This is a genomic window from Alteromonas sp. 1_MG-2023 (assembly GCF_030547075.1).
GTDB lineage: Bacteria > Pseudomonadota > Gammaproteobacteria > Enterobacterales > Alteromonadaceae > Alteromonas.
Map to the genome: position 1 here is coordinate 115,344 of NZ_JAUOQH010000004.1, position 57,671 is coordinate 173,014.

42 protein-coding genes and 1 riboswitch (2 of these 43 cut by a window edge) are annotated in these 57,671 nt (G+C 45.2%); of the genes, 21 read left to right on the forward strand and 21 right to left on the reverse strand.

Translation table 11 applies throughout. The features are described 5' to 3' along the window. From aldA to Q4561_RS05700, 8 genes are all read left to right on the forward strand, one after another. Positions 1–587 carry the 3' portion of an aldehyde dehydrogenase gene (gene aldA, locus Q4561_RS05665; RefSeq protein ID WP_303458243.1) on the forward strand. 838 nt of this gene lie to the left of the window's left edge, so only the last 587 of its 1,425 coding nucleotides appear in the window; the start codon falls outside the window, past its left edge; its stop codon occupies positions 585–587. Positions 588–735: 148 nt separating this feature from the next. Then, the gene (locus Q4561_RS05670; RefSeq protein ID WP_303458244.1) at positions 736–1,959 is read left to right on the forward strand and encodes a mandelate racemase/muconate lactonizing enzyme family protein; all 1,224 of its coding nucleotides are present in this window, start codon (positions 736–738) and stop codon (positions 1,957–1,959) included. A gap of 7 nt (positions 1,960–1,966) precedes the next feature. Next, positions 1,967–3,595, forward strand: a complete 1,629-nt coding sequence (locus tag Q4561_RS05675; RefSeq protein WP_303458245.1) for a GMC family oxidoreductase — start codon at positions 1,967–1,969, stop codon at positions 3,593–3,595. Between the two features lie 341 nt (positions 3,596–3,936). Next, positions 3,937–5,466 carry an aldehyde dehydrogenase gene (locus tag Q4561_RS05680; protein ID WP_303458247.1) on the forward strand — a complete coding sequence of 510 codons (1,530 nt, stop codon included), beginning with the start codon at positions 3,937–3,939 and terminating at the stop codon, positions 5,464–5,466. Between the two features lie 145 nt (positions 5,467–5,611). Then, positions 5,612–8,140, forward strand: a complete 2,529-nt coding sequence (locus Q4561_RS05685) for a TonB-dependent receptor (RefSeq protein WP_303458249.1) — start codon at positions 5,612–5,614, stop codon at positions 8,138–8,140. Between the two features lie 211 nt (positions 8,141–8,351). Next, positions 8,352–10,418 (forward strand): tetratricopeptide repeat-containing sulfotransferase family protein, encoded by a 2,067-nt coding sequence (locus Q4561_RS05690; RefSeq protein WP_303458251.1) that lies wholly within the window; start codon positions 8,352–8,354, stop codon positions 10,416–10,418. Positions 10,419–10,619: 201 nt separating this feature from the next. After that, on the forward strand, positions 10,620–13,199 hold the full coding sequence (locus Q4561_RS05695; protein WP_303458252.1) for a hybrid sensor histidine kinase/response regulator: 2,580 nt from the start codon (positions 10,620–10,622) through the stop codon (positions 13,197–13,199). Between the two features lie 291 nt (positions 13,200–13,490). After that, positions 13,491–15,596 (forward strand): TonB-dependent siderophore receptor, encoded by a 2,106-nt coding sequence (locus Q4561_RS05700; RefSeq protein ID WP_303458254.1) that lies wholly within the window; start codon positions 13,491–13,493, stop codon positions 15,594–15,596. 141 nt (positions 15,597–15,737) lie between these two features. Here the strand turns inward: Q4561_RS05700 and Q4561_RS05705 are convergent, their stop codons facing one another. Beyond that, a complete protein-coding gene (locus Q4561_RS05705; RefSeq protein WP_303458255.1) occupies positions 15,738–16,619 on the reverse strand; it encodes a LysR family transcriptional regulator in 882 nt (293 codons plus the stop codon). A gap of 151 nt (positions 16,620–16,770) precedes the next feature. On the opposite strand from Q4561_RS05705, the gene Q4561_RS05710 reads away from it, so the two are divergent. The 5 genes from Q4561_RS05710 to Q4561_RS05730 all read left to right on the forward strand — a co-directional run bounded on the left by Q4561_RS05710 (position 16,771) and on the right by Q4561_RS05730 (position 24,512). Then, positions 16,771–18,270, forward strand: coding sequence for a CoA-acylating methylmalonate-semialdehyde dehydrogenase (locus Q4561_RS05710; protein WP_303458257.1), 1,500 nt, complete (start codon positions 16,771–16,773; stop codon positions 18,268–18,270). A 36-nt stretch (positions 18,271–18,306) separates the two neighbouring features. After that, positions 18,307–19,185 carry a 3-hydroxyisobutyrate dehydrogenase gene (gene mmsB / locus Q4561_RS05715; protein WP_368411522.1) on the forward strand — a complete coding sequence of 293 codons (879 nt, stop codon included), beginning with the start codon at positions 18,307–18,309 and terminating at the stop codon, positions 19,183–19,185. A gap of 339 nt (positions 19,186–19,524) precedes the next feature. Beyond that, entirely contained in the window at positions 19,525–20,589 is a 1,065-nt protein-coding gene (locus tag Q4561_RS05720) for an HlyD family secretion protein (protein WP_303458259.1), read from the forward strand. Beyond that, positions 20,586–23,387 carry a ribosome-associated ATPase/putative transporter RbbA gene (gene rbbA / locus Q4561_RS05725; protein WP_303458260.1) on the forward strand — a complete coding sequence of 934 codons (2,802 nt, stop codon included), beginning with the start codon at positions 20,586–20,588 and terminating at the stop codon, positions 23,385–23,387. The genes Q4561_RS05720 and rbbA overlap by 4 nt, the downstream gene beginning before the upstream one ends. 3 nt (positions 23,388–23,390) lie before the next feature. Further along, a complete protein-coding gene (locus Q4561_RS05730) occupies positions 23,391–24,512 on the forward strand; it encodes an ABC transporter permease (RefSeq protein ID WP_303458261.1) in 1,122 nt (373 codons plus the stop codon). 53 nt (positions 24,513–24,565) lie between these two features. Here the strand turns inward: Q4561_RS05730 and Q4561_RS05735 are convergent, their stop codons facing one another. Further along, the gene (locus Q4561_RS05735) at positions 24,566–25,786 is read right to left on the reverse strand and encodes an acyl-CoA dehydrogenase family protein (RefSeq protein ID WP_303458262.1); all 1,221 of its coding nucleotides are present in this window, start codon (positions 25,784–25,786) and stop codon (positions 24,566–24,568) included. 212 nt (positions 25,787–25,998) lie between these two features. On the opposite strand from Q4561_RS05735, the gene Q4561_RS05740 reads away from it, so the two are divergent. Then, positions 25,999–26,904, forward strand: coding sequence for a LysR family transcriptional regulator (locus tag Q4561_RS05740; RefSeq protein WP_303458263.1), 906 nt, complete (start codon positions 25,999–26,001; stop codon positions 26,902–26,904). Between the two features lie 105 nt (positions 26,905–27,009). Beyond that, positions 27,010–27,771 (forward strand): MBL fold metallo-hydrolase, encoded by a 762-nt coding sequence (locus Q4561_RS05745; protein ID WP_303458265.1) that lies wholly within the window; start codon positions 27,010–27,012, stop codon positions 27,769–27,771. Between the two features lie 110 nt (positions 27,772–27,881). Here Q4561_RS05745 and Q4561_RS05750 read toward each other — a convergent pair whose 3' ends face one another. Further along, the gene (locus Q4561_RS05750) at positions 27,882–28,226 is read right to left on the reverse strand and encodes a carboxymuconolactone decarboxylase family protein (protein WP_013786104.1); all 345 of its coding nucleotides are present in this window, start codon (positions 28,224–28,226) and stop codon (positions 27,882–27,884) included. Positions 28,227–28,452: 226 nt separating this feature from the next. Between Q4561_RS05750 and Q4561_RS05755 the strand changes: the two genes are divergently transcribed. Both Q4561_RS05755 and Q4561_RS05760 read left to right on the forward strand, forming a co-directional pair. Further along, positions 28,453–29,847: a YcjX family protein gene (locus Q4561_RS05755; protein ID WP_303458268.1), complete on the forward strand. Its 1,395-nt coding sequence runs from the start codon at positions 28,453–28,455 to the stop codon at positions 29,845–29,847. Continuing rightward, positions 29,840–30,814: a YcjF family protein gene (locus Q4561_RS05760; RefSeq protein ID WP_303458269.1), complete on the forward strand. Its 975-nt coding sequence runs from the start codon at positions 29,840–29,842 to the stop codon at positions 30,812–30,814. The genes Q4561_RS05755 and Q4561_RS05760 overlap by 8 nt, the downstream gene beginning before the upstream one ends. A 207-nt stretch (positions 30,815–31,021) precedes the next feature. On the opposite strand, the gene Q4561_RS05765 is transcribed toward Q4561_RS05760, so the two are convergent. The 18 genes from Q4561_RS05765 to Q4561_RS05850 form a co-directional block, all read right to left on the reverse strand. Next, on the reverse strand, positions 31,022–32,248 hold the full coding sequence (locus tag Q4561_RS05765) for a threonine/serine exporter ThrE family protein (RefSeq protein WP_303458270.1): 1,227 nt from the start codon (positions 32,246–32,248) through the stop codon (positions 31,022–31,024). 238 nt (positions 32,249–32,486) lie between these two features. Further along, entirely contained in the window at positions 32,487–33,593 is a 1,107-nt protein-coding gene (locus Q4561_RS05770; RefSeq protein WP_303458272.1) for a YHYH protein, read from the reverse strand. A 205-nt stretch (positions 33,594–33,798) separates the two neighbouring features. Further along, positions 33,799–34,923, reverse strand: coding sequence for a 2-iminoacetate synthase ThiH (gene thiH, locus Q4561_RS05775; protein ID WP_303458273.1), 1,125 nt, complete (start codon positions 34,921–34,923; stop codon positions 33,799–33,801). 7 nt (positions 34,924–34,930) lie between these two features. Further along, positions 34,931–35,698, reverse strand: coding sequence for a thiazole synthase (locus Q4561_RS05780; RefSeq protein WP_303458275.1), 768 nt, complete (start codon positions 35,696–35,698; stop codon positions 34,931–34,933). Continuing rightward, entirely contained in the window at positions 35,699–35,932 is a 234-nt protein-coding gene (gene thiS, locus Q4561_RS05785) for a sulfur carrier protein ThiS (protein ID WP_303458276.1), read from the reverse strand. It lies immediately after the preceding gene. Further along, the gene (locus Q4561_RS05790) at positions 35,920–36,744 is read right to left on the reverse strand and encodes a HesA/MoeB/ThiF family protein (RefSeq protein ID WP_303458277.1); all 825 of its coding nucleotides are present in this window, start codon (positions 36,742–36,744) and stop codon (positions 35,920–35,922) included. The genes thiS and Q4561_RS05790 overlap by 13 nt, the downstream gene beginning before the upstream one ends. Continuing rightward, a complete protein-coding gene (thiE, locus tag Q4561_RS05795; RefSeq protein ID WP_303458278.1) occupies positions 36,737–38,377 on the reverse strand; it encodes a thiamine phosphate synthase in 1,641 nt (546 codons plus the stop codon). Before thiE ends, Q4561_RS05790 begins: the two co-directional genes overlap by 8 nt. Continuing rightward, positions 38,374–40,290 carry a phosphomethylpyrimidine synthase ThiC gene (gene thiC / locus Q4561_RS05800; RefSeq protein ID WP_303458280.1) on the reverse strand — a complete coding sequence of 639 codons (1,917 nt, stop codon included), beginning with the start codon at positions 40,288–40,290 and terminating at the stop codon, positions 38,374–38,376. Before thiC ends, thiE begins: the two co-directional genes overlap by 4 nt. Positions 40,291–40,447: 157 nt before the next feature. After that, positions 40,448–40,561, reverse strand: a riboswitch (TPP riboswitch). Positions 40,562–40,993: 432 nt separating this feature from the next. Then, positions 40,994–43,309, reverse strand: coding sequence for a TonB-dependent receptor (locus tag Q4561_RS05805; RefSeq protein WP_303458282.1), 2,316 nt, complete (start codon positions 43,307–43,309; stop codon positions 40,994–40,996). Between the two features lie 400 nt (positions 43,310–43,709). Then, positions 43,710–44,711, reverse strand: coding sequence for a TIGR03842 family LLM class F420-dependent oxidoreductase (locus tag Q4561_RS05810; RefSeq protein ID WP_057794832.1), 1,002 nt, complete (start codon positions 44,709–44,711; stop codon positions 43,710–43,712). A 130-nt stretch (positions 44,712–44,841) separates the two neighbouring features. Next, positions 44,842–45,522 (reverse strand): NADPH-dependent F420 reductase, encoded by a 681-nt coding sequence (npdG, locus tag Q4561_RS05815; protein WP_303458284.1) that lies wholly within the window; start codon positions 45,520–45,522, stop codon positions 44,842–44,844. After that, positions 45,519–46,301 carry a coenzyme F420-0:L-glutamate ligase gene (cofE, locus tag Q4561_RS05820; protein WP_303458285.1) on the reverse strand — a complete coding sequence of 261 codons (783 nt, stop codon included), beginning with the start codon at positions 46,299–46,301 and terminating at the stop codon, positions 45,519–45,521. The genes npdG and cofE overlap by 4 nt, the downstream gene beginning before the upstream one ends. 10 nt (positions 46,302–46,311) lie before the next feature. Next, positions 46,312–46,923, reverse strand: a complete 612-nt coding sequence (gene cofC, locus Q4561_RS05825; protein ID WP_303458286.1) for a 2-phospho-L-lactate guanylyltransferase — start codon at positions 46,921–46,923, stop codon at positions 46,312–46,314. Then, positions 46,916–47,872, reverse strand: a complete 957-nt coding sequence (gene cofD / locus Q4561_RS05830) for a 2-phospho-L-lactate transferase (protein WP_303458287.1) — start codon at positions 47,870–47,872, stop codon at positions 46,916–46,918. Before cofD ends, cofC begins: the two co-directional genes overlap by 8 nt. After that, complete coding sequence (gene cofH, locus Q4561_RS05835; protein ID WP_303458288.1) at positions 47,869–49,221, reverse strand: 5-amino-6-(D-ribitylamino)uracil--L-tyrosine 4-hydroxyphenyl transferase CofH; 1,353 nt, start codon at positions 49,219–49,221, stop codon at positions 47,869–47,871. The genes cofD and cofH overlap by 4 nt, the downstream gene beginning before the upstream one ends. Next, positions 49,214–50,371 carry a 7,8-didemethyl-8-hydroxy-5-deazariboflavin synthase CofG gene (gene cofG / locus Q4561_RS05840; RefSeq protein WP_303458290.1) on the reverse strand — a complete coding sequence of 386 codons (1,158 nt, stop codon included), beginning with the start codon at positions 50,369–50,371 and terminating at the stop codon, positions 49,214–49,216. Before cofG ends, cofH begins: the two co-directional genes overlap by 8 nt. 329 nt (positions 50,372–50,700) lie before the next feature. Further along, positions 50,701–51,330 carry a TetR family transcriptional regulator C-terminal domain-containing protein gene (locus Q4561_RS05845; RefSeq protein ID WP_126872678.1) on the reverse strand — a complete coding sequence of 210 codons (630 nt, stop codon included), beginning with the start codon at positions 51,328–51,330 and terminating at the stop codon, positions 50,701–50,703. A 117-nt stretch (positions 51,331–51,447) separates the two neighbouring features. Then, positions 51,448–52,377 carry a LysR family transcriptional regulator gene (locus Q4561_RS05850; RefSeq protein ID WP_303458293.1) on the reverse strand — a complete coding sequence of 310 codons (930 nt, stop codon included), beginning with the start codon at positions 52,375–52,377 and terminating at the stop codon, positions 51,448–51,450. A gap of 102 nt (positions 52,378–52,479) precedes the next feature. On the opposite strand from Q4561_RS05850, the gene Q4561_RS05855 reads away from it, so the two are divergent. The 4 genes from Q4561_RS05855 to Q4561_RS05870 all read left to right on the forward strand — a co-directional run. Next, on the forward strand, positions 52,480–53,808 hold the full coding sequence (locus Q4561_RS05855; RefSeq protein ID WP_303458295.1) for an aspartate aminotransferase family protein: 1,329 nt from the start codon (positions 52,480–52,482) through the stop codon (positions 53,806–53,808). Between the two features lie 44 nt (positions 53,809–53,852). Then, the gene (locus Q4561_RS05860) at positions 53,853–55,352 is read left to right on the forward strand and encodes a CoA-acylating methylmalonate-semialdehyde dehydrogenase (RefSeq protein WP_303458297.1); all 1,500 of its coding nucleotides are present in this window, start codon (positions 53,853–53,855) and stop codon (positions 55,350–55,352) included. Positions 55,353–55,759: 407 nt separating this feature from the next. Further along, positions 55,760–57,034, forward strand: coding sequence for a Zn-dependent hydrolase (locus Q4561_RS05865; protein WP_303458298.1), 1,275 nt, complete (start codon positions 55,760–55,762; stop codon positions 57,032–57,034). Further along, positions 57,031–57,671 carry the beginning of an NCS1 family nucleobase:cation symporter-1 gene (locus tag Q4561_RS05870; RefSeq protein WP_303458301.1) on the forward strand. Its footprint extends 835 nt past the window's final position, so 641 of the gene's 1,476 nt are visible here — the first part of the coding sequence; the start codon lies at positions 57,031–57,033; its stop codon lies off the right edge, out of view. Before Q4561_RS05865 ends, Q4561_RS05870 begins: the two co-directional genes overlap by 4 nt.

Here is a 57,671-nt window from a genome sequence, read left to right on the forward strand (position 1 = left end):
TATGTACGGCGGTAGAGCGTGCTTATGTTCACGAAGATATTTACGATGAATTTGTTGCGCTGCTACATAAAAACATGAAAGCTCAACAGTTTGGTAATCGTGCCAACAACCCAGGTTTTATGGGTCCGCTCGTTAATGGCAATGCCCGATTGAATATTCATCAGATGGTGGAACGAGCCATAGATGATGGCGCTAAGCTAGCGCTAGGCGGCTTTATTCCCGAAGGTGAAGGTTACTTTTATCCACCTACTTTGCTCACGAACTGCCGCCAAGACATGGAAATTGTTCAAGAAGAAATCTTTGGACCTGTGTTACCGGTTTTAAAATATTCGAATGTTGATGAAGCACTGGCGTTAGCCAACGATCACCAGTTTGGATTGGCGTCTGTGATTTATACCGAAAACTATCGTACCGCGATGAAAGTGGCGAACGAAATGGAAGCGGGTGAAGTGTATATCAACCGCACCCCTTCCGACCCCTATCAAGGCTTTCACGCAGGATGGAAACGCTCAGGTTTAGGGGGCGACGATGGTAAGCACGGCATGCTTGAGTACACGCAAACTCGCTTGGTCGTTCTTAAATACTAGCGTTGAATCAATAATTTATTCAACGCAAATAAGTTAGTACTCGTTCGTTAAAAATTAGCGCTTTTACATCAGTTTTGCTGGCAACAGTGCCAAACCGCTACACAATTTATAAACTCGCACTTTGGTGCAGGTAAAAAAAGGTAAAACCATGAAAGTTGTTTCTTGTGAATCTTATGTCGTTGCTACACCACCGCCTCATGTTGGGGGGATGTACTGGATTTTTGTTTCACTAAGAACCGACTGCGGTATTGAAGGTATTGGCGAGGTTTACGCCGCTACCTTTCACCCAAGTGTAATGACTCATGCTATTGAAGATGTGTTCGATCGTTACTTAAAAGGTTTCGACCCCCATCATGTAGAGCGCTTCTTTCGCGCAGCCTATTCTAGCGGCTTCACACAGCGCCCCGACTTAAGCATGATGGGTGTAGTCAGCGGGTTAGAAATGGCGTGCTGGGATATTATCGGCAAGGCAGCAGGCAAGCCTGTTTACGAACTTATTGGCGGGAAAATTCACGATAAACTTCGTACTTACACTTACTTATATCCTGAAAATGAAGACGGCGATTACGATTACGACAATCTAGAACTGGCAGTTGAATGTGCCGAAAAAAATATGGAGCAAGGTTTCACTGCATTGAAGTTTGATCCCGTAGGACCTTATGGCAATTACTGTGGTCATCAACTGTCTTTAGAAGCTATTGATAAAGCCGCCACCTTCTGCGAGCGAATTCGCAAAACTGTCGGTAATAAGTGCGACTTACTCATGGGCACCCATGGTCAAATGACCCCTGCAGGTGCTATTCGTTTGGCCAAGCGCCTAGAACCCTTCGACCCGTTATGGTTTGAAGAGCCTGTTCCTCCTGGCCAAGCATCCGCCATGGCCGAAGTGGCAAAAAATACCAGTATTCCCGTAGCCACAGGCGAGCGCTTAACCACGAAATACGAGTTTTTCGACTTACTTAAGCATGGTGCAGCATCCATTTTGCAAATGAATTTGGGCCGAGTAGGCGGCATTCTAGAGGCGAAGAAAATAGCCAGTATTGCAGAAGTGCATTACGCCCAGATAGCGCCTCATTTATACAATGGCCCAGTTGGCGCGGCGGCCAGTGTGCAGCTAGCCACATCTACACCTAACTTTTTAATTCAAGAAAGTATTATGACGTGGGACGGTTTCCACGCCGATGTACTGCAAGAAAAAATTGAATGGAAAGATGGTTATATTATTCCGTCAACCAAGCCTGGCTTAGGTGTAGAGTTAAATATGGATGTGGTGAAAGCCCATTCGCCTTACACCGGAAAAGCGCTGCATTTATCGATGGATGCCAAGCCTTACGATGTAAAAGAACAGTCTAGCCAAGACTGGAGGCGGTAGAAAGCACATGGCCGGCACAGAGTACGATTTTATAGTAATAGGCGCAGGCTCAGCAGGATGTATTCTTGCTGATAGACTCAGTGAGTCTGGCGCTTATTCCGTACTCTTAATTGAAGCTGGGGGTAAAAACCGATTACCTTGGATTAAGCTACCGATTGGCTTTGCAAAAACCTACTACCACCCCACCTACAACTACATGTACTACAGCGAAGAAGAGCCAAACATGGCGGGGCGTAAAATGTATGCCCCTCGTGGTAAAGGGCAAGGCGGCTCGGGCTCCATCAATGCAATGATTTATGTGCGTGGTCAAGCGTCAGACTTCGATGCGTGGGCACAAGCTGGCAATGAAGGCTGGTCGTATGCCGATGTATTACCTTATTTTAAAAAGCTAGAGCGACACCCATTAGGCGACACCGAACACCATTCTGGAAGTGGAAAGATTGGTATTACCCAGATGAAAAAAGGGGCTCATCCTTTTTGTAGTCATTACTTGAAAGGCGCTGAACAGCTTGGCTTCACATTAAATGATGACTTCAATGGTGCACAGTTTGAAGGAATAGGTATTTACGATGCCAATATCTACAAAGGCTTTCGCCATTGCAGTAATTCAGCCCATTTAAAACCAGCCCTGAAGCGCGGTAACTTGCATGTATTGCGAGATACAGTGGTCGAAAAAGTGTTGTTTAATGAAGACAAACACGCCTATGCCGTAGAAGTTCGAACGGGGAGTGTTCAGCAAACCCTTAAAGCCAAAAGAGAAATTGTGTTATCAGCTGGCGCGGTAGATTCTCCCAAATTACTTCAGTTATCAGGGGTAGGCGACAGGCGTTTATTGGATAAACACCGTATTCCATTGGTAAGCCACTCTCCTGCGGTAGGGCAAAATCTTCAAGATCATCTATGTGTAAGCTATTACTACAAAGCGAAGGTGAAAACGCTAAACGACGATTTAGGGTCGTTATTCGGGCAGGCTAAAGCGGCACTGCAATATGCATTTACCCGAAGCGGACCATTATCGATAAGCGTTAATCAGGGGGGAGGCTTTGTAAAAGGCGCAGACACCGAAGCGCTGCCTAATCTTCAGTTGTACTTCAACCCCATGTCATATCAAATTCCAGCTGACCCTAATGCGAAGTTAGCGCCGGATCCTTATTCAGGCTTTTTAGTCGCGTTTAACTCGTGTCGGCCTAGCAGTAAAGGCACGGTAGAGCTGTCTTCAAGCAACCCTAGCGACAAGCCATTCATTCGCCCCAATTATTTATCTACCGAAAAAGACCTAGAAGAAGTTCGTCAGGGAAGCCAACTGATTAGGCGCTTAATGCAAGCGCCTGCACTACAAGCGGTAACCGAAGAAGAAATTAAGCCCGGCCCCTCAGTTAACGACGACGCGAGCATGTTGCAGTACTTCAAAGAGCAAGGTGGTTCTATTTATCATTTGTGCGGAACCTGTGCCATGGGCCCAGAACAGAGTAATGCAGTTGTCGATGCAAGGCTGAAAGTACACGGTGTAACAGGCCTTCGTGTAGTAGATGCTTCCATTTTCCCAAATATAACCTCGGGCAATATTAATGCGCCTGTGATGATGGTGGCAGAAAAAGGGGCTGACATAATTTTGGAAGACCACAAAAATAATTAAACAGGCTTCTAATGTTTTGTCACACGTTATTTGTAAGTACATCTAATGTTTATTGAAAATAACGTATAAATTATCGACGAATAGAAAATTTAGTTGGTTTTTAAAAAATTAATCTTCTGCATTTAGAAGATATTTAGAAATTAAAGAATAATTTAAATTGTCAGTGATGTTTGTGGTTGGTGCGTTTTATAGCGCTATGCATATGTAAGAATTTTTAACCTAGTTACCTATAGGTTAGAAATTTTAATCAATAGTCAAATAATGCTCAATTGTGCGTCTGTCATATTTCGATTTATGATTGATGAGTAAATGAGCAAAATAGTTTAAAGAGGTTTTTATACATGCCATCCGCGTTGTTGAATAATTCAGATCCTGCCACCTTTTCATACGATGACTGGGTGAGTTTTGCAGAAAATTTTGAAATACAATCAGGATTATTCATAAATGGTAGTTATGTTGATTCGCAAAGTGGTGAGACCTTTGATGCTATTAACCCAGCAAGTGGTGATGTAATTGCTTCGGTTGCTTGTGCTGATACAGCAGATATTGATGCCGCAGTAAGTTCGAGCAAAGTGGCGTGGGATGATGGTCGTTGGAGATACATGCCACCACGCGAGCGAATGAATATACTTCTACGGTTGGCAGATTTAGTTGACGAACATGCTGCTGAGTTAGCATTGCTCGACAGTCTAGATATGGGTAAGCCTATTACCGACTGCTTAACCATAGATATTCCTGAAGTGTCAGTGTCGCTTCGCTTCTTTGCTGAGTGTATCGATAAAGTTAGCGGCGACATAACCAATACTGACGCCTCTGCCTTGCACATGATTCAGCATGAACCCTTAGGTATTGTTGGGGCCATTTCTGCATGGAATTACCCATTGCTGATGGCAATTTGGAAGGTCGCCCCCGCGCTAGCGGCAGGCAATTGTGTTGTCCTTAAACCGTCAGAAAGAGCACCACTAAGTTGTACCCGATTTGCCCAGTTATTTATTGAGGCTGGCGGCCCTGCAGGGGTTTTCAACGTGGTCAATGGTTTTGGTCATGTAGCAGGCAAAGCGCTCGCCATGCATATGGATGTCGCCAAAATTAGTTTTACCGGCTCTACCGCTGTAGGTAAGAAGTTAATGACTTACTCGGGTGAGTCTAATTTAAAGCGTGTAGCGTTAGAAACTGGCGGAAAAAGCCCGCAAATATTCATGTCAGATTTGGCCGATTTAGACCAAGCCGTCGATATAGCCATAGCTGGAATTTACGACAACGTAGGTCAAGTTTGTAATGCAGGTTCTCGTTTACTGGTTCACAAAGATATCCACGATGCCTTTGTAGAAAAGTTTATCGAAAAGAGCAAGCAGGTATACCAACCCGGTCATCCGTTAGATCCAGCTACGAGCTTAGGTCCAATGGTGTCACTCGAGCAGCGCGACGGGGTAATTGAAAAAGTTGAAGCAGGCATTAAAGAAGGGGCCAAATTAGAATTTGGTGGAGAGATACCGTCAGATCTCACTCATGGCGCCTATATCCAGCCTGCATTATTCACTCAAGTTACGTCTGATATGTCGATTGCCCAAGAAGAGATATTTGGGCCTGTGGTGGCGTTGATTAAATTCGACGACGAAGCGCACGCATTGTCTATCGCTAATGACTCTAAGTATGGGCTTGCTGCTAGCGTGTGGACATCAAATTTAAATACCGCGCACAGAATGACAAAAGCGATTGAAGCCGGTGTTATTTGGGTGAATTGCTTTGGTGACGGGGACATGACCCAACCGTTTGGTGGTTACAAGCAGTCGGGTAATTCGAGAGATAAATCTCTTGAGTGTTTTACCGCTTATACCCAAAGCAAATCAACGTGGATAAACCTAGCGTAAAAGCAGCACAAAACGAATTCAAATAATAAAGATGTAAGGCAATAAAAGCCAAAGTAGCAGAAGAATAAGCAGTAAAAATTAGCAGTACCCTAAGTAACAACATAACGAGTGTGTAAGAGAATTATAATAAAAATTGGAGATATTCATGAGAATGTTAAGAAAGACGAAAGTCAATTATGCAGTATGTATAGCGATGGCGGCTGCTGTAGATGTTCCTCTAGCGTTTGCGGATATTCAAGAAACACAGCAGGCAACTGAACAAGTTGCTGAGGAAACACAACCCACTAAAAATCCCAAACGGGCGGCTATTGAGCTTATTGAAGTAACGGCAACCCGCCGAGCTCAAAGCATTCAAAGTGTACCTATTTCAGTGACCGCACTGAGCGAACGGGCCCTTAAAGAAAACAACATTTCTAAGTTCGATGATTATATAGAAATGATCCCTAGCGCAAGTATGGGTGGTCGTGGTCCGGGTCAGTCTGACGTTTATATTCGCGGGCTAGCATTAGGTCATAACGGTATTACCGGTACTGAATTTACCCCAGCACCGACAGTAGGCTTATACCTAGATGACATGCCTATTAGTGCAACAGGACGTAACCTAGATGTTTACGTCACTGACGTTGAACGTTTGGAAGTGCTAGCAGGTCCACAAGGCACCTTATTTGGCGCAAGTGCACAAGCAGGTGCATTGCGAATTATCACAAACAAGCCGGATTCAGGCGGTTTTGATGCTGGATTCGAACTAGACTATTCACAAACTAAAGGTGGCGATGACAGCACTTCGATTGAAGGCTTTGTCAATATTCCTATCATTGAAGATGAGTTGGCGGTACGTATTACTGCATACAATGATAAGCAAGGTGGCTATATTGACAACGTCTACAGCACGTTCACGCTAGACCCAACGATTAACCCCAACGCTAACCCAGATTTTTTCAATAATGGTGATGTTGAGCAAGGTTTAAAAGACCAATGGGTTGATGCAACATATACCGAAATAGATAACGAAGAGTTTGTTGAAGATGATTTCAACGACAGTGAATATATTGGGGTACGTTTCGGCATAAGCTGGGAACCAACCGCTGATTTCAGTATCTTGTTGCAACACACCCATCAAGACTTAGATGTAGATGGCGTATTCGATTACGATCCAACACTAGGCGAAATGAACGTTGCGCGGTTCGATGAAGATAGGCTTGAAGATAGCTTCGACTTAACTTCTTGGACCATTGAGAAACAGTTAGAGTACGTAGACATTGTTTACACCGGTGGTTATTTAGATCGTGATATCTATCAAACCGTTGATTACATTGGTTACAACAACAGTGGTGCATTTGCTGCCGATTATTACACCTGTACTTATACCGAAGTAAGACAGTGTTTAGATCCAAGCAAACGCTTTGTAGGTCAAGTAACTAACGAACGTTTAACGCATGAAATTCGTTTCAGCTCACCGTACGATAAACCGGTACGTGGTGTGCTTGGCTTGTTCTATGACGATCAAACTATTACTCATGATGGTGAGTATGATTACGCCGCTGCACCAGAGCTTGGCTTTTTCCAAAATAGACCAAACGTAGGCTCTACGGCGAACAACCCTGACTTTAGAGAGCCAGGAGTTACCTTCATTAACGATTTAACTCGTGATGAAGAGCAAACCGCAATTTTCGGTGAGTTGGCGTGGGATATTACCGACAAACTTACCGCCACAGCTGGGTTACGTTATTACGAACTAGAAGCGACATTCTTAGGTTCATCTGCCTTTGCCAACACTAGTGTGTTTGGCGCGACAGAAGACTTCCCTGACTACGGCCGTAACTATGATGTCAGCCTGGCTGATATCTCGCCGCTAAAACAAGATGGCACCATCACTAAATTCACGTTGGACTATCAGTTCAGTAAAGATATTTTGGTGTATGCCACGTATTCAGAAGGTTATCGCGCAGGTGGCTTCAACCGACTGTCTGGCCCGGCAATTAACACCAATAACCTGCCTGAGTTCGAAGATTTCGTGGTACCAGATACCTACGAAAGTGATGAAGTGGTTAACATGGAGCTGGGTTGGAAAACCACGTTTAACAACGGTAACCTGAAGATTAATGGTGCAATTTATAAAATTGATTGGGACAACATTCAAGTTGCCATTCTAGATAGCGCTAACATCTTACAGTTAACCTTTACTGACAACGTGGCTGACGCAGAAATTCTAGGTATAGAACTTGATGCCGCATGGACTGCAACCGACAACTTAACCTTATTCGCCGCTGTGTCTAACAACCATTCAGAAATTACTGATTTGGTAAGCGGTATATCGTTTACGTTGGCACCAGAGGGTAGTGAATTAGCATTGTCGCCCGAGCTTAACTACAGCTTACGCGGTCGTTACGATTGGACGGTGAAAAACGTAGATGCTTACGGTCAAGTCACCCTTCAATATACTGATGAAAGCTATAGTTCTATGTATATTGATACCCGAGAAAAGCAAGACAGCTACACGCTAGTTAATGCGTCACTTGGTGCAAACTTTGATGAGTGGGGGGTAGAGCTTTACGTTGATAACCTTACTGATGAAGTGGCAGAAAAATACATTAACACCATTGATGATATACGACGGGTAACCACCAATCGCCCTCGTACTATTGGTATGCGTGTGTCTTACGCGTTTAACTAACGTAGGCAACTAAGACTACACGTATCAAAAAGCGGCTTACTTATAGCCGCTTTTTGTTTATGAACGTAAGTCATGTATGCTAACTCTGTGTTTAATTTAATCGCTATTGGCATGTGTTTCGAGGCACTTGTGCAGCTTTGAGAAGTCACCGCTTTTAAAAAGTCAGACGAGCGCATTAACACGGTATAGCGATTGAGTTGGAGTAATGTATATGGGTGTTTCTGTACCCACGAATTCTGAATCTAATAATAATTCAAATAAGAATGAGCAGGTTACCAATATTAATAACAACATTAGCAAAGACATCACTGAAGCCAAGCTGTTGTTGCAGAAAAAGCAATTTTCAAGTGCACTAGATATCACCTCAAGCCTACTCGCCCGTTACCCAGACAACATTGATGCGCTGTATTTAACCGCGGTGTGTCATCGCTACTTGCAACAACCGCAGCTTGCGTTGTCTACCCTGAACACACTGACAAGCTACCACCCCAATTATGCAAGGGCCTACCAAGAAGAAGGCCACAACTACCGACTGAGTAATAGCCAAGCCGCCATTAGTGCCTATGAAAAAGCAGTACAGCTTAATGCTGCGCTAGTAGCCAGCTGGAAAAACTTAAGCGAACTTTATCGTGCAGAGGGCCAAGTATGGTCAGCAGAACATACCCAGAAGCAAGTGGCTTATTGGGCTAGCATGCCACAAGAGTTAGTAAGCGTAAGCAGCTTAATAAACGAAGATAACCTGCTTAAGGCAGAAGAAATATGTCGGTTTTTTCTAAAGAAACAGCCTAAACATACCGAAGCGATGCGCTTACTTGCTGCTATTGGTGTAAAACATAAAGTGTTAGACGACGCTGAGTTTCTATTAGAAAGCTGTTTGCACTTCGACCCTGAATTTCACCAAGCGCGATTAGATTACGTAAACGTCCTGCATAAAAGGCAGCGATACGAACAGGCTCTTGAACAAGCACTGCTGTTACGCAGTAAATCACCGGATGATGTGCGCTATCAAATGGCCGTGGCGAACGAAAGCCAAGCCGTAGGTGAATTCAATCAATCCATAGCTATTTATAATTCCATTCTTGAACAGTTACCGGATAATTCTGGTGTACTTATTATGCTTGGGCATGCGTATAAAACGGTGGGGGATACCCAAAACGCTGTTGCCGCTTATCAAAAAGCAGGGGCTTGCCAAGACAACTTTGGTGACGCGTATTGGAGCTTGGCCAACCTTAAAACCTATAGCTTCAGCGACGAAGAAATAGCAATAATGCAACGTCATGAACAAGCGCAGACTACAGCGTTTGAAGATAGGTTTCATTTAAGCTTTGCTTTAGGGAAGGCGTTTGAAGATGCTAGTGATTACTCACAAGCATTTACCTATTACTCAAAGGGAAATGCGCTTAAAAAGCAGCAGTTGGGTTATCAAGCTGCGCGGATAGAAGCAGAATGTAAGGCACAAATAGAAGTATGTACCCCAGCATTATTTTCTAACCAGGCTAGCACACATAACCTAGCCAATACGCTGAGCAAGCAAGAGCGTCACCCAAGGCCAATCTTTATCGTAGGCCTGCCGCGAGCCGGCTCTACCTTGCTAGAACAAATTCTGTCTTCCCATTCTATGGTGGATGGCACCATGGAGTTACCCAATATTATGTCGTTAGCTCATCGTTTAAATGGGCGTGGCGGTAGTGATAAACCTAAGCGTTACCCGCAAGTGCTAGAGGAACTGTCGGCAGATCAATTAGCTAAGTTTGGCGATGATTTTATTAAAGACACAGAAGTCTATCGCCAAGGCGCGCCTTACTTTATAGACAAAATGCCAAACAACTTTAGGCATATAGGACTTATCCAATTGATTTTACCCGATGCCATTATTATTGATGCGCGGCGTGACCCTATGTCTTGTGGATTTAGTATTTTTAAGCAATTGTTTGCCGAAGGACAAGAGTTTAGCTACAACTTGGAAGATATTGGAAAGTATTACAAAAATTATGTTGAGTTAATGGATCATTGGAACACAGTGCTCCCGGGTAAAATCTTAAAGATGCAATATGAAGATGTGGTGACTGATTTTGATCACCAGGTGCATAAGCTACTAGATTTTTGCGGACTACCCTTTGAAGAGGGTTGTTTAGATTTCTATAAAACCAAGCGCTCGGTAAGAACCGCGAGTGCTGAGCAGGTGCGCCAGCCTATTTATCAAAGTGGCATGCAGCAATGGAAGCACTTTGAGGCTGACCTTGAGCCTTTAAGTCACTTGGTTTCAACACTGAAATAGCCTAGCAACCGCACGTTATCGAATAGCGCTTATCTTTAAAGGCGCTAATGATTTGCTTGCGGCTCTGCAAATACATTAGCCAATAAGCCCGCAAATAAATCTAAAACATCACAGATACGGGTAGTTAGCCACTTAGGTGTTATACTTTAGTTTAATAAAATTAAATCGTATAGCCGTTGCAGCAACCCGAAAGGATGCATTGTGGTCAATAAAGTATCGAAGTCAGAATTGTTCATTTCTATATTCTGTGTGTTTTTCATTTGTATTGTGGCGGTGCTGGCTAACATTTTATGGATAGAAACTAAACGGTTCAGTAACGACGCTATTAGCCAACAATTCGACGTACTGCATCAAAATTTTCAAAGCCAAATAAACCACGTTATATTGGATGCGCGCTCTATTGCCATTCAAGAAAGTAAAAGTACTATTATTAATGATGCGCTAGTTGATGATAATGCGAAGCGGTACCTTACTGAACATTGGTCAGCACTTTTCGAAGCCTACCCCAGCTTGCAGCAAATTCGTTATATTGCACTTGATGGGAATGAGCGTTTACGTGCTGAAAAAGCATCAAACAGCCTAATCTGGCGAGATACTCAAGACCTGCAAAACAAAGCTGATCGGTACTACTTTATTGAAGCTATTGAATCATCAAAAGACTATTACATCTCGCCTTTAGATTTAAATAAAGAGCAGGGGGTAATAGAACTCCCTTACCGGCCTACTATCAGAAGTGTTGCTAAATACCGAATTGATGGCGAAATTTCAGGCCTAATTGTGTTGAACTTCGATTTGCGTGAAGTGTTTTCACGCTTGAAAGAGTTGCAAGCCAATAGTGCGCACTGGTTAATTAACCCAGACGGTTTTTTCCTCGCATCGCCTAACGACACGGCGTGGGGCTGGTTACTCGATAAACCTAAAAACCAAGTAAGCATGCAATTTCCAGGTTTTGAGAAACGCTTTAATGGCAGCGAAGATGAGATACTGGATAAAAATTTTACCAGCCAATTTAAGCACGGCATTATTCCTATTGGCAAAAGGAATACAGAAGACACAGACATTGAAGATGCGTATTACTGGCTAGTAATGAAAAAGCCTGCCGATACTGTGGCTTATATTCAGCGCACTAAGCACTTCATTGTGCTTGGTTTTATTATTGCCACGTTATTTTTAATCGGCCTTGCCTTTCTGCTAATACGGCTACTTAGGCAGTTAAATTTAGAAAAAGAACTCGCAATTAAGGCGAAGAACAAAGCCACAGATGCAGAAAAAGCCAAGGCTGACTTTCTAGCCAGAATGTCTCACGAAATTCGAACCCCAATGAATGGAGTATACGGCTTGCTGCAAATTACCCAGGGCGAGCGTAATTACAAAAAAATTAATGACAACATAGAGCAAGCTATCACCAGTTTTTCTCTACTAAGCCGCATTATCGACGACGTTCTCGATTTTTCTAAGATAGAAGCCGGTAAGCTTGATATGGTCGAAGCTCCGTTCCGCTTAGATAGCCTGCTTAACCAAATTGGTAAAATGATGGGCCGAGCAGCCTATGGTAAACATATCGAACTATGGATTGATGTCGACCCAGAGTGCCCTAAGCATGTAGTGGGGGACTCGGTCAGGCTAAATCAAATTATCAGCAATTTAATTAGTAATGCCATCAAATTTACCACTCGCGGTGAAGTGAATTTACGCGTGGAACTTTTAACGGAAGATGATGATTCGGTGCAGCTAGGATTTGAAGTGCAAGATACCGGTATTGGCATGACTGAAGAGCAGGCCAACCAGGTATTTGGGGCATTCACCCAAGCAACTCGAGATACCAATACTAAATTCGGTGGAACGGGGCTAGGGCTTAGTATTGCAAAGCAGCTTGTTGAAATGATGAATGGAAAGATAGGTGTTGTTAGCCAGAAAGGTAAAGGCAGCAAATTCCATTTTAATGTTACCTTGAAAAAAGCCACTGAGGGGCAAGCAGACAGTTTGGGTGAACAGGATATTGTGTCGTATCAAGCCATCATCCTCACGCAAAATGTGAATGTGGAATTAGGTATTCAGCGCCAGTGTTCTGTGCTGGGATGGCCTTCTTATGTGGCAAAAAGTATTGAAGAACTATCGTCTCATAAATCAGCGAGTAGCCTACCAAGAATTATCCTTATTGATGAAGCTACCTTAGAGACTATTCATGCTGATGCACTTGCAAACTGGCAACGTGAGCAGAACGAAATAACGCATTTAGTTATTGTTTCACATAATACGGAAGGGGTTGATAACAAGATTCCAGTATTGTTCGATGATATTTTGTCTAAGCCATTCACGCCGTCAACCTTGTACGATACGGTTATTTCATGCAAACAATCAGCGAATGATCTTGCCGAAAAACCTGTGATTGAAGACGAAGACAAGCTTTTGGCTAAAACGCTTATTTTAGTAGTAGAAGATAACCCCATTAACCAACAAGTTGCAGGTGCTATGCTTAAAAGTGCTGGCGCTGTGGTTAAGTTTGCTGAAAACGGGCAAGAGTGTTTAGACCTATTACAAAGCGGCTTTAAGCCACACTTAATATTGATGGACATGCAAATGCCTATTATGGGCGGAGTGGAAGCTGCAGAGCATATTCGTGAAAATGAGGCATGGGACAACATACCTATTTTAGCCATGACGGCTAACGCCATGGAAGCTGACAAAAAGCGTTGCATAGATGCAGGAATGCAAGGGCATATTGTAAAACCTGTGGTGAAACAAGACCTAATTACTACCGTCAAATCACGCCTTAATTAAGCAATACCATGTAAAACATGTAGGGGTAAATTTACCCCTACGCCTTTCAAATAAAGCTTCACTTTTTCATCCTCTTATCTATTTATTTCGAAACGAGCCAGTCAGCCAACCCGCAGATAGCGCTTAGCACTTAATCCATAGCGCGTTATACAAACGCCTGATACATGCGATAGCAGCCGCTGATTTGTTACAATGGTGTGAATGATAACAATTATCATTTACCATCCATGTTGATGTACGTATAATCGCTCTACAAATAAAAAATAAATCAAAACCACTGTAGAGAACACAATGAAGCTGACCACACTTTTTGCGCTAACACCTATCGCGCTCGCCTTTTCAATTAACGCTCAAGAAGCTCAACCTGAAACACTTAACAATGATGCAAACATTGACGAAGCAAAGGTTGAGAAAATCCATATTGTGGGTGTACGTCAAAACCGCGTAAGTCGAGGAGCTACGGGCTTATCAATGGAGTTAAGCGAGACACCTCAGTCTATTAGCCTTATCTCAGAAGAGCTCATGCAAGCGTTTGGTGCCTACAATGTTAACGATGCACTGAAACTCGCTCCGGGTATTAACGTAGAAGAGTGGGAAACTAACCGTACCAACTACACAGCCCGTGGTTTTGAAATTAAAAATACCCAAATTGATGGTGTAGGCTTGCCCAATGATTGGGGTATTGTAACCGGTGCACTTGAAGCGTACGGTTACGAAAAAATTGAAGTTATTCGTGGCGCCAACGGTTTGCTAACAGGCGTAGGTAATGCATCAGGTACACTAAACTATGTGCGTAAGCGCCCCACTAACGAAGAGGGGGGTGAAATTACGGTTAGTGCTGGCTCCTTCGACTTTAAACGTTTGCAGGCGGATTACTCGACTTTGATAACCGAAGATGGCCGCTGGGCAGCCCGTGTTGTAGCAGCCATAGAAGATAAAGAATCTTACCTAGATGGCTTAGAGAACGATCGCACCTTTTTGTATGGTGTGGTAGATGGGCAACTTTCCGACAATGCAACGGTAACCTTTGGTTACTCTTATCAAGACGCCAATACCGACGGTAACACGTGGGGCGGGTTAGTATTTAACTACAGCGATGGAACCCAAGCCGAGTGGGATGTTAGCGATACCACTACCCAAGAATGGACCATGTGGGACACAATAAACACCAATGCCTTCGTTGAATTCGATTATATTTTCGATAACGACTGGCAAGTGAAAGTGAGCTACAACTACCGCGGCTATGAAGAACAAGATAAATTGTTTTATGCCTACGGCACTATTGATAAAGACACTGGCTTAGGTTTGGTTGGTTGGCCCGGTCGTTACGATTCAGACATAGACTCAAATCTGCTTGAAGCCCGTACTTTTGGTACTTTCGAGCTATTTGGTCGTGAACATGAAGTTAACTTTGGTATTAGCCATGCGTCAAGTTCAGACACCATGTATCAATATGGGTTTGACTACGCAAATACCCCCGCCTACGGTGCTACACCAGCGTTTCCATATGCCCTCGATGCTATTGCAGAGCCAGACTGGTTTGACGCGGTACTTTATTCTGATATCGAACAAGATCTTACCCGTTACTTTGGCTCTGCTAAAGTAAACGTAACGGATGAGTTGTTTGTTATAGCAGGCTTTAACGCGATTGATTTTGAGCGCAGTGGCAACAACGCAGGCACTGCTATCGATAACGAAGAAAGTGAAGCTAGCCCTTATATCGGAGCGACCTATGCGGTAACTGAAAACATCAATACTTATGTAAGCTATTCAGATGTGTACCAGCCGCAAGAACAATATGACTTATCTGGCCAATACTTAGCACCCACTAAAGGTAAAAACTTTGAAGCTGGCGTTAAAGCTCAGTGGCTAGATGATGCCTTAATGACCACATTTGCTTATTTCACTGCTGAGCAAGACAATTTAGCCTCTTTTGCCGGCATTAACCCCGAAAATGGTCAGTACTACTACGAAGGTGTATCGGTAGAGTCTGAAGGATTTGAAATTGAAGTGGTAGGTCAAATTACCGATGCCCTTACTGTGCAAGGGTCTTATACCGCTATCGATGTTGAAGATGAAGCCGGTGCAGATGTTAACTTGTGGGCACCTCGTGATGTGGTTACCTTCCAGTTAGGCTATGAAATGCCAGCGTTGCCAGCTTTAACGGTTGGATTAGGCGGCAGGTGGCAATCTGAAATCAGCAATACAGATTATAACGTAGAGCAGGGCAGTTACTTCTTAGCTAACGCCTATGCTACCTATGCGGTAACGAGTGACCTTACCCTTCGTGCAAACATAAACAATATCTTTGATGAAAAGTACATTAACAGCCTGCATACCATTGGTTTTTATGGCGCGCCAGTGAACGGCACGGTAAGCCTTACTTATGCGTTCTAAAGTTTGCATGAGGCTCTAACTTAGCAAGACATTTTAACTTAGTAAGGCAACAACACTTTAAGATTCTTAGTTAGACAAAAAATTGAAAGCGCCTTCGGGCGCTTTTTTGTGGGTATTTCAACGCAGCCTTACTATAGCAAGCTAGAATAAGTCTGCGTGTTCTTGAACTGTGCTGTTTAACCATTCTAAAAATACATTTACCCTGGCTAAATGCCTAACGTCGCGGTGAGTGGCTAGCCAGAAAGTGCGGGTGATATCAATTTTATCTTGCAAGATAGGGCGCAATTCACTGGCATTTTTGGCAATGAATTGAGGCAATATACCCACCCCAGCTTTACTTTTAAGCATCTGGAACTGAGCATTTATACTGGTGCTCTTGAGTGTGTGAAGAGGGGAGAGCAGTGATTCTTCAATAAAGTTTAGTTGCGGCGCGTAAATCAAGTCAGGCACATAGCTTACTAAGTTATAAGGGCTTAACTGTTCAATAGAGGTAGGAGCGCCATGTTTACTAATGAGTGCTTCATGCATATATAAATTAAGTCGATAGTCGGTTAATCGCTTGGTATACAGTAAGCCCTTGGTGGGTTTTTCAAGCAAAATGGCAATATCAGCTTCCCGTTTATTAATATTCAAAAAACCACTGTTTGCCACTAACTCAATACTTATTGCGGGGTACATTTGCTTAAAGGCGGCTAAGGCTGGTGCAAGTATCCACGAACCGAACCCTTCGGAAGCACTTACCCGTATGGTGCCAGACAGCTCTTGACGCACATCGGTTAAATCGTGCTTAGCTTCTAAAATATGCCGTTCTGCGTGTTCAATGTAGTTGACTAACCGCTTACCGTGCTCGGTAAGCAAATAGCCTTTATTACTCAGTTCAAATAAATTGCAATTTAATGCAGACTCCAGCCTTTTTACTCGACGTATAAGTGTAGTGGCATCTACGCCTAAGCTTTTGGCAGCAATGCTAATTCTTCCGTTTCTAGCTAACCCTAAGAACAGTCTTAAATCATCCCAGTTCACAACGCCACCTTTTAATATGGCTGCAAAAATGCAGCATCTTGCTGTAACTATATTGTCTTGCAGTTTTTAACGCAAGGTTTCAAAATTGTTAATAATCTGGTTATTAGCAATGTCAGCAATTTAGCCACAACAAATAAGTAAGAGGTAAGTAATGAGAACCGTAGCGCATTTTATTAATGGAAAAGATTTTACAGTCGAAGGCGAACGCCAAGCCGATATCTTCGCGCCAAATACTGGTGAAGTGCAAGCGCATGTGGCGCTAGCCTCAGTAGACACCATACACTACGCCATCGATGTGGCTTTAAAGGCTCAGCGCGAGTGGGCCGCCACTAACCCACAACGCCGTGCCCGTGTAATGTTCGAATTCAAGCGCTTAGTAGAGCAAAACAAAGATAGGCTTGCTAAGTTGTTATCAAGCGAACACGGTAAAGTGTTTTCTGATGCGCAAGGGGATATTCAGCGTGGATTAGAAGTTATAGAGTTTGCTTGCGGTATTCCTCACGTACAAAAGGGAGAGTATACAGACAGTGCAGGGCCTGGTATTGATGTGTACTCCATGCGTCAGCCATTAGGTGTAGTAACAGGTATTACCCCGTTTAACTTTCCCGCAATGATACCTATGTGGATGTTTGGTGTTGCCATTGCGTGTGGAAATGCCTTTATTTTAAAGCCTTCTGAACGCGATCCTTCTGTACCCGTTGAACTGGCTAAATTAATGTTAGAAGCTGGGCTTCCTGCTGGTGTGCTTAACGTTGTGCATGGCGACAAAGTGGCGGTAGATGCACTGCTTGATAATCAAGATGTAAAAGCTGCGAGCTTTGTGGGTTCTTCCGATATTGCCAATTACGTTTACGAACGTGGTGCTCGGGCTGGAAAACGTATTCAAGCCATGGGCGGTGCTAAAAACCACGGTATTGTGATGCCGGATGCAGACTTAGATCAGGTAGTATCAGATTTAGTGGGGGCCGCTTATGGTTCAGCCGGTGAACGTTGCATGGCATTACCTGTGGTGGTTCCGGTTGGCGAAGGCACGGCAGAAAAGCTAATTGAAAAACTGCTTCCTGCTATTAAAGCCATTAAAGTGAGCGCATCTGATGATCCTAGTGCTCACTATGGGCCAGTAGTGACTGCTGCACATAAAAGCCGAGTGGAAGAGTATATCGAACTGGCTATTACTGAAGGTGCAGACTTGGTTTACGACGGTCGCACCACACAAATTCCTAAAGATACCAATGGCTATTTCATTGGTCCTACGTTGTTCGACAATGTCACTGCCGATATGCGTTCGTACCAAGAAGAAATTTTTGGCCCTGTACTTCAAATTGTTCGCGCCGCCGACTTTAACCAAGCGGTGTCACTAGCAAGTGATCACCAATTCGGAAATGGGGTGGCTATTTACACCCGAAACGGCCATGCCGCTAGAGAGTTTGCACAACGCGTAAACGTGGGCATGGTAGGCATTAACGTGCCAATCCCAGTGCCGGTGGCCTACCATACATTCGGCGGTTGGAAGCGTTCTGCATTTGGCGATACCAATCAGCACGGCATGGAAGGCGTTAAGTTTTGGACCAAAGTGAAAACCGTTACTCAGCGCTGGCCTGATGGGTCTGATACGAATGACAATGCCTTTGTTATTCCTACTATGGCGTAAGCCGTTGCTTACCTTGCAAATGTGGAGTCAATGATGATTAAAAATATAGCGTTTATTGGACTAGGTAATATGGGTTCTGGCATGGCCAAGAACTTAGTGAAAAACGGCTTTAGTGTATTGGCATTTGATTTAAGTAACGAAGCCATGGCTGTCGCTAAAACCAATGGCTGTGAGTTAGCAGAATCAGCCGAGCAAGCGGTAAAAAACTGCGATGCAGTGGTCACTATGTTACCTGCAGGAAAGCATGTTAAAAGTATTTACGAAGACACTATTTTACCCAACGTGAACGAGAGCACTTTGCTATTAGATTGTTCAACGATTGATGTCGCTACCGCTAAACTCGTGGGTGAAATGGCCCAAGCGAAATGCCTGCTAATGGTTGATGCGCCCGTATCTGGTGGCACAAAAGCGGCGGGTGACGGCACACTTACCTTTATGGTTGGGGGTGAAAAAGCAGCCTTTGAACAAGCTGAAAAAGTACTGTCGGCTATGGGTAAGAAAATTATTCATGCGGGTGACTGTGGCGCTGGGCAATCGGCTAAAATTTGCAACAATATGCTGCTTGGCGCCAGTATGATTGCTACGTGTGAAGCCTTTCAACTAGCTGAAAAATTAGCCTTAGATCCGCAAGTGTTTTTCGATATTGCGTCGAATGCGTCGGGGCAAACATGGTCGATGACCAGCTACTGCCCAGTAAAAGGCGTAGGGCCAGCCAGCCCTGCTGATAATGATTTTGCGGGTGGTTTTGCTGCAGCGTTAATGTTGAAAGATTTAACCTTGGCCATGCAGGGCGCTGAATCGGTTGGGGCGAATGTTCCTATGGGTGAAAGAGCCGCTGAGCTGTATCGTGAGTATTGTGAAAAAGCACAAGAAAATGGTGGGCTGGATTTTTCTTCTATCATTAAAACACTGTGACAGCTTAGTTTTGTAAGTTAGCGCTATATTGAGTGTTTAAACCTAGCTTTTAAAATCAGCATGTTAAGCTAGCTTTCAGGCTAGTACTTCAAGCTGGTATGTTAATTCTGCACGTAAAATGAGTGCCGCTTCTTGCTATAGGGCGGCACCTTTTTGTTTAGTATGCATCTTCATTCACTCCTCCCTGAAAACCTTCGTAATTATTGATTTAGAACAATAGGTTTTTACGCGCCTTTTTATAAACTAAAAATGGTAGCACTAGCTGTCGCTGTGGCAGTTTCAGCAACTTTGTCACCACTCCCTCCAGTAAATATTGGTTATTTTTAAGGAAGCATTGCCGTGAAGACAGTGAAGAAGACCCCTTTTGTTTTGGTTTTTTTATTAATTCTATTACTGGTACTTGGCTATCGAGCCTTCTTCAGTGGCACTGAACTTGACGATGTTGTGTCGAGCAATGGCCGAATTGAAGCGATTGAAATTGGGATCGCCGCCAAGGTCGCCGGCCGAGTAGAAACTATTCTTGTGGATGAAGGCGAACAGGTGGATGAAGGCATGTTAGTTGCCAAGCTAGATACCACAACAATCAAAGGTCAGCTTCGCCAAGCTAATGCTCAGCGCGTGCAAGCGCAAAGTGCAGTAGCGGCAGCGAATATGGCGATTGCGCAGAGAGAAAGTGAAAAAGTAGCGCTAGAGGCAGCGTTGTTGCAAACCGAAGCAGAGTTAAAAGCAGCGGAAGCTCACGCTAGACGTACCAATGAGCTCTCTAAAACCGGCGCCGTGTCGAAGCAATTGGCGGAAGACAATTTAACCACGGTAGAAAGTGCGAAAGCGGCCGTGAATGCCGCGTCGGCCAGACTTGCTGCGGCAGACGCGACCATAGAAGCATCAAAGTCGCAGTATTCCTCAGCCAAAGCAGCGGTAACAGCTAGTGACGCCACTATTGCGCAAATAGAATCTGAAATAGACGATATGTTATTAAAAGCCCCGCGCAACGGGCGTATTCAATACCGTGTTGTGCAACCTGGTGAAGTGGTTGCTGCAGGTGGCCGAGTGCTAAGTCTTGTAGATTTAACCAATGTTTATATGACGTTTTATTTGCCAGCGACTCAAGTAGGGCGACTTTCTATTGGCTCTGAAGCGCGCATTGTTTTAGATGCTGCATCGGATATTTCTATTCCTGCCAGTATTTCTTACGTGGCAGATGTCGCGCAATTTACCCCTCGCTCAGTTGAAACGCAAAGCGAGCGAGAAAAGCTGATGTTCAGAGTAAAAGCGCAAATACCAAAAGACTTGCTTCAAAAACATATCGAGAAAGTAAAAACAGGCCTGCCTGGCGTAGTATGGGTGAAGCTTGATGATAGCGCAGCGTGGCCAAGTGAAGTGCCTGAATTGGTCGCGCTATGAAAGACGTCATTACCTGCGAAGGTCTGACGGTTCACTACAAATCAACTACCGCCATCGCTAATATTTCACTTCGAATTCCACGCGGTGCAACGGTAGGTTTTATTGGGCCTGATGGCGTAGGAAAATCTACCTTACTATCGCTAATTGCTGGTGAGCGGGCTTTGCAGCAAGGCTCACTTAATGTACTTGACGGAGACATGCGAGAGCGGGCCCACCGAAAAGCCATTTGCGCTGATATAGCTTACATGCCACAAGGCTTGGGTAAAAATTTATATCCCACCTTGTCGGTGGAAGAAAACTTACAGTTTTTCGCCAAGCTATTTGGGCATGGGCGCGCCGAACGCCGCAAACGTATCGATAATTTAACCAAGCGTACTGGGTTGTTTCCTTTTTTATCTCGCCCTGCGGGCAAGTTATCTGGCGGCATGAAGCAAAAATTAGGCTTATGCTGCGCCCTTATTCACGACCCTAAGTTACTGATTTTAGATGAGCCTACAACAGGCGTAGATCCGTTAGCGCGCAGTCAGTTTTGGCGCCTAATCGCCGATATTCGAAAAGGTGGCGCTGGTAAAGCGCAATCGGACTTAACCGTGCTGGTTGCTACTGCGTATATGGATGAAGCGCAGCAATTTGAACACCTTATTGCCATGAATGATGGCAAGGTACTCGCTACGGGTACGCCGCAAGAGCTGCTAGCGAAAACCCAAACCGATAATCTAGAATCGGCATTTATTGCATTATTGCCCGAATCGATAAGACGCAAACACCTGCCCGTTGTTATTACTCCCATAGATGACAGTGCTCACGCGCCTATTGCCATAGAGGCGAAAAACCTCACCATGAAGTTTGGTGATTTTACTGCGGTAGATAACGTGAGTTTTTCTATTCAAAAAGGCGAGATATTTGGTTTTCTGGGGTCGAACGGCTGCGGTAAATCTACCACCATGAAAATGCTAACCGGGTTATTGCCACAAACGTCTGGCGAAGCATGGATGTTAGGCAGTGTGTTAGATCCGAACGACATTGCCACGCGATACCGCGTGGGCTATATGTCACAAAGCTTTTCCTTGTATACCGAGCTTACCGTTGAGCAAAATTTGGTATTACACGCGCGGCTATTTACCCAGGGCAATACGCAAGATAGCAAGCAGCGAGAGGCGCGCGTGCAAGAGATGCTTGAGCGTTTTTCATTAAGTCATCACAAAGATGCGTTGCCCGCATCGCTACCGTTAGGGTTGCGTCAACGGTTGTCGTTGGCAGTGGCCATGGTACACAAACCTGAAGTACTGATTCTAGATGAACCCACATCCGGGGTTGATCCTATCGCAAGGGATAACTTCTGGCGCTTGCTGATTAGCTTAGCCAGGGAAGATGGAGTGACTATCTTTATTTCCACGCACTTTATGAACGAAGCGGCAAGGTGCGATCGCATTTCGCTTATGCACGCAGGCAAGGTGCTAGTAACCGATTCGCCGGCGGCCATTGTGGCCCACAAACAAGCTTCTACATTAGAAGAAGCGTTTATCGCCTACTTAGAAGCCGCGCAGCCAAGTAAAGACATTACTCAAAGTGAAAAGGCTCAAAGTGGGGAGGCCGAGGGCAAGAAAGAAAGCTTGCCGAGCCCAAGAGTATATTCGAACTCGAGTCGCTCAGAAGCAAAAACTGACCGCTACAAGCAGTCGCTACAACGTTTAATGAGTTATGCGACCCGTGAAACGCTGGAGTTAATGCGCGATCCTATTCGCTTAACCATGGCATTCTTGGGTTCTATCGTGCTAATGGTGGTGATTGGTTATGGTATCACCATGGATGTTGAAGACTTACAGTACGCGGTCTTCGACCGTGATAAGTCGGCCATTAGTGAGCAATACACCAATAGCCTTGCGGGTTCGCGGTATTTCATTACTCAGCCTGATATCACGAGCTATGAAGATATGGACAGGCGCATGAAAAGTGGTGAGTTGTCACTTGCCATCGAAATACCACCTGATTTTGGTCAAAAGCTACATAAAGGTGAAGAAGTAGAAATTGGCGCATGGATAGATGGCTCGATGCCCTCTAGAGCCGAAACCATTGAAGGTTATGTTGAAGGCATTCACTTAACCTGGTTGTTAGAACAAGCTTCTCTGATGAGCACGACCACTTCTACCTCGCTTGTCGATGTGCAGTCTCGCTATTTGTATAACCCCGATATTAAAAGCCTAGTGGCCATTGTACCTGCGGTTATTCCAATGTTATTGCTGATGATACCGGCGTTGCTTACTTCATTAGCCGTGGTGCGAGAAAAAGAGCTCGGCTCAATCATTAATTTGTATGTAACCCCGGTATCAAAATTGGAGTTCTTGGTAGGTAAACAACTGCCTTACATTATGACTTCTTTTGTCAGCTTTATCTTACTGGTACTCGTGGCGGTATATTTTTTCAATATACCCCTTAAAGGTGATGTGTTCGCGTTTTCCATTATCGCATTATTGTTTGTGAGCTTTTCCACCAGTTTTGGTTTGCTGGCATCTGTTTTTACTAATAGCCAAATTGCCGCCATTCTACTTACCACCATTGGCACCATGGTGCCCTCGGTTCAATTTGCAGGCATGATCACGCCGGTTTCAGCACTAGAGGGCGCAGGTAAAATCATTGGCGAAGTGCACCCCATAAGTTACTTCTTATTGGCCAGTCGGGGCATTTTTAGTAAAGGGCTGAGCTTTGGTTCATTAGATTTCGCGGTTTTCGTCATAGTGATTAGCATTCCCATTACCCTTTGGTTGTCAGTGGTGCTACTTAAGAAGCAGGAGCGCTAAGTCATGAAACTTAATAATGTATTGCACCTTAGTGTAAAAGAGTTGTGGAGCTTACTACGCGACCCTGTGATGTTGGTGCTTATTTTTTATGTATTCACCTTAAACATTTATACCGCGGCCACAGCGGTACCTGAGTCTTTGCATAATGCGCCAATTGCATTTGTAGATCACGACCGTTCACAGCTTTCTTATCGGGTAATAGACGGCTTTGTGCCTCCCTATTTCTTAACTCCCGACATTATTACAGAACAAGAGGTGAACCCCAGCTTAGATACAGGCAAGTACACCTTTGTCGTGACCATACCCCCTGAATTTGAAAAGGATGTAATGAAAGGGTCGGTACCTGATGTGCAAGTTAACGTGGATGCTACCCGAATTAGCCAGGCGTTTACTGGCAATGGTTATATTACTGAAATTATCGGCGAGGAAGTGGCTGCCTATGTGGCTGGGTATAAGTCAGAAACCAGCTACACAGTAGACTTAATTATGCGAGCGCGGTTTAACCCAGGCTTAGAAAGTTTCTGGTTTGGCTCTGTGATGGAGCTTATTAATGCGGTGACTATGATTGCCATTATTTTATCTGGGGCGGCGCTTATTCGAGAAAAAGAGCGGGGCACGGTAGAGCACTTATTGGCAATGCCCGTATCAAGCAGTGAAATTATGCTATCGAAAATAGCGGCCACGTTGCTGGTGGTTTGGTTGGCTACACTCATGTCGGTGTATGTTGTCATTCAATATGTTTTAGGCGTTCCGATTAATGGCGATGTGTGGTTATTTATGGTGGCGGTAGCTATTCACCTGTTTGCGGTGAGTAGTTTAGGTATATTCATGGCCACCATTGCGCGGTCTATGCCCCAGTTCGGATTATTGCTTATTTTAGTGTTACTGCCTCTTCAGCTGCTTTCTGGTGGTGTAACAGCAAGAGAAAGTATGCCTGACTTAATCCAAAATATTATGCTTATTGCGCCTAATACTCACTTTGTTATGGCATCACAAGGTGTGCTGTACAGAGGAGCTGGGCTAAGTGTGGTGTACCCTCAACTTATTGCGTTAACTGTTATTGGGGGGGTATTTTATTATATTGCTCTGCGCCGCTTCAAAAGCACCGTGGGTAGCATGGCGTAATCAGTTTAAGTTAGGTCACGCTAAAGTGATTACTATAGCGTGACCAACAGCGCTTACTGATATTTTCTAAGCTCTATGCGAGACACCATGCCTTTGTGTACTTCATCAGGGCCATCGGCCAATCGAAGTGCCCGAGCGCCTGCAGCAAATCGCGCTAATGGGAAGTCACTGCACATGCCGGCACCACCGTGGATTTGAAGTGCCATATCTACTACCGATTGCAGCATATTAGGTACCACCACTTTTATAGCAGATATTTCTGTCATGGCGTGTTTTACCCCAAGGTTGTCTATCTTCCATGCGGCATGAAGGGTTAGCAATCTTGCTTGTTCTATGGCCATACGGGCTTCAGCAACACGCTCTAAATTTCCGCCTAAACGAATAATAGGCTTACCAAAAGCGACCCGTTCGTGACCACGTTTAAGGGCAAGTTCAAGTGACTTTTCAGCCATGCCGATAGCTCGCATGCAGTGGTGGATACGACCTGGACCTAAGCGACCTTGAGCAATAGCAAAGCCTTTACCTAGCCCCATCACCAGATTTTCTTTGCTTACGCGCACATTATCAAAATGCATTTCACCATGGCCATAAGGTGCATCGTAATCGCCATAAGCATCAAGCATGCGGGTAACCGTAATTCCCGGTGTATCTAGCGGAACAATTACCATGCTATGGCGGCTGTGTTTATCGTTTTCAGGATTAGATAAGCCCATAAATATAGTAAACGCAGCATTAGGATGACCTAAGCCAGTAGACCACCATTTTTTACCGTTGATCACCACATCATCGCCATCTTCAATAATGGTCGCCGCCATGTTAGTAGCATCTGAAGAGGCTACATCGGGCTCAGTCATGCCAAACACAGAGCGTATTTCGCCTGCTAGCAGGGGGGTTAGCCATTTGGCTTTTTGGGCTTCGTTCCCGAAGTGATAAAGCACTTCCATATTGCCCGTATCTGGCGCATTACAATTGAAAATTTCAGGAGCAAACTGATACCTACCCATGCGTTCAGCCATAGGGGCATACTCTAGTGTGGTGAGCCCTTTACCCAGCTCAGCATCAGGTAAAAACAAATTGGCTAACCCTGCCTCGCGGGCTTTTTGTTTTAGTGCCTCGGTACCTGGGTGTAACTTCCACTTTTTCCAATCACCATGATGGTTCTCTTTGTGATGAAAATCATAAACTTCGTTTTCAATCGGCTCGATATGCTCAGCAATAAATGCATCAAGTTTTTCGAGTAGGGCGTTTGTTTTATCGTTGTGCGAAAAATCCATGACTATCCTCGGGTGTTTAACCAGCGGTTATTAGCGTAAATGCGATGGGTAATAAATTTGATAGCTATAGAGTAGTTTAGTTATTAGAATGAATGAAATGAAACTTGGTCTCGTAGTATTGTGAATTTTATTCATTATGGCGGGTGTGCCATTGAGCCTTTCTTTGTGTTGTTTTTAATTTGAAGATTGTGGGTATGAAAGGATGATTCTTTATGCATGATAATCGGCAGTTTGAAAAGTTAGACTTAAACTTGCTCAAAGTGTTTGAAGCTTTGTGGCAACAGCGCAACATGACCCATGCCGCTGAGTCACTGCATATTACCCCATCAGCCGTTAGCCATGCCATGCGACGGTTTCGCGAAATTCTTGGTGACCCACTATTTGCGCGTGAAAAAAATCACATGTTGCCTACCGCCGCCTGCGAACGTTTAGCACCTCAAATACTTGAAGCGTTGGCCAATATTCGCCGTGCATTAAGTGAATTTACTGTTTTTAATCCAGCTCACAGCCATCAGCGCTTTGTTATTGCTATGCAGGAATCTCTGGAGCTCAGTGTATTACCTGCGCTATTGGCAAAACTAGAAGTGCATGCGCCTAATGTTGAAATCGTCAGTGCGCGATTAAATCGTGACACCATGGTGGCCGATTTAAGCAATCGTAATTTACATTTGGTTGTAGATATAGGTAGGCCTATTTCAGCGCCGGTTGAACATTGCCTACTTACCCGTGATAACTACGCGGTGCTAATGAATACTAAACATCCATTGCGAGACAGCTTGAGTGCAGAAGCGTATTTAGAGGCGCGTCATATTACGGTGTCGAACCGAATAAAAGGAGCATCAGTAGAGGAAATCGCCCTACAACAATTGGGCATAAGCCGGCCTTCGCTGTGGCGGTGCCAAAACTATCGAGCCGCGGCTGAGGTAACCGCGAACACGGCTGCATTGTTAACTTTACCCGGTTCGATTGCCAATGCACTTGCAGATGACAGTTTAAGTATTGCCGCATTGCCTTTCGAGTTACCTGCATTGGAAACCCACCTGTACTGGCATCAACATCAAGAAGGTGAGCCTGGGTTAATGTGGCTTAAATCTCTCGTATTACAATTGTTCGCCTGATATTGTCGTTTTATGTAATGTTTGCTAGTATTTCTGATTCGTTGCTTATAACTGACATGCTGTATGCCAATCACAAGCAACAATTTCAATATCGCGAGTACCTTAATGAAGCTTCACACCATTTCTGGTTATATTCAGCATATCTACCTTGCAGAGCATGAGCACGGCTTACTGCTACTAGATGGGTGTAGCCGTGCAGATGTGGAAACGGTGAGCCAATTTATAACTGATACCTTGTGCCGCCCATTAAGTGATTTAAAACTGATCGTAGTGACACATATGCACCCCGATCATGCGGGTGGTGCAGTTCGACTAAAAGCGTTAACAGGTGCTCCCATTGCAGCGCACCCAAAAGCAAAGAATTGGTATACAGGATTCATGGGAAGAGCATCCCACGTTATTGATTTAGGGCTAACGTGGTGGGTGGCTAATCGCATTGGAAAGCAACGTGAAAGTATTTGGTATAACCCTGTGTTACGGGCTGATATTTTGCTTGAAGACGAGCAAAGCCTACCCCTATTCAATGAATGGAAAGTGCTTTATTCGCCTGGGCACACCGATCACGACATTAGCATTATGCACAAGCCTACCCGGCAAGCGTATGTTGCGGATTTGCTGGTGAAGGTAAAAGGTGAGTTAGTACCACCTTATCCTCTATGTCATCCAAATCAGTACCGGAAGTCGTTACAACGCATTGCTCAGTCGTCGATAGAAACGATTTTCTGCGCTCATGTGGCACCGGTACAGTTGGTTGATATTCCCTTTGACCACGTTATCGAGAATGCGCCAACCCTGCCAAAGAATCACTGGCATTCAGCCAAAAACCGAATCAATCGGAAGCTGTTTGGCAAAACCGCTCAGCATTAGTGGGTTCAGTAAAAGTGCATATTGCAAAAGTGCTAAAGCGGCCGTATGTAAAGCGCTATAGCCGCAGCCGCTTAGAGGCAAGACAGCACACTATGTTCGTATAACGTATATTACCCTTGGGTAAATTGCTCGTAGGCTAACATAGCATCGGCAGCGTACATCAGTGAGGGGCCGCCACCCATATAAATGGCCATTCCTAAAGTCTCTTCTAACTCTTCTTTCGTTACGTCTAAATCAACCAGTGCTTTTACGTGAAAGCCAATACAGCCGTCGCACCGCGTTGAAATGCCAATGGCTAATGCAATGAGCTCTTTGGTTTTTTTATCTAGCGCGCCGTCTTGAGTTGCCGCTTTCGCCATGGCCGAAAACCCTTGCATGGTGTCGGGTATGCCAGCACGAAGAGACTTCATGTTATCTGAAATGCGTTTAGTAATATCTGGGTATGACTTGCTCATTTTTTTTACCTTTTGATTATTGAATACAAAGACTAAGCACAAGTACAAAGATTTTAATATGCATATAATCATATATGCCACCGCGCCATATATGGGTCAATATAGATTATGGCGAAATGGTGTAAGTTGTAACAAAACGTGCAATATACTTGTCTTACATCAAATAATGACCACATTATGTAAAGCAGCACATGCCTACGTGTGAATAAAAGGAAACGGGTTACCCATGCAAAACAGTTTGTCTTCTTTATTTGAAAAGGTGCGGTCAGCGGCGTCTGCGTCGGGGGAAACCTTATCTGATATTTTCAGTAAAGAAACCCATAGATTTACTATTACGGGCTTAAGTCGAAGCGGTAAATCTATGTTGTTTACCAGCTTAATGACCATGCTGAAAAGTCGTAGTGAAGATGGCTACGCCTGTCTACCGCTATTAAGGTACTTGCCACCGTCGCAAGTGGAGTTCATGCGAATTGAACCCATAGAGGGGTACAAACCTTTTCCTCTTGAAGAAAACATGGATGCACTGGCATCAGGTAACTGGCCTGCCGCTACAGAAGAAGCGTATGGATTTAAACTTATCGTGCGGTTAACACAAACCACCAGTATTAAGCGCCACGTGCTGCCCCATACGGATATTGTTTTTGAGTTTATCGACTACCCAGGGGAGTGGATAACCGATATCCCCATGTTGGGTAAAACCTATGCCCAGTGGTCTGATTCTGCATGGGCACAATTAAGCAGTGGGCCGCAGCAGCATTTTGCGAATGAGTGGAAGGCGGTAGTGAATGCCTTTGATTTCGAACAACCGCCCACGCCGGCCAGCATTAACGAACTTGTAAGTGCCTACCGACGTTATTTAGTGACTGCTAAACAAAACGGAATCTCCCTGCTACAACCTGGCAGTTTCTTACTAGATTCAAGTGATTTTGACTGGCAGCAACTCGGTTTTGCACCGTTACCATCAAGCATCACCAGCGATGTATCTCACCCTTGGTACAAAGCATTTGAAAGCCACTTTTCAGCGTTTCAAAAAGACTGGTTAACGCCGTTAAAGCAGTCTGTATTTCGGGAAACGGATAAACAAATTATCTTGGTGGACTTGTTTGAAGGCTTAAATCACAGCCGCCAGCATTTGTATCAATTAAAAGAAACACTCAGTCATCTAGCTGACACTTTTGTGTATGGCCAAGCGGGTTGGTTTACACGCAATGTAATGCGCAAAGAGGCAATTGGTAAAGTCGCTTTTGTAGCCACTAAAGCCGACTTAATTCCGGTATCTGAACGTGAAAACTTGTTATCGTTATTAAGACATGTCACCGAAGGCGCCCGAGCTCGGTTTGTTGATAAACCCATTCAGTTTGAGCATTTTTTAGTATCAGCAATCCAAGTGACTGATGAAGGCAGTACGCCAAACGCATTACGCTATCAAGATACTGAAAATGGCTATGTTGAAGCTATGTTTGAGCCCGTTCCCGCTTCACTTAAAGCCATGGAAGCAGATGCACACTTTCCTGTATTGAACACCCAAGTGCCGCAAGACTATATGGCACGAATATTATCCGGCAGAGGATTGGACAGATTACTCCAATTCTTACTGGCCGAAGGAGTTTCCAATGAATAAGCAAGGCTCGATGAGCGAACAAAGCTCGGTCGATGAACAAAGCTCGATGTATAAAGATATCGAGAAACCAACAAGTACAGCTGCGCCAGCCTATCGGGCCAAAGTGGTACAGCAGCGTCTTGATATTACGCCGCCAGATACTAAAATGCCGGCAAAAACGGATACTGCTGAATGGCAAATGGACAGTGCCAAAGCGCGTATTTCTACCGGAGGGCTTACCCTAGGGTTCGGTGTGTTGTCCATTATTGGCTTCTTTGTATTTGATGCCTACACCACCCTGACGGCCAGTGCAGCCGAGCATCCTATAGCCAGCACAGTATTGGCAGTGTTCTTAAGCGGTTTTGTTGCGTGTTTTAGTTATTTAAGCTTTCGAGAATGGCGTGGCTATAAGCAAATCAATAAGGCCATTGATGATGGGCAAAGTATCGCCTCGCTAACTGGCGAAGATAGTGTTGATACCGTAGATAAAGTACTTAACCGTCATGGTAGTCGTTTTACGTCATCGTCATACGCTGCACATTGTTTTAGCACCTACCAAAAGCAGCTGAATGATGACATGACAGCTAAAGAGCGCTTGGGGCTTTATCAAGATACCGTGCTTAATGCAGTGCAGCAAAAAGCCCAAAAAGTATTAAACAAAGAATCAGTTACGGCTGGAAGTTTGGCATTTATTAGCCCAAATAATCTAATTCAAACCTTTGCTGTGATGTGGATAAGTTTTCGTACCATAAGGCGTATGGCGAAAATTTATGGCCTTCGACCTGGCACGATAGGTAATTGGAAACTTTTGGGCGTACTTGCCCAAAATATTGCCGCGCAGGGGGTATTTGATTTGGCCACCGATGAAGTTGCCAATCAAATTGGTGGTTCATTAAGTGCTAAATTTATGGAAAATTCTGCTGAAGCCGTTGCCGCAGGGGCGCTTAATGTGCGTTTAGGAAAGGCATTAATGAAGCTATTAAAATGAAGCTATTGAAAAAAGATAAATAACAGCGTTATTAATAACGCTGTTATTCTTATCCGAGTTTTCTAAGTGTATGAATACGAATTGAAATTTGGTCAACTGTGCCCAGCTCTATTTCTCAGCTCTAATTTTTAGTACTAATTTTCTGTGCTAATACCCCGTACCGATACCCAATACCGATACTCAGCTTCAATGCTCTGTTGCAATATACTACAGCGCTTTTTTAGTTGGCATGACCACGTTGGCGAAAATAAGCCCTGCTACTAGCGACATAAAAATCAAGAATACTTCTTGGCCTAAATGATCGGCTTGTACAAAGTCTTGGCCTGAAATAAATGAGTTCAACCCAATATAGGTTTTAGACCCCGGCACTAATACGATTAGCCCGTGCATAGCCACAATGGTAGCAGGCTGATTTGCAATACGGGTGAACGCATTGGCAAAAAGCCCTAGCGCGAAGGCACCTACGAAAGCCCCCAAACCTTGGCTCATGTAATCAGAGCTCCACGCTGTTGCACTGTAGGCGATAAAGGCCGCCGCCATTGCCCACGGAATATGCTTAACCCGGGTGCGAAATATAGCCACTAGCGCTAAACATAATAAAAATACCGATAACCACGTTGCCCAATAAGGTAAAGACTCAGCCGGTTGATACACGTTTTCACCAAACAAGCTAAAGCCTGCCGACACCCCTAAAAAAGCACCGAAATAAAGCTTAAATAACTGCATTACCGCGTCCATGGTGCGGGCCGTGCCCGATACCATATTGCGTGACGAAAGTTCGGCAAGCCCCATGGTAAGCGCAAGCCCAGGAACAAATACAATCACCGAGGAAAGTACAATAAGTGGAATGTTAATACCCGGGTCGATATAAGTACCGATTGCACAAGTTAACAAAGCGGCAATAAAGGCGGTGGCGGGTTCAAGCATTAAGTTAACCCGCTTAGAACGCTGGGACCACAACGTCCATACATAGGCAAGTAGCCCTAACAACCCTGACCAACCAATTTCAGCCCAGCTTGCTCCCATTAGCATGGCAAAGGCACTGGTAGCCATACCGTAAGCGCCACCAGTGAGCCACTTTCCATAAGGGCTACCCATAGCGTCTATTTCGTCTAAGCGCTTATCTGCCTCGGCAAGCGTTAAATCACCACAAAGTAATGAACCTGCTAGTTCATCAGTAAGCGATAATGCGTTCATATCTAAATCGCCTGGCAGTAGGCGAGATGCATGGTTGTATTCGTCTTCGTGTCTGTCACTCCAAATAACAAAAGTTAATGAAGTTGGAGTAGAAATAAATGAAGCGTGTACGCCCAAGTAGCTGGCAACTTCTAACAAGTAAGCTTCTAGTCGAAAAGCAGGCGTGCCGTATTTATGTAGCATTTTGCCAAGCTTAACAATAAATCTCCGAATTTGAATAAATTCTACTGTGTCCAACGACTTGTCCTACTTTGGAAATATACTTTAAAAATCTAAGGAAGCATTAACCGCAAAGTGCGGCTGCGCGATACGCCAAGTCTGTAATTTAATGTATAGACCAGCTTGGCTAAAATTTGCGCGGATTGTAGAGGCAAAATTGGTATAACGCAAAAAACATTTATTAAATTTTCACGTTAGAAAAACTAATGCATTTTTCCTGTTAAGAAGTGTCCTCTGGTGGGCGCTTTCTCTGACGCTACTCACTTGGAGGCTGCTCTCGTAAAGGATCGCCCCCGGGAGGGCCTTTTTGGGCATCGCACTGCATACTATCACCTTGAATAGTGCAACCTTGAGGTGCGCTGAAGCAGGCCAAAATTTGGTTACTTCCAGCGTCTCCTGCGTGGTAGTGGTAACCAATTCCTTCTTGTCCATCACCTCCGCTACCATCGATAGCATGCCCGCCACAGTCGTCAAGATCATCAGGCACTTGTCCATCAGGGTGTTTGCGTTCAAAAATAGCAAAACCGTCTAGCGCCACACCCAACATTCTTCCGTGAGTAGAGATTGCAGTATCAATTGACGAGCACTCGGTCATTGCATGGTAGTGATAGCCCACATGCGGGTTCACGTGACCGCCACAGTCATCAAAGGGGGCAAGGGTATAGGCGCCTAATATGGCATCAACTGGCGCGGGGGCATCCATCTTTATACCGTTGAAAGCAAGGCCTACGCCACCGTGAGGGTCGAATTGGGTAATTCGTGAGGCTTTTTCAGGGTAAGCGGGAATGAGGTACTTTTGTGGTTCAACACCTTCTGCGTATTCAGGTTGGCATTCAACGCAGTAGTTCTGATATTTTGGGTCGACATCGGGGCGCGCAGCAGCAAGGCAAGCATCTTTGCTATCGGTCACTTTAACTTCGCCAGTTTCAGGGTTAAATAGCTGCCAATTGTCATCACTATAGAAGGTGGCTAGGTTTTCAATAAAGTTACCATCTGCATCGTATACTTCGTTATCATTTAACCAAATACCTGCGTCTTCAGCGGTATCGCTAATATTACGTGGGCACCACGGGCCTTTGTCGTGGCCAATATCAACACCGCTATTTTCGGGCATAGTAACGATATAACAGCGAGTTTCGGTTCCATCGCTTAATGTGCAATCTACCAGGCTGTCGCTTATCGTAACGTCATCAGTAAAGTATTCGGTAATGGTTGGGAGCGAAGCGGCTGTACTTTGTTTTTCTGCTCCATTTTGGGCATGATCATGGGATTTTGAATTGGAATGATCGCCGCAGGCGGTGAGTGTACCAAGGGTTAATACCCCCGCGACCAACGCTAATCTTCTTACATTGATATTCTTCATTGCCATCCTTCACCCACTGTTAAAACAAAGCTGCTTAGTAATAGTAGCTTACCGAGGGCTTTTTGGATTAAAACTTAGAAACAATGAGTATGCCTAAAGTATGGCTAAAGAATGCTTATCTCCCATTATTAGAAAATGTCATAACCATAATTAACGACTAAAAATAAGTATAACCGCGCCTTTAAAAAAGAGAATTACAAAATGGCTAGCTAAAAGCCATCCAATCTTTCCATACAGGCTCCAGCCCTTTCGCTTCAATAGCCGCGGCTACCGCATTTACAGGGCGGATGTCGTCTATATCAAACTGGTTTAGCGCTTCTGAAGGCGCACTATAACCGCCTGGTTGAGTTTGTGACCCTGCCGACATAGTAGTAATGCCTAATGGCAACGCACCATCGCGAAATCGCGCCGACTCACGGGTAGAGAGTGATAATTCGGCTTGTGGGTTAAACAAGCGGTGAGCGCAAATCAGTTGCAATAATTGGGTTTCGTTAGGAAACTGCTGGGTGAGTAAATTAGCTGAATCGTTGGTGTTGCCTTCGCACTGTCGTAATCGCGGGAAAGAAATGGCCACTCGGCTTCGCCAGTAATGCTGCTGAATAAGCTGACCGTGCAGGGCGGTCATCACACTATCGGTACGCCAATCACCTAAGCCCAATAAGGCACCAATGCCTATTTTATCGATACCTGCTGCGCCAATACGATCGCTGGCCTGTAAACGCCATAAGAAATCCTGCTTTTTGCCTCGGGTATGGTATCGCGCGTATTCTTGAGGGTTATAGGTTTCTTGGTAAACCAGCACTGCGTCCACCCCTAACAACTTTAAGGTTTCATAGTCTTTTTGTGGCAACGGCTGCACTTCCATCATGACATTGCTCACTTTGGCCCTTATTGCCGGCAGAATTTCACTAAAATAAGGCATGCCCACCTTTTTCTCGTGTTCTCCTGTTACCAGCAATACTTGTGAAAACCCCATGTCTGTAATGGCGTCTATCTCGCTTTCTATTTGGCTTAAATTCAACACGGTGCGCTTTATTTTGTTACTCATAGTGAAGCCGCAGTATGTGCATTCGTTCGCACACAAATTGGCAAGGTATAGCGGCACAAATAACCCCATAGTATTGCCAAATCGGGCGCGGGTTAGCATTTGTGATTGTGCAGCCATCTCTTCTATATAAGGTGTGGCAGCAGGTGAAATTAACGCCATGAAATCATCTAAGTTACGGCTGGTTTTACTTAACGCTAGCTCTACGTGCTTGTTGGTTTTACTTTGAATAGAAAGGGCGATATTCGATAAGTCTTGCGACATTAGTGTGCTTGCAATCCCCATGATTAAATTACTCCTGCACCAAAAACTGGGTTAACGGGCTAGAAGGTTGTGCATCTTGCTGTGTGTTGGGCATGCCCGCTTCATAGGCATTGCGGCCTATCTCAACGGCTTTAGAAAAAGCGCTCGCCATGGCAACAGGGTTAGCCGCGGTAGCAATAGCCGTATTTACCAACACGGCATCTGCACCCATTTCCATAGCCGCCATGGCTTCGCTGGGTTTACCAATACCCGCATCAACAATAACGGGCACATTGGCTTGTTCAATAATAATGCGTAAAAAAAGTGCCGTTTGTAAGCCTTGGTTGGTGCCAATAGGTGCGCCTAAAGGCATAACCGCCGCGCAGCCCACTTCTTCTAATCGCCGACAAAGTACAGGGTCGGCATGGCAATAAGGCAGCACATTGAACCCTTTTTTCACCAATACTTCGGCGGCACGTAGCGTTTCGATAGGATCAGGTAATAGGTGTTGCTGGTCGGGGTGAATCTCTAACTTTACCCAAGGCGAACCTAGTACTTCGTAGGCTAACTCAGCGGCAAAAATGGCTTCTTGCGCATTTTTGGCACCAGAGGTGTTCGGTAAAAGCGTCACGTTTAATTCCCTTAATAGCGCTAAGGAATTATCGTGCTCAACGTGCGCAGAAAGCCGCTTCATGGCTAAGGTTACCATGGTGCTTTTGGCACTTTTTACGCTGCGTTTCATTATGCTTGGCGAGCTAAATTTACCTGTGCCCATTAATAAACGAGATGAAAATTTTTGATTAGCTAAGGTAAGCATTTACCCTCCTGCTACAAGCGTGAAAACATCAAGCTTGTCGTTGTGTTGTAAAGAGCTGTTTGCCCAAAGTGGCTTGGCTAAAATACTGCCGTTTTTAGCCACAGCCATACCGTTTTGGATCATGTCTTGGCTTATGTCTTGAATTAACCCTTGGGTTGTTAGAAAAGCTAACACCGACGTATTTGGTGCACAGGTCACCTGTGTGCCATTTATTGAAATACTTATTTGTGACATTGGCATACCTCGCAGTGCTTGTAGGCTGGAAGTGAGAATGACTGAAACTGCGCGGTGGCCGCATTCATAATGTAGTATTTGCCCCATGTGTTTTGGGTCTCAGAGTTGGCCTTAGGCTCGGCGCTAGGGTTTGCCTCAGGGTTTACCCCAGACTCGACGTTAGTGCTTGCCAAATATAGCAGCGCTTGAGTAGCTTGGAAGCACGCGGCCATACCTACCACAGGGCCTAAAATACCTTGGCTCATACAATCTTCTTGTACTGTGGTTTGTGCTAATAGACATGCATAACAACCACTATCTGACCCATTGCAACGCAGGTTTATCGCTTGCCAGCTGTACTGGCTGGCGGCGGCAATAAAAAGTGCAGTGCGCTGGTTAACGCAAGCGGCATTAATGGCTTTTCGGGTAGTGATGTTGTCGCTGCAATCAAGCACACAATGGGCGCCGGATATCAGCGAGGGTAAGTTACTGCTATTTGCCTGATTCTCAGCCAATTCAATTTGGGTGTAGGGGTTTACAAGGCGCAATTGGGCATAGCTAGCTTGGGTTTTGTGCTGGCCAATATGGTCTTGGTTGAACAGCACTTGCCGATGAATATTACTCTTTTCAACAGTGTCGCTATCTACCAGTAATACCTTGCCAATACCTGCACCCACCAAGTAACGTGCAACCAAGGAGCCTAAGCCACCTAGCCCGATGACAACTGCATAAGCTTGTTTAATATTGGCTTGCCCCGTTTCGTCAATATCATCTAGCAGTAACTGGCGACTGTAACGGCTGATGTCGTCGCTAGATAAATCCACATTATTCATAGCTAAGCCCGTGTTGAACCGAAGTGCTAGGCTCGTCAATGGCCGCGTTAATACTGTCGTCAATGGTTGAGTCACTAACGTTATCTATGGCTTCGGCATCATTCATCTGTCGCAACAGATCGTGAAATGCTGCAGCGGGGTCGTCTGCTTGCGTAACGGCACGCACAACAGCAATACCCGATACGCCAGTACCGGCTACCGTGTTAATTCGTGACAAATTAATACCGCCTATGGCCACCGTAGGAATATCTGCACAAAGACGAACGTAACGTGATAGGCGGTCGAGCCCTTGAGGTTTCGACGGCATGTCTTTCGTGGTGGTTGGAAATATATGGCCAAGTGCAATGTAAGAGGGGTTTAGCCATTTAATGCGCTGAAGCTCACAGTAACCATGGGTAGAAACACCTAACCTAAGCCCTGCACGGGAGATGGCTTCTAAATTCGCCGTTTCGAGATCTTCCTGCCCTAAATGTACGCCGTAGGCACCATGCTCAATGGCTAACGCCCAGTCATCATTGATAAATAACTGGCAGGGCGTGTCCTTTACAATCTCTACAGCCCTAGCAATTTGTATGGACTTGTCTTCCTGAGAGCCAAATTTTATTCTCAATTGAATAATTGCAGCGCCTGCTTTTACCAGAATCTCCAATTGCGATACGTCGCTCACCACAGGGTATATCCCTAACGATGTGTCGGTTAATCTGGGAAAGTGCATAGGGGTTTGATGCCGAATAGGGTCGTTATCGCCATAGCGAACGGACGGGTAGTGTACTGGTGTTAAAGGAAAGCCAACTAATCCTGCACAATGTATATGGTCGGCAGAACAAACAGAATTGCTTGAAAATACTGACGCGTTACGCACTTTATGTAGATATGCATTAGCCAGCGTTAGCCCATCTTGAATATCATAATCGCTTGCCACAAATCCTGCTAAGGCACTAGCAAACATGCAACCAGTGCCTCTAAGGTTCCCCATGTTATCTCGGGGTTGTTGAAAAATTCGAATCGCCTGCGTAGATACAAAAGTATCCGTCGCTGTACTTTGCCAATGTGCATGGCCGCCTTTAACGTAAACAGCCTTTGCGCCACGGGCAATAAGTGCCTGTGCCGCGGCTAATAGTGACTTTTCACAATTTACAGGCCTGCCGGTTATCTGTGCTAACTCTTTCACGTTAGGGGTAACAATATCCACCGCCGCAATAAGCGCATCAATATTCTGTTGGCTGAGTTCACTTAATACACCTCCTGAAGAACTCACCAATACAGGGTCCCAAACAATAAAACAGCCCGTGTTTTTGTACTGCTTTATTTTTGCCATATGCTCACACAAGAACAGGGCTTGAGCAGAGTTTGCAATTGCGCCAATTTTTATTGCCTTGGGTGGAAGGTCGCTTTCTAGCGCTTGCCATTGCTCACTTAACGTATCGATACTCAGCGCTGTTGCGCTTCGCATTATCGAATGTGATTGGTTTGCAACTTGTGTGGTTAATACGCATGCATGCACACTGATATCGGCAAGGGTAATGGCGTCGCGGGTTATACCCGCGCCTCCACTTGTATCTATGCCACCAATAGCCCATACAACGGGCTCTAAGTGAGCTCGAACAGTGCCTTTTATTGAAGCGTCGTTCACGGCAGTTGCACCTTGGTATCGGCACCGTGATATAGCGCAGCGCCAGAATTATTAAAGGCGGTAGCCATGTCTTGCATGCCTTTTTCCTGATTGGCTTTGGCTACATCTCGCACTTCTTGTGAAATTTTCATAGAGCAAAATTTGGGGCCACACATAGAACAAAAATGGGCTACTTTACCTGACGCTTTCGGTAGGGTTTCATCGTGATAGGCGCGGGCAGTATGAGGGTCTAGCGCTAAGTTGAATTGGTCTTCCCAACGAAACTCAAAGCGGGCTTTAGACATGGCGTTATCGCGAATTTGCGCACCTGGGTGGCCCTTGGCTAAGTCGGCCGCATGTGCCGCAATCTTGTAGGTAATTAGCCCCTGCTTTACATCTTCTTTGTTAGGTAAGCCCAAATGTTCTTTAGGGGTAACGTAACAAAGCATGGCGCAGCCATACCAACCAATCATGGCGGCACCAATGCCGGAGGTAAAGTGGTCGTAGCCCGGGGCAATATCGGTAGTAAGTGGGCCTAGTGTGTAAAAAGGCGCTTCATGACAATGGGTTAACTGCTCTTCCATATTGGCTTTAATCATGTGCATTGGCACATGCCCTGGGCCTTCAATCATAACTTGAACATCATATTCCCACGCTATTTTAGTTAGCTCACCAAGGGTACGAAGTTCAGAGAACTGGGCTTCATCGTTTGCATCGGCCACGCTGCCTGGGCGTAATCCGTCGCCCAATGAAAGCGACACATCATAAGCGGCGCAAATTTCACAAATATCGCGGAATCGTTCGTACAAAAAGCTCTGCTTGTGATGGCTTAAACACCACTTGGCCATAATAGAGCCGCCACGGGACACAATGCCCGTTACTCGGTTTGCGGTAAGTGGCACGTATTCAAGTAATACGCCTGCGTGAATGGTGAAGTAATCTACCCCTTGTTCGGCCTGTTCAATAAGGGTGTCTTTAAACAATTCCCACGTAAGGTCTTCGGCTACGCCATTTACTTTCTCAAGGGCTTGGTAAATGGGCACAGTACCTAAGGGGATAGGGCTGTTGCGAAGCAGCCATTCGCGGGTTTCGTGAATGTTGCGGCCGGTGGATAAATCCATAATGGTATCGGCGCCCCAACGTGTAGACCACACCAGCTTTTCCACTTCCTCTTCAATAGACGAGGTTACTGCTGAGTTACCAATGTTGGCGTTAATCTTCACCAAAAAGTTGCGGCCAATAATCATGGGTTCTAGTTCAGGGTGGTTTATATTCGCAGGAATAATAGCGCGACCTGCTGCCACTTCTTGGCGAACAAACTCAGGGGTAATGTTCGAAGGCAGGTTGGCGCCGAAGTGTTCACCTTTATGTTGCTGACTTAGCGGGCTGTCTTTTAATGCGTCTTTTTTTGATGAATCACGCCCCATGTTTTCGCGAATAGCAATGTATTCCATTTCGGGCGTAATAATACCTTGGCGAGCGTAATGCAGCTGTGTCACGTTTTTACCTTCAAGGGCTTTACGTGGTTTTAGCGTTCGGGTGAAGCGAAAATCTTCGGTGACAATATCTTGCTCACGCTGTTTCGCAAAGCGTGACGATACGCCTTCAAGTTCGTACGTATTTTCACGGGCTTTAATCCAGTTGCCTCGTAGCGGCGCTAACCCTTTTTGCACGTCAATGGTGACGTCTGGGTCGCCGTAAGGGCCGGACGTATCGTAAACCCCAATGGGTGGGTTACTTTCAAATATGGGGTTTTCTTCGGTGCCGCCTATTAAGCTGTCGTGCTGATGAATCAGTCGCATGGCAACGTTAATATCGTCGCGGCTGCCTGTCTCGCCTTTTTCATAATGGCGAGTAGAATTAGGGTAGGCTTCACCAGCCAATTGATTAATAAAGTTTTGCGCCTGTTGGCGCTGTTCGCGTCGAGTCGACATAGCATTTTCGCCTGTTAGTTTAGGTTATAAAATGCTTGTCAGGAGTGGAGGAGAGAATACAAAGGGCGCAAAAGCATGACCGGTACTACAGGCAAAATCCCGCAGGATAAATTCTTGCCATACTACATGGTTTAACTTCTACAATTTACGACTTACCACTTTGTACTTTATTGTTCCCTTCGCAGGTATTAGCCTGATCAGGTTCAACGGATCCCGCTTTCGCGGTCTCAGCTCACTGGGTTAATTCAGTTGAGCACTCCGACAAGTAACTATATTCAGTATAAAGCGAAAGAAAATGAAATTTCAAGCCTTGGTTGGTTCGAGGGTTAGTGCGTTCACCTTAGAAATACGGCGTGAACCCATCCATGGGGCCTCTGCTGGCAGCATCCATGCTGCAGAAGATTTCTAAGGTGAACGCACCAACCCTCTTGTTCAAGGTGTAATTTGGTGGGGATTGGTGAGGAAAGCCTCTCTACAGCATCCATGCTGTAGATGGTTTCTGAGGAACACACCCTCCCACTCTAGCAAACCTTGAAGTTTTAGAGAGGGTGAGAGGTGTAGGGCCTCTGCTGGCAGCATCCATACTGGAGAAGATTTCTAAGGTGAGCTCGCTCTCGCTTGCTCAAGTTAAACATACCGGAATAGATACAAAAAAGGCTCCTTATTTGTTTAATAAGGAGCCTTTGTTAAGCGTAAATCATGATTAGAAATTACGTCTAACGGTTACGCCATAAGTGCGTGGTTTCGCATAAGAGATTTGCGATGTACCGTAGAAGCCTGATACGTCGAAACCAATTAATTCGTGATCTGAATCAGTAAGGTTATCTACGTAAGCGGCTACGCTCCATAAATCTTCTTTGTCAGTCCAAGTAATGCGTGCATCAGCTTTGAAGTGGCTTTCGATAGTATGCGCAGTAAAGTTTCTTGCGTTGTGGAAAGACTCTGATTGGTATGAACCGCTAATAAGCGCTGCAACACTGCCGCTGTCTATATCCCATGTGTAGCGCACTAAACCCGATGATTGCCACTCAGGTGTGTAAGGTGGTGTAGTGTCTACAAATACGCCTGACGCCACTTCTAAATCTTCTACTACGGCATCGGTGTAAGACACGCCGAACATGATGTCTAATGCATCAATAGGGTTTAGCAATAGCTCAACTTCAGCGCCGGTAAATTGAGCGTCTTCATTGAAAACTACACCAGCATTGTTTACCCACGAGAACGACTGATAATCAGAATAATCATAGTAGAAAATACTACTGTTTAACTGTGCTTTGCCGTCCATTAGGGTTAGCTTCGCACCTGCTTCATAGGCAAGAAGTACTTCGGCGTCGTAGGTGCTAAAACTGCCGCCTAAAGGCGCGTTGAAGTTACCTGCTTTTACGCCTCGGTTGATACCTGCGTACAATAGGGTGTCTGAGTTTGGTTTATAGTCTAACTGTAGCTTTGCAGACCACATGGTTTCATCGTTATCCATGGCTACATCTACCAATGGTTCAAGGCTGTAATCTACTTCAATATCACGGTCTACAAGGTTTGCGTTTTGGCGCAATTGACCGTCCATCGATTTATTTTCACGTACTAAACGTAAACCCGATACCAATACTAATTCTTCAGTTAAATCGTAATCGATTTGCCCAAACACAGAGTAGGAATCGGTATCAATAGTCGCTAATGTGTTTTGCTCTTCACCGGCTAAATAACCACCTGTTGGGCTCGCTGCTAGGCCTTGTAGGTAATCAGTTTCAATGCTTAAGTAATAAAACCCCGCTACCCATTTACTGTTTGTGGTATTGCCACTAATGCGCAACTCTTCACTGAACTGGGTGATGTCGCCGTCTGATTGAAAAATGAGTTCTGGGGAGGCGGTTTGGTCTGAATCTAGGCCAATAACGCGAGTAAAGTTTTTCCAGTCAGTTACTGAGGTAAAAGTGAAGTCGTCAAAGTCATAGTCGTAAGTTGCCGCTAGGCCGCGAGACTTAATTTTGTTTTGATCTTCAAAGGCGAAATCTTTATTTACCTTTTCGCCGCTACCATCAGGGTCGATGTTACCGTTAAAGTCACCGCCTTGAACTGGGCGCAGCGGATCGCCGTTAAAGTTTCCATCAACACAAGCACCAGCTTGAATGGTGTCACAACCTAGTGGATCGTCAGCGGCGTAGATAACATCAATAACGTTGCCAGCTGCGTCTTTTACTTCTGTGGTGTTAACGACCTGATAAGGTCCTTCACTTTTTGTGGTATCGGCCCAGTTTGCGCTAACTAATAGGTTTGAATTAGCGTTTAAATCGAAGTTTAACTGTGCACGGAATGCTTTGGTGTCGTCGTTATAACCGTCTTCACCGCCGCCAATGGTCCCTGCACGGGTATCGGGCGCCGCTTCATCTTCGTACACGTTCTCTAAGATGTTACCCATATGGTTCGCCATCACTGAGATACGGCCAGATACCTTGTCGCTTAGTGCCCCGGATACCGCACCTTCAAAGCGCTTTTGCTCGAAGCTAGCGAAGGTGAGTTCCGCGTAGCCTTCCATTTCTTCGGTTGGTTTCGCTGTAATGGTATTTACCATACCGCCAGTGGCGTTACGGCCAAAAAGGGTGCCCTGAGGGCCTTTTAATATTTCAACACGGGCGATATCGAATAAACCAAATGTTTGCGCTTGTGTACTGGCTAAGTATCCGCCATCTACATATACCGCAACCGGTGCTTCAGCAATATCGGCGTAATCGTTTTGTACAACACCACGAATGTTAAAGATGGCACGTTGACCACCAATATCACCGGCAAGGGATACACCTGGCGTAAATGCAATGAGGTCGGTACTGCTTTCAAAACCTAGTGACTCCATTTGCTCGCCACTGAATGCTGTTACCGCAATACTTACGTCGTTTATGTACTGCTCACGTTTTTGCGAAGTAACGGTAATTTTCTCAAGTACCACCGAATCTGCTGCTGCAGTGTATGAAGACTGAAGTGCTAATCCTATTGCTAAGGCGCAAAGCGTCTGTTTCGATTTCATCATGTGTTCCCTTCTTGTTGTTGTTACATCTACAAACTACATAGAAGTATTTTTTGTTTTTTTATTTGATTAACTTTTGTTCTAACGAAACTAAAGGGGTTTTACCAAGGGGTAAATATGCATGTGTCGAAGTCATGTTTCATGTTTATGAAACTAAGTGGTACTTACTTTCCTGTATTTACAATTCATTAACAATGTAAGTATTAAGTCGGGATAATCTAAATATTATGTAAATTACTGAAAAATATATTTATTATAATTTTCTTTTGACGCTAGAAGCGTGCGGTGGGGAAGGAGTTTGCGTTAAGGGTATAAGGAAAAGCGATAGCTTAGGGCGAAGTTTCAAGCAAATTAAATGACGATAATTTGCATGAAATTCGCCCCAATCGTTTAATCAAATTTAGCGGAAAGCAGGGATAACTTCTTTGCCGTAACGAGTGATAATATTTTCTTCATCACCGTTGTCTAAATAGATATTAAATTGCGTGGTTCCAGCGTTTTTAAGCGCCTGAATTTTAGTAATGTGATCTTCAGCTTCACCCAATACACAGAAGCTTTTTACGATGTCGTCAGTAATGAAGTCTAGGTAAGGGTTATCGCTTTGACCATGTTTCGAATAATCGTAGCCACGACGTTGTTCTATGTAATCGGTTAAGCTTTTTGGCACTAAGCCTGAGTCTGTACCGTACTTTTCAACAATGTCGGCTACGTGATTACCTACCATGGCAGGGAACCACTTAGTTTTTTCAATACAGGTTTCCATGTCACCAAAGTAAGCAGGTGCCGCAGCTTGAACTTTGAAGTTGCTCATGTCGCGCTCAACTTTGTTCCCTGCATCTTGGCACTGTTGGCCAAACCATTGCACTAAATCGGGGTCGCCAATTTGAAGAATAACGCCGTCGCCATGTTCACCAGCAACTGCTAGGGCTTTCGGACCATAAGCGCCTACCCAAACTGGCAGTTCATAACCTGTAGCCCACGGGAATTTAACCGGCTTTTCGCATTCGCCGTACATCACTTCTTCACCGCGCACCATGGCTTTCACTTTGTGAGTGAATTCGGTTAAACGCGCTAGGTTTGCAGGCTTTTTACCCATCACGCGCATAGAAGAATCGCCACGGCCTAAACCAATATCGAAACGACCATTACTTTGTAGTGCCAAGCTGGCGTACAAGCTTGCCGCTACCGACCAATCACGTACGTTAGGGTTGGTCACACACGGGCCAAAGCGCATTTTGGTGGTGTGCTCCATACACATGGCCATTGCCACGAATGACTCGCGCCATAAAATGTGCGAATCGTAAAACCAGCAATAATCGAAACCGGCTTCTTCAGCCATTTTTACTAACTTACGGGCACGATCTGGGCTAACGAAGCCTTTAAAAGTGATACCAAATTCCATGAGTTCTTCCTCTGCTTTTTCTATTTTGTTTAATGCGTGTCTTTGCTTAATTTATTTGGCAGCCAGTACCTAGCAGCTAACACCTAATAGCTAATTACTAGCGGCCTATGTTTTTTTTCACCTGGCTGTTTTAATGATCTGGCGGGCAAATACGAATACCTGCATGGCTAAATGGCACTGCTTTGGATATGTTTAAGCGAATTAAAATGGGGGTTATGGCTTCAATACAGCGGGCACTTTCAGCTAAGCCAGCGTTGTAACTTTGAACACCTAAGTTATCTAGCAATGCTATTACTTTGTTTTTGGCTTCAAGCTGATTTCCGCACACCAAAATGTCGCAGTTAATGCTTTGTTCCAGATTGTTAAGGGTGACAGCTGATACATTATGCAGCGCGCCTACTACGGCATAGTCATCGCCTAATAATGCTTGAGCAGATTCTGTGGCTGAACCTTCTGGTGGCATAGCAACCGCTTTGGGGTTGTTCTCGGCTAACGGCACCACAATGTCGATAACGATTTTGTCGCGAAGCAATGGGCGAATTGCATCTAAGGTCGCGTGATGCGCTGCCCAAGGTACTGAAATAATCACGAATTCATCCGCTGCCGATGTGGCTGCAATAGTATCTGTACCGCTGATGGTACCAGTGGTTGATGTACTTGCTGCTGCAATAGATTCTTGCAACGCTTTGGCTTTTTCTGCTGCCCGTTCACCGTCTCGCGAACCAATAACAACGTCTATTCCCGCCAGGGCGAAGCGTTTTGCTAACCCCGATCCTTGCGGGCCAGTGCCGCCTAAAATAGCAATCTTCATGCGAATAAATCCTCTTGGGTTGGTCTTAACAGGTCTGAGGCTTTACTGTCTGGGTTACTTACCCATTCAAGCCCTTTAAATAAAATAACGGGGCACTTACCTTGTTTACTCATCAGCAAGCCAGAGGCTGCGGCAAGTTCATCGGCAAGGGCTGGCGCTGTAACTTTTAGGGGGCGACCCCAAGCATCACATTCACCATAAAGTGGGTTCAATGCAGGCACATTAGCTACGCCGATGGCCACGTTGGTTTGGCCTAAACGCCATGGGCGGCCAAAGGTATCGCTTATCACCACACCAATACTGTGCTTTGGTGCGCCGTAATATTTGCATAAGTCTTCGGCAAGAATGCGTGCGCTGGTATCAGGGTCTTTAGGTAATAAAATCAGCTCGCCTGGGTTATGGGTATTCGATTCATCTACCGCAGCATTGGCACTTATGTGACCTAATCTGTGCTCGGTAATAATAATTCCTTCGTTGGCAGCAGGGTGCTTATGCACTTTTACCAAGCGGGTAGATTCAGACAAAATGACGGTAACTTTACGAGGGTCTTTATTTACCTTTTCTGCCACATCGATGGCTTCTTGAGTTGGGGTAATATCATCAACGTGACACACCGCGCCTTCGGCTTTAGACACAATTTTTTGTGCTATAACCAGTACATCGCCTTCACATAAAACCTGTCGCTGTGCGGTAAGCTTTTCAATTATCAAGCCCACAAGGCTGTCGCCTTCGCGAATGTCAGGTAAGCCTTCTATAGTATTGATGGTAAGTGCTCGCATTCGTACTACCTTAAGCAATTAAAGAATCGACAACGTCATTCACATGGCGAAGATCGTCTGGATGGTCGATGTCTTGACTCAAGTATTTAGGCTGAACGGTCACGCACTTTAAGCCTTTATCTATGGCCGCTTGATGATGTTCATAAGCCGATGATTTACCAAATGCAAAATTAATCGCGTTTGGTGGCGTGGTGCATAGCGCGTTAGTGCCGCCATCATAGGCACTGCCAATCACTACCGAGGTGTCGCCTGAAGCGAGAGCCGCAATAGATGTCAGCTCTTTTTCTTCTAACCGAGCAATATCAGCAGGTAAAACAAGCTGATGGCTAAAGCCTTTCGACATACTCCATTCGGTGGCTTGCGCTAACGCTGTGTTTAAGTTGCTGCCTTTGGCTTCAAATATCACTTTACAGCCTAAGCTGGTGGCTAAATCGGCGATATAAAGCGACGGTGTTACTACCAGTTTCTGCCATTGTGGAAATGAACCGTTTAACGACATAACGGTTTTCTTAAACAGCTTAATGGCCAAGGCCTTGCGCACGCTGGCAGGCAAATGTGGTGACAAACGCTGCTTGCTGAAAGCAGGGTCTTTCATTGGAATAACAACGCATAGTTTATGCACAAGGCACCTCCGGTTGATAAGCGGTGGCCGTTGAAATAACCTCTTCCATTAGGGCTACTTTGTCTTGATCTGATTTCATCAAGGTTGAAGTACAGTGGACGTGTAAGCCGAAGCTTTCGACAACGTCTGTGTCGCCTTCATCTTGATTATCAATGACCAACACATCGCAAAGGTCTTGGTAAAACTCAGCGATGCCTCTGTTACCGGGCGTATAACGCATTTGCTGTAGTAGTTTTTCAGCAGGGCCTTTTATGGCTTTGCCACCAATAAGTGGTGACACCGCTATTTTCGTGGCGTCACTTGCTACTATTGCATCGCGAAATTGGGGTATAGCTAACATGGGGGCAATGCTGAGTAATGGATTGCTGGGGGCAAAAACGATAATGTCAGCAGCACTAATTGCCGCTAACACTTCAGGCGTAGCAGAAGCAAGGTTTGCCCCTTCGTACGCAATATTGGTTACGCTAGCTTCGCAGCGTTGATGTACAAAATACGTCTGAAAATCTACCCAGCCGTTTTCAGTTTCAAGACGAGTTTGCAAGGTGTCGTCGGTAGCTGGCAGCAAAGGTACGGTAATACCTAATCGGGTGGTAATTTGACGGGTGATTGCCGTCATGCTCATACCTTCAGCCCGCTTAGCACTTCTAAAAATATGGGTAGCAATATCCATATCCCCCAAGTGCATCCAAGTGCTTGAGCCAAACTGTGCAAGCCGAGACAATATACGGCAACTGTCATTTTTAAGCCCCCAACCAGTAACTGGGTTCACTTCGTTCGCTAATGTGTAGGTAAGCGTATCTAGGTCGGGCGATACCCATAAATTGTGAAACTCGTCGTCATCCCCCACATTGCCAATAATGGTTAGGTTATCTTTGTAGGCAGATTGATAAAGTCCTTTAGCGGCTTTTGCACCGCCTACGCCGCCAGCTAACAACACAATGTTTTTCATGCGCTTACCTTCACGGGAATGTGTGATGCTGCGTTAAAAGGGCTAAAGGCTGTTTTGTCTTTTTGCGGGGCTGCTGGCCCGGCAGTTTCTGAGCCCACAAGCGCTGCTTGGTGAGCAGGCTTTTTGTCACGGCCGTAAGGGGTAATTACGTCGTACAAAGTATTACGTTGATGGGCGTTTAGCCCAGCGCGCTGAATAAAGTTCACCATATCCCGAGGTACAATTTCTTGGCCGTGGCTAGCCCCTGCTGCACGAGAAATACTCTCGTTCATTAGGGTGCCGCCTAAGTCGTTAGCGCCTGCACGAAGCACTTTCGACGCCATATCTGGGCCCATTTTTACCCATGAGGCTTGAATGTTGTCGATATAGCCTTGCAATACTAATCGCGCAATGGCGTGCATTTTGAAATGCTCATCGGCGGTAGGGCCGGTTCTTACTTCGCTAGGATTATTTTTATAAAGGGGACTGTCGTTATGTATAAAGCCTAACGGAACAAATTCAGTAAAGCCGCCAGTACGCGCTTGCATGTCACGCAATAAGATAAGGTGTGCGGCCCAATGAGATGGCCCATCTATGTGCCCATACATTATGGTAGACGTGGTAGGTAGTCCAACGTTATGCGCAGTTTCGATGATTTTAAGCCAGTTTTCGGTGCTAAGTTTGTTTTTAGTTAATTTACGCCTTACTTCAGTATCTAGAATTTCAGCAGCCGTACCAGGCATTGATGCCAAGCCGCGCTGTTTCAAGTCGGTTAATAAATCTGTGTAGCTTTTGCGGCCTTTCATTGCGCCATACCAAATTTCAAAAGGTGAATAGGCGTGAATATGAACATCGGGCACGGTAGATGAAACTGTATCGAGTAAGTCGCCATAAAAACTGGCGGGTAAGTCAGGATGCAAACCACCTTGTACACAAATTTCTGTGGCGCCGCGAGCGTGGGCTTCTTTGGCTCTTGCGGCTACTTGATGAGGCGCTAAAAACTCTGCATCGCCAGCGTTTTTGTTCACCCCAAAGTTACAAAACTGGCAGCCCATATGACATACGTTAGTAAAATTAATATTGCGAGTTATTACAAACGACCCATCATTGCCTGTACGCAATTCACGCACAATATCAGCGGTGTGCAACAAGGCATCAGTTTCCGGCCCTTGGCAGTAAAACAATGTTTCAGCTTCTTCGTGATTAAGCATTTTGCCTTCTAATGCCCGCTGTAAAATATGGGCAATAGCAGGGCGAAGTTGGCTTAGCTTAGTTTGAATAGGTGTATCGCTGTAAGGCAAGGTGAAGTCGCCTGCTGGTGTCAAGTCGCAAGGTGAAACCGAGGTGATATTTTGCAGTATGTTACCCATGAGCAACTCCTTGAAAAGTGGTGTTATCAATACATTGCTCTAAGGCGAGGCCGTCGTTGCGCCAAGCAGGCATAGCTTGATGCAACGCTTTGGTAACGTAACGTTCGCCAGCTTGTAGGTACTTCGGATATACGGTTAAACGCTCTTGCAATGCATAGCCTTGTTGCTCGCAAGCGCTTGCTAATTCTGTGATTTGCGGCCAGCTGCGCTCTGGGTTAATAAAGTCTTTCGTTAACGGTGAAATACCGCCCCAATCGTTAATGCCTGCAGCAATGTAATGAGGGTATTCTTGGGCTAAATTAGGCGGCGCTTGCAGTGAAATAGCGGGGTCTAAAATTAACCGTGCCATGGCTAACGTGCGGCGCATATCATCAAGGGTAGGCTCTGGCGCATTGGCCATGGCTGTACCTGCTTTTGCGCGAAAATTCTGAATAATCACTTCTTGAATATGGCCATATTCTTGGTACAGCGTGTTTATGGCCAATAAGCTATCCACACGTTCTTCCCACGTTTCACCAATGCCAATGAGAATGCCGGTGGTGAAGGGAATATCTAGCTTTCCAGCGTCTTCCAAAGTCTTTAAACGTATACCTGGCACTTTGTCTGGACAGGCATAATGGGGTTGGCCTTTTTTCATCAAACGGTCGCTGGTACATTCGAGCATCATGCCCATGCTGCCGCTGACGTTTTTCAACTGTTTCAGCTCGTTAAAGGTTAACGTTCCCGCATTCACGTGGGGGATCATCAAGCTTTTATCCAGCACCATTTCACACACTTCGGTTAGGTAATCCACCATGCTGGTATGGCCCAATGTTGCCAACCAATCTTTCGCGTAGCGATAACGTTTCTCGGGTTTTTCGCCCAAGCTGAACAAGGCTTCTTTACACCCTTGCGCTTGACCTTTCAGTACAGAAGCCAGCACCTGACTTGGGTTTAAGATATTGGCTTGGCCCGAGTCTGGGTGTTTTACAAATGTGCAATAACCACAGGTATCCCGACACATGTTAGTCAGCGGAATAAATATCTTTCGTGAGTACGTCAGGGTATTTGGCCAGTGCGTATCGCGAACGCCTGCAGCTTGTTCGCAAAGTGCATCTAGCTGTGCACCTGTAGCATGTTCAAGGGCAATGGCGTGTGGGCGCGATAGCATAATGGGCGTCTCCTGCAAGTAAGGTTAATGCACTAAATATTCAATTTAGGCTGTTGCTTTTTTAATCTTTACCATGGTTTTTACCAAATGGTAAAGAAAATATTTGCAGGTTTTTTTGGTGCGAAGTGTGTCTCAAAATAGAGCAAGTTGGGTGTGCTGGTAGGGTATTTAATAGGTTTTATTGATAGGGCTATTGTGATTAAAGTTGTTTTATTACAGTTATTTATGTTTATTGTTTGTCGGTGGAGGAATAGGGGAAGTAGAAAGTAAAAGGCGCGCTTTTACGATGAGGCGCGCCAAAAAAAGCAGGGTAAATTAATTTTTATGCACTAGTGTTGTGCATCTAGGGCACTTAAAACGAAATTGCATAAAAATTCAGTGGCCTCGTTAAAATCATCTTGTTCTAAAGACGGCTTGCCTAGCAGCAATTGAATTTGCGTAGAGAAGTCGGCATAGGTTTGCGTGGCTGCCCAGATGGTAAAAAACAGATGCTTAGGATCAACAGGGCGAATGTGGCCAGCGGCTATCCAACGCTCAATAATTTTTACGTCTCGTTCAAACGCAGGTTTCAAATTTTCTATCAAGTAAGTTTTCAGTACCGGTGCACCATTAATGATTTCATGGGCGAATACTTTCGATCCATTGGGATAATCACGAGATAACTCTATTTTCTGCTGAATATACTGACGAATGGTACTGGCTGGTGATGCCTCTGGGTCGTCGTTGAACTGCATTTTCTCAAGCCATAAATCAATCATGTTTTCGAGTACGGCTTGGTACAACTTATCTTTGCCTGGAAAGTAATACAAAATGAGCTGTTTAGATATACCGGCTTGTTGCGCCACTGCATCCATTGAAGAGCCAGCAAACCCTTTTTGTGCAAATACCTCTTCGGCGGCACGTAGAATTCCGGCCTCTGTTTTTGCACGATTGGCCTGCGTCTTTGTCGGTTTTGTCATTTTTATTTCCTGTTACCGCTTCCATGTGGCGTTGTATACATTTGCCACCTATTATTTTTTTCGTTTTCTTTACCGCTTACTAAGCTCGAATGTCACTTAGTCATTGGAGTTGCGATACTAATTAGCAATGGGTTCTTCCTTCCCATGTTCTTTGGCAAGGGCTTCTAAAAATAGCTCTACCAAACGGGTGGGCTTAGGTGACTTACGATAGATGGCTGCGAATTCACAATGATAGGCGAAATTTTTAGGTTCAATAGCCCGCATCTGGCCTTTTTTTACGAAAGATTCCGCATAATGATCAGGCAGGAAACCTAAATAACACCCCGAAGATATGAGTGTGGCAATACCTTCTTGATCGTTCGCTACCGCCATCTTATTGAGCCCGAGCGACATACTTTTATCCATATTTGGGCTGTGAAAGCTTAGACCGGCATATTTGGCTTCGCATATTTCTTCACGAGGTATGTCGCCAAGCTCAATGTAGAAAGGGTGTCTTCTTCCGCAGTAAAGATGCATTTGCTCACCAAACAAGGGTAAGTAATTTAGGCTTGATGAAGAGCGATGGGTGGGAATAATACCAATATGATAACGCCCATCTAAAATTCCCTGCTCGATAGTATTTACTGGTACCACATGAATTTCTACATTCACATTAGGTGCCTGTTGCTGATAGGTGTAAATGGCTTCATTCACTTTACATGCATCGTTCGACACGGTTTTGTCGAACATGGCTACCACCACATTGCCCTGCAAATGCCGGTGCATGTCGTTGACTTCGTTTCTAAAGTCTTGCAACGACAACAACAAACGCTGTGTAGATTCATAAATTCGCTTTCCTTCTTCGGTAAGCGAAAAGCCTCCGCGGCCTCGATGACAAAGCACCATACCTAATCGGGTTTCTAAATCTTTCAAATGTCGGCTAATGGTAGAACGCCCAATATTGAGTTCAAGCTCGGCAGCAGAAAGGCCGCCAGCCTGCGCCACCACTATGAATACTCTCAATAAGCGAATGTCTGTATCTGATAGGTTTCCAAGAATTGCGCGCATAGTTTCATATTTATGAAAGTAAGATTTGAATATTTATAATTTATCGAACTTATGAGGCTGGGTAAAGTAGACCAAGTGAACAAATACCATAGGAAAACAATTATGACCCAGTGGGCTTCCAAGCTATCACAACCGCAAATGGACGCGTTGTGGATGCCTTACACTGCAAATCGCCAGTTTAAAGCATCGCCTAAAATGATTACCGGTGCACAAGGCAATTACCTCATTGATGACAATGGTCGCAAAATTTTTGATGGATTATCTGGGTTATGGACATGCGGCGCAGGGCACAACCGCCCTGAAATTGCCGAAGCAGTCGCTAAACAGTTAACAACGCTAGATTATGCGCCCGCCTTTCAGTACGGCCACAATTTGGCGTTTGAACTAGCCGACAGGCTAGCCAACATGGCGCCCGCTGATATCAATAAAGTGTTTTTCACTAACTCAGGTTCTGAAGCCGCTGATACATCGACCAAAATTGCCCGCGCTTATTGGCGCCAGCAAGGTCAGCCTACCAAAACCCGTATTATTGGCCGAGCGAAAGGCTATCACGGTGCAAGCTGGGGTGGTATTAGCTTTGGCGGTATTGGCGCAAACCGCAAAATGTGGGGGCCAGCCATGGAGTCTGATCACCTTTCACACACATTGCTGCCGAATAATCAATTCTGCAAAGGCGCACCAAGCTATGGTGAAGAGCTTGCTGATGAGCTTATCGAAATGGTGGCATTGCATGATGCGTCGAACATTGCGGCGGTGATTGTTGAGCCGATGAGTGGTTCTGCAGGGGTTATTGTTCCGCCAAAAGCCTACTTACGCCGCTTACGTGAATTGTGTAACCAGCACGATATTTTGCTTATTTTCGATGAAGTGATTACCGGCTTTGGCCGCACAGGTAGCTTATTCGGCGCCGATGCGTTTGATGTAGTGCCCGATATGATTAACATAGCCAAGCAAATCACCAACGGCGCCGTTCCTATGGGCGCAGTACTGGCTCGCGAATTTATTTACGACACCGTAGTTAACGCAGGCGGTGCCGAGTACAACATTGAATTGCCACACGGTTACACCTATTCGGGCCACCCTGTTGCCTGCGCGGCCGCCATGGCTGCCCTTGATATTTTAGAACAAGAAAAACTCGTCAGCCGGGTTGCTGAACTTAGCCCTTACTTTGAAGAAGCGGTGCATAGCTTGAAGGGCATGCCATTCGTTAGCGATATTCGAAACTTCGGCTTTGCCGCAGGGTTTAGCATTGAAAGCTACCCAGGCGAACCGGCCAGGCGCCCTTATGAAATCGCTGACGCCATGTGGAAAAAAGGATTTTACGTACGCTACGGCGGCGACACTATTCAGTTAGGCCTTCCGTTTACCACTGAAAAAACGGAAATCGATACCTTAATTAACGCGATGCAAGACACCTTAATGGGCAAGTAGCCCTTTACCGTTTTGATCCACTTACGCAAAAAAGAGACACAGATATGACTTCATTGGTAGGACACTTTATTCACGGCGAACACGTAGCGCCGCAAGATGGAAATTTGATTGATATTCACAACCCTTCTACTGGCGCCGTATGCGGACAAGTAGAAATGGCGTCGTCGGCATTGGTACAAAAAGCGATAGATTCAGCAAAAACGGCATACCCAGCATGGCGCGCTACGCCGCCAGCAAAGCGTGCACAGGTTATGTTTCGCTTAAAAGTATTGCTAGAGCAACACAGCGACAAAATTTGTGAACTTATCAGTGAAGAGCACGGCAAAGTGCTACACGATGCGAAAGGTGAATTACAACGCGGTATTGAAAACGTTGAGTTTGCTTGTGGCATGCCTCAATTACTTAAAGGCGAACACAGCAAAGACGTGGGCCCGGGTATAGACGCATGGAGTGAATTCCAGCCGCTAGGTGTAGTGACAGGTATTACACCGTTTAACTTTCCGGCCATGGTGCCTTTATGGATGTGGCCCAGCGCTATCATGTGTGGCAACACCTTTGTGTTGAAACCATCTGAAAAAGACCCTTCCAGCGCGTTGTACATTGCAGCACTTGCGGCAGAAGCCGGTTTACCGCCGGGTGTGCTTAACGTAGTAAACGGCGACAAATCTGCCGTTGATCAATTGTTAGAAGACCCGACAATTCAAGCGGTTAGTTTTGTAGGTTCAACTCCTGTTGCCGAAGCTATTTATCAAAAAGCCAGTGCTAACGGAAAGCGCTGCCAAGCGTTAGGTGGCGCGAAGAATCACGCCATTGTCATGCCAGATGCTGATGTTGATAACGTAGTGAATGCACTCATGGGTGCTGCATTTGGCTCATGCGGCGAACGCTGTATGGCGTTATCGGTAGTGCTTGCAGTAGGTGATGAAATGGGCGATACCCTGCGTGACAGGTTATCAGCACAAATAGAAACCCTAAAAGTGGGTGCAGGTAACGACAACAGCAATGATATGGGGCCGTTAATCAGTGCTCAACATTTCGATACCGTGAGTGGATTCATCGACTCCGGTGTTAGCCAAGAAGCCGATTTAGTCAGCGATGGTAGAAAGCTAAGTGTAGAAGGTTTTGAAGAAGGCTATTTCTTAGGGGCTACTTTGTTCGACAAGGTAAAACCTCACATGGAAATTTACCAAAAAGAGATTTTTGGCCCTGTGCTTGTGATGCTACGTGTACCTGATATGCAAACCGCACTGGAATTGATCAACGAGCACGAATACGGAAATGGCACCTGTATTTTCACCCGTGATGGTGAAGCAGCACGCTTCTTTATCGATCAGGTTCAGGTAGGGATGGTAGGTGTGAACGTACCGTTGCCTGTGCCTGTGTCTTACCACAGCTTTGGTGGATGGAAGCGCTCATTGTTTGGTGACTTACATGCTTACGGGCCAGATTCTGTTCGTTTCTACACACGCAGAAAAGCCATTACACAACGCTGGCCTTCAACGAACTTGCGTGAAGGCAGTCAATTTTCTTTCCCAAGTAACTAGTATCTAAACCAACAAAGTTCGCTGAGACAGCGAACTTTGTTGGTCATTAAAACCGGTGCAACGGTTTCTACAACTGCCGCTGGCATAGCCGCTGGCATAAATGTTGAAAGTCCAAAATATAAGAATTTACCATTCGGTCAATTTTTATCGTGTTACCGGCATTAATTAAGCGCCTAAAAATAGAACAGCGCATTAGACAAAAGAATAATCACGCCCTTTGCTTTAGGCGTCTCAGCAATAGTAGCGATACATAATAAATAGTGAACAATCAGCATAAAATCAGAGAAAAATTATATTTACCGTTTGGTAAATAAAGTTATCAAGATTGCACTCTTATAGTACGTTCGTTGAGCTAACTTGGGGCAAAGTGTTAATAGGAATAACCTTCCACCTGCGAGGACAAAACAATGGATAAGCTTAGAATTAATAGTCAAAGATTATGGGACAGCCTGATGGAAATGGGCGAAATTGGCGGCACTGAAAAGGGCGGATGTAATCGCTTAGCCGGCACAGATCTAGACAAGCAAGCTCGAGACTTGTTTTGCGCATGGTGTGAAGCCACTGGATGTGAAATCAGCATAGATAAATTCGGTAATATTTTCGCTAAACGTCCAGGTATTAATAACGAACTACCTTCAGTGGCGACCGGAAGCCACTTAGATACTCAGCCTACAGGCGGAAAGTTCGACGGCGTATTCGGTGTATTATCCGGCGTTGAAGTACTTCGCACTCTGCATGAAAACAACATTACTACTCCAACGCCTATTGAAGTTAGCGTGTGGACCAACGAAGAAGGTTCACGCTTTCAGCCTGCCATGCAAGGTTCTGGCGTATACGTAGGTCGCTTTGATTTACAAGAAGAACTGGATAAAACCGATGTGAACGGTTTACGTTTAGGTGATGAGCTAGCTCGCATAGGTTACTTGGGTGAAGAAGAGTTAGGAAGCCGCAACATAGGGGCATTTTTTGAAGCCCATATTGAGCAAGGCCCAATATTAGAAGACGAAGAAAAGCGCATTGGTGTAGTACGTTTAGGCCAAGGTATTCGCTGGTACAACGTAGAAATACAAGGCCAAGAATCTCATTCTGGCACCACGCCAATGCATTTACGCAAAGACGCCATGGTAGCCACAGGTAAAATTGTGGCGGAAATCGAATCGCTAGCTAACCGTTATGCCAACGGCCTTGGCACTGTAGGTTTCATGCAGGTTTATCCTAATTCACGGAATACTATTCCAGGAAACGTGAAGTTTAGCGCCGATTTACGTAACCCTAACCCCGAAGTGTTGGCCACCATGCATGAAGAGTTCGTGGCTTACTGCGACTCGGTAGCCAAAGAACGTAATTTGGAAATCACCGTGGATAACTTCTGGTATTTTGCACCAGTAGAATTTAATGCCTCGGACGATGTAAAAGCCGCGACTGAAAACTTGGGTTATTCACACATGGATATCTACGCAGGCGCAGGTCACGATGCCTGTTACATGGCCGACCTGGTGCCAGCGGGCATGATTTTCACTCCATGTGAAAATGGCATTAGCCACAACGAGATTGAATACTCTAGCCCAGAGCAATGTGCAGATGGCGCAAACGTGTTGCTTCATACCATGCTAACCGCCAGCAAACGTATTGCTGAAGCTGCCGGTGCTTCAATTACTGAAGATGAAGGGGCAAGCGTATGAGTTCAGAAATCAGCGAGGTCACACTTAGTAAAGCGGTGACCGAGAGCGATTATTTCAATGAAGATCTCGCGCCGACTAAAATGTCGGAGCGTACTTGGGGTACGGGCAATATCGCCGCACTTTGGGTAGGTATGGCAGTTTGCGTACCTACCTATACCCTAGGTGGTGTATTAACCACCTACTTTGGTTTGTCTGTAATGGAAGCCTTGTTCACTATTTTGCTAGCGAACATCGTGGTACTTATTCCGTTAACCTTGAATGCATTCCCTGGGACCAAGTTCGGTATCCCTTTTCCGGTAGTACTGCGCTCGTCGTTTGGCATTGTGGGCTCTAACATTCCCTGCTTAATTCGGGGCTTTGTGGCCTGCGGCTGGTTTGGTATTCAAACCATGTTTGGCGGCCTTGCCATACACTTGTTTTTATCTTCTATTTCAGAAGGCTGGGCACAGCTTGGCGGCCTAGGCGAGGTAATAGGCTTTTTTGCTTTTGGTGCATTAAATGTCTTTATCGTAATTAAGGGGTCAGAGTCGATTAAATGGTTAGAAACCCTAGCAGCACCTTTGCTATTAATAGTAGGTGCTGGGCTTATTTGGTGGGCAAGCGATAAAGTATCGGTAACCGAGGTGTTGGCTACCCC

Coding starts and splice junctions, on each gene's coding strand:
- Q4561_RS05670 (WP_303458244.1), top strand. CDS start 736: ATGAAAGTTGTTTCTTGTGAATCTTATGTCGTTGCTACACCACCGCCT.
- Q4561_RS05675 (WP_303458245.1), top strand. CDS start 1,967: ATGGCCGGCACAGAGTACGATTTTATAGTAATAGGCGCAGGCTCAGCA.
- Q4561_RS05680 (WP_303458247.1), top strand. CDS start 3,937: ATGCCATCCGCGTTGTTGAATAATTCAGATCCTGCCACCTTTTCATAC.
- Q4561_RS05685 (WP_303458249.1), top strand. CDS start 5,612: ATGAGAATGTTAAGAAAGACGAAAGTCAATTATGCAGTATGTATAGCG.
- Q4561_RS05690 (WP_303458251.1), top strand. CDS start 8,352: ATGGGTGTTTCTGTACCCACGAATTCTGAATCTAATAATAATTCAAAT.
- Q4561_RS05700 (WP_303458254.1), top strand. CDS start 13,491: ATGAAGCTGACCACACTTTTTGCGCTAACACCTATCGCGCTCGCCTTT.
- Q4561_RS05710 (WP_303458257.1), top strand. CDS start 16,771: ATGAGAACCGTAGCGCATTTTATTAATGGAAAAGATTTTACAGTCGAA.
- rbbA (WP_303458260.1), top strand. CDS start 20,586: ATGAAAGACGTCATTACCTGCGAAGGTCTGACGGTTCACTACAAATCA.
- Q4561_RS05730 (WP_303458261.1), top strand. CDS start 23,391: ATGAAACTTAATAATGTATTGCACCTTAGTGTAAAAGAGTTGTGGAGC.
- Q4561_RS05735 (WP_303458262.1), bottom strand. CDS start 25,786: ATGGATTTTTCGCACAACGATAAAACAAACGCCCTACTCGAAAAACTT.
- Q4561_RS05740 (WP_303458263.1), top strand. CDS start 25,999: ATGCATGATAATCGGCAGTTTGAAAAGTTAGACTTAAACTTGCTCAAA.
- Q4561_RS05745 (WP_303458265.1), top strand. CDS start 27,010: ATGAAGCTTCACACCATTTCTGGTTATATTCAGCATATCTACCTTGCA.
- Q4561_RS05750 (WP_013786104.1), bottom strand. CDS start 28,226: ATGAGCAAGTCATACCCAGATATTACTAAACGCATTTCAGATAACATG.
- Q4561_RS05755 (WP_303458268.1), top strand. CDS start 28,453: ATGCAAAACAGTTTGTCTTCTTTATTTGAAAAGGTGCGGTCAGCGGCG.
- Q4561_RS05760 (WP_303458269.1), top strand. CDS start 29,840: ATGAATAAGCAAGGCTCGATGAGCGAACAAAGCTCGGTCGATGAACAA.
- Q4561_RS05770 (WP_303458272.1), bottom strand. CDS start 33,593: ATGAAGAATATCAATGTAAGAAGATTAGCGTTGGTCGCGGGGGTATTA.
- thiH (WP_303458273.1), bottom strand. CDS start 34,923: ATGGGGATTGCAAGCACACTAATGTCGCAAGACTTATCGAATATCGCC.
- Q4561_RS05780 (WP_303458275.1), bottom strand. CDS start 35,698: ATGCTTACCTTAGCTAATCAAAAATTTTCATCTCGTTTATTAATGGGC.
- thiS (WP_303458276.1), bottom strand. CDS start 35,932: ATGTCACAAATAAGTATTTCAATAAATGGCACACAGGTGACCTGTGCA.
- Q4561_RS05790 (WP_303458277.1), bottom strand. CDS start 36,744: ATGAATAATGTGGATTTATCTAGCGACGACATCAGCCGTTACAGTCGC.
- thiC (WP_303458280.1), bottom strand. CDS start 40,290: ATGTCGACTCGACGCGAACAGCGCCAACAGGCGCAAAACTTTATTAAT.
- Q4561_RS05805 (WP_303458282.1), bottom strand. CDS start 43,309: ATGAAATCGAAACAGACGCTTTGCGCCTTAGCAATAGGATTAGCACTT.
- Q4561_RS05810 (WP_057794832.1), bottom strand. CDS start 44,711: ATGGAATTTGGTATCACTTTTAAAGGCTTCGTTAGCCCAGATCGTGCC.
- npdG (WP_303458284.1), bottom strand. CDS start 45,522: ATGAAGATTGCTATTTTAGGCGGCACTGGCCCGCAAGGATCGGGGTTA.
- cofE (WP_303458285.1), bottom strand. CDS start 46,301: ATGCGAGCACTTACCATCAATACTATAGAAGGCTTACCTGACATTCGC.
- cofD (WP_303458287.1), bottom strand. CDS start 47,872: ATGAAAAACATTGTGTTGTTAGCTGGCGGCGTAGGCGGTGCAAAAGCC.
- cofH (WP_303458288.1), bottom strand. CDS start 49,221: ATGGGTAACATACTGCAAAATATCACCTCGGTTTCACCTTGCGACTTG.
- cofG (WP_303458290.1), bottom strand. CDS start 50,371: ATGCTATCGCGCCCACACGCCATTGCCCTTGAACATGCTACAGGTGCA.
- Q4561_RS05845 (WP_126872678.1), bottom strand. CDS start 51,330: ATGACAAAACCGACAAAGACGCAGGCCAATCGTGCAAAAACAGAGGCC.
- Q4561_RS05850 (WP_303458293.1), bottom strand. CDS start 52,377: ATGCGCGCAATTCTTGGAAACCTATCAGATACAGACATTCGCTTATTG.
- Q4561_RS05855 (WP_303458295.1), top strand. CDS start 52,480: ATGACCCAGTGGGCTTCCAAGCTATCACAACCGCAAATGGACGCGTTG.
- Q4561_RS05860 (WP_303458297.1), top strand. CDS start 53,853: ATGACTTCATTGGTAGGACACTTTATTCACGGCGAACACGTAGCGCCG.
- Q4561_RS05865 (WP_303458298.1), top strand. CDS start 55,760: ATGGATAAGCTTAGAATTAATAGTCAAAGATTATGGGACAGCCTGATG.